The organism is Limosilactobacillus gastricus PS3, from assembly GCF_000247775.1.
GTDB classification, from domain to species: domain Bacteria; phylum Bacillota; class Bacilli; order Lactobacillales; family Lactobacillaceae; genus Limosilactobacillus; species Limosilactobacillus gastricus_A.
In genome coordinates, this window is sequence record NZ_AICN01000077.1 from 1 (window position 1) to 53,644 (window position 53,644).

Sequence of the window (53,644 nt, forward strand, 5' to 3'; positions counted from 1 at the left end):
CCCAGTGACCAACAATGGCATCTGGACCGTTTTTCATCTATGCAAAATAATCTTTAATAATCGTCTTGTAGGCTTCAATCGTGGCTAAAAAGCTTGAAATCGTCGTGTACTCATTAACTTGATGGGAGATGTTCCAATTATCAGCCCCCAACAAAACGACTGGGAGATCCTGATGATGCTTGACAAAGACACTGGCATCCGTCGCTCCATTAATGATCGTTAGTTTGGGTTGTTCATGTTCAGCAAGGGAACTATAAGCCTCTTGAGAAGCCTTTAAAACCAATTGCACTAGCTTACCATCAGGATCAGATGCCACCGGCCAGAAACTATGAATAATCTCCAAACTTAATTGCGCCTGTCCCGCTTGATTAATTTGATCTACTAAGGCCTGCAATTTAGCGATCACCTGGTCATTAGGAAAAGCCTTGGTTGGCCGGATATTCCCGTTAATTTCGGCCTGATCAGGAATTGTATTCACTTGGTCACCAGCCTTAAAAATGGTCACACTGTGTTTAACGGTTCCCAAATATGGATCGACTGGGGTGTCATCAAAGAGCTGGCGTTCGCCGACACAAAAATCAATCAAACTATCAATCGCATTAACCCCGTCAGCAGGACGAGAACTATGTACCGACTTACCAACACTAGTAACCCGATAATTCAAACTCCCTGAATGGGCATAAATAACATTCCCACTGGTGGGTTCCCCAACGATCAAGGCGCTAAGATCTTGAGCGATCCCAGCCGCTTCTAACCGATTAGCCCCCGGCGTCCCATACTCCTCGCCAGCCGTGGCAATTAACCGAACCTTCCCAGGAAGCTTCTGTCCAGCAGTCACTAATTCAATAATGGCAATGACTTGGGCGGCCAGACCACTTTTCATATCGGCAGCCCCGCGGCCATAAAGCCGATCACCAACGACGGTCGCCGCAAAGGGATCATACTCCCATTTTTCCAGATCGCCAGTCGTCACCGTATCCATATGACCGGTGATTCCTAGAACTTGATCATTGGCTCCATCACCGACCTCCAGAAGCAAATTCGCCCGTTGATCACCAAAGGGCAAGACCTGAGCTTCAACTTTATATTGAGCAAATAACTTTTGTAAGTACTGGGCCACCGCCAATTCATTGCCGTTGACAGATTGAATCTGAATTAAATCCCGTAAAATTTGAATTCGTTCTGCTTTTTCCATGCGTCAACCTACTTTCGTTTAAACTAACGTTTTTGGTGGTTGAGGCTCTTGGCTAACCAATCACCGATTAATTGAATAATTAAAACAAAGAGCAAGACCAACAATGTCGCTACAAAGGTCACGTCATTGTTAAAACGGTTATATCCGTACGAGATCGCCGTGTTCCCAAGGCCACCAGCCCCAATTGCCCCGGCCATAGCCGTTAAGGATACCAATGAAATCAAGGTCACCGTGGAAACCCGGGCAATTTCTGACCGGGCTTCTTTTAAGTAGACGTTAAGGATAATGTCCCAGTTGGTTGCTCCCAGGGCTTGGGCTGCTTCCACTTTCCCGGGGTTAACGCTTTCTAAGGCCACTTGGATCTGCCGAGCATAAAAAGGTGCCACGCCGACTGACAATGGAACTAACGCAGCCGTCATCCCAATTTGCGTCCCCACTAATAGTTGGGTAAAAGGAGCGATGAAAGCTAGCAAAATAATAAATGGAATCGCCCGGAAAACTGAGACAACTTTATCACAGAGACCAAACCAGAAGGCATTTTCTAAAATACCACCTGGTTTGGTAATTACTAAGGCTACCCCAAAAACTAACCCAATGATACCCCCGAAAATTGCGGGCCATACCGTCATATAAATGGTTTGTCCAATTGCCGTTCCCCAACCGCTATCGCCAGTCCATCCTAAGGAACTCACATTTGGGAACCAAGAATTTAATAAATTAATCATGCCAAATCCCCCGATCATCAATTCGCGTTACTTCGATTTCTTTTTCTTTCAAGTATGCCAATGCCTTAGCATGTTGCTCGTCAGTTCCTTCTACAATCACAAAGAGCGTCCCCACCGGCTCATTACCCAAGACTTCCACGTTTCCGTAAAGCATAGAAACATCAACCCCACATTCTTTATATAGGGAAATAATGACCGATTCACCAACGTTTTTAGCACTAAAGACGAGTTGGTAAAGCCGCTGACTGGCGGACAATTGTTCCAAATTGTAGGCACGCAGGGTATCAATCGCCGCCAGTGAACCACCCACGAATTGTCGAGTTAATTCTTGTTGGGGCTTTAAATAAATGTCATGCAAGGTTCCTTGCTCAATAATCTTCCCGTATTCCATGACGGCAATCTTATTCGCAACCCGCTTAACGGCATCCATTTCGTGCGTGATTAAGACAATCGTTAGCGATAACTTCTCATTCAGATCCTTCAGTAGATCCAAAATTTGATTGGTCGTTTGGGGATCTAAAGCCGAAGTTGCTTCATCCGAAATTAGGATATCCGGGTCATTGGATAACGCCCGAGCAATAGCCACCCGTTGTTTTTCCCCTCCAGATAGTTGGGCTGGAAAGGCCTTGGCTTTATCAGATAAGCCAACTAAGTCTAATAGCTTTTCCGCTTTAGCTTGCACTTCTTTTTCTTTTAGTTTGCTATGTTTAAGGGCAAACATCACGTTTTCAACGACGGTGGTTTCATCTAACAAGTTAAAGTGTTGGAAAATCATCCCGATCTTCCGCCGTTTTTCTTGAAGCTCTTTATTAGAAATTTGCTGTTTTTGATCATCAAAGAGGACGGTCCCGTTGACTTCAATCCGCCCTTGTGTCGGCTTTTGTAAGAGGTTGATAGTTCTTACTAAGGTGGACTTCCCAGCACCCGAATAACCAACCACCCCATAGACATCACCTTTGGCAACGTGCAGGCTAACGTCTTGAACAGCTTTTACTTCCTGGTTCTTTTCCGGATGGAAGGTTACATCAACATGATCTAAGGCAATAATATCGCTCATATAAATATCCTTTCTAAACTACTTTAAGTTCAAATCCCAAGCTGTCTTTTCGGTATCGCCATAATACTTTTGGTAAAGTTTCTTAACGGCAGCTGTCTGATAGGCTTTAACCACATCTTTATAGGCTTGATTGTTCTTGTCCTGCTTCCGGGCCACAATGATATTAATCCATTGTTCTGAATCTTTATTAACCGGCTCGGTATAAATGACATCCTTGCTACTTAACTTAGCGGCATTGGCATAGGTATTGTTTACTACTGCAGCATCTACATCATCCGAAGTCCGCGCTGTTTGCGAAGCATCCATTTCTTTGATATTCAGATTCTTCTTATTTGTCTTAATATCCGAGATTGTTGCTAATTTCCCTGTGCCCTTCTTAAAGGTAATCAAACCAGCATTCTTTAACACATACAGGGCCCGAGATTCATTGGTGGCATCATTAGGAACCGCAATCGTGGCGCCATCTGGTAAATCATTAATGCTCTTGTACTTAGTTGAGAATAAGCGGATCGGGGCAATCACCGTTTTCCCGATTGAAACTAAATTACCTTTATTAGCCTTATTCCATTCATCTAAAAAGGCTTGGTGTTGGAAAGCATTTAAATCAATGTCCCCATTTTTAAGCGCCTTATTGGGCTGATTGTAATCAGTAAAGGTCTTGGTTTTAACGGTAATCCCATATTTTTCCTTTGCCGTTTTGGCAACTTGTTTCCAGATTGCCACATCAGCTTTGGAACTATCAACCACCCCGACTGTCACGGTCTTTTGACTAGTCTGAGAATGATGGAAAAAGCTAAAGTAAGCGCCAATCACCACCACTACAGCAATGATAATCCCAATGGTCCAATTACGTTTCTTGTGCATCTCGATCTACCTCTTTTTGTTTTATGACGAATAAAAAAACACCCGCCCCAATCATCTCTGATAAAGGACGAGTGCTCGTGTTACCACCTTTAGTTTGCTACTTCCTCACGAAAAATAGCCTTGCTAGGTTACTCTGATCAAACAGAATTACCTTGCACTAATAACGTGTGCAACCCCGTCACTAGCTAAATAATCGCTAGTGCCATTCCAAGCCCATCTTCATAACCTTAAATCATCCTCTTTCACCACCCGAGAACTCTCTTGCTAATCGCCAGTTACTACTCTGCTTTTCGATATGTTTATTCGTTCATAATTAATATGTTTTTTATTATAGCTGAATTCCAGGGATCGTCAACCACTTCGCCTTAATAAATTAAACTAATTCTCATAATTAACTATTTTAGGCGCTCCCATTGTTGCCAAACCAGCTCATCCTGACAATTGGCTAACTGAGCACCGGCTTGCTGCCGATATTGATTTAATTTTGCCGGATTTTTTAAAAGTTGTACTACTTTTTGCACAAATTGACTTACTTGATTAACTGGTACCAATTCACCATTGACCCCTGATTGAACTAATTCCTTTGGCCCATATTGAAAATCATAGCTGACCACTGGCACCGAGTGAGCCAAGGCCTCAACCATCGCTAAGGGAAAAGCATCGATACGACTAGCATCTAAGTACAAATCAGCTTCTTGGTAAGCTTTAGATAAATCGACTTGGTAGCCCGCCCAAGTAACGGCTCCTTGAAGTTTTAGCTCTTCAATCAATTGATCTAATCCCCTCCGTAACTGGTCACTGCAGTAACCATAAATGGTTAAATGCGTCTTTGAAACTTGTTGATGAATTTGGGCAAATATCTGCAGCAATTGATCAATTTGTTTATCAGGAGCAATCCGACCGACATAAATCATCTCAAAGTCCGCCGGGGTTTTTGGCTCGGTTACTGCCACTGATTTTATAACCACGGGGCTCACTTGATATACCGGCACCTGATTACCAACCCGTGCTCGAAGATTCGTCACCTGTTCCTGACTGGCGGCTAAGATTCCATCCCATGCTTTAACATTTGAAACTAAGGCTGCTTGTAGAAGGGTTGCTAATGGTCCATGCGCTTGATCTGGTCGATCGCCGCCTTCTGGCATGGCCATCCACAGATATTTATGAGCCTTCGTCTGCATCCGCAAGACTGGGTTAATCGTTTCTTGTGGTCGATCGGCAATAAATTGATTATTTTCACCATGGGAGCGATTCAATTCATCTAAGAAAAAGGTGAATAGGTCATCTAAATTATCAAAGAAATAATCATGTCCCTGATAGTCTTTCAAGATATTTAGAGAATTGATTGCCGTATTCTTGGTTGACTGCACATAGTAACGTTCTAGATAACGTTGCCCATTTGGCCGATAGTACTGTTCGTAAAATAGTTCCCCTTGTTTCCCATAGCTGCGATCTAGGCACTTAAAGCCACGCCAATCATAAACCTGACTCAAAGTCTTATTGCCACTATCGTCGAAATAGTCAATCCGGCCAATCTGGGCCACCGTCCCCCCAATAAAGTAGATTTCTGCCACCAATCGGCCGCCTAGCGTGACCTGACGAAAGTTATTGCCCGTCCCGATTTGATAATCCACCGGCAAAGCGAGGTCATCGATCTTTAAGGGAGCCCCGACATAATCTTGGGTGCCCGCAAAAAAATCATATAAGGTCGTCACTTGGCTTCGATCCAAGTCAAAACGTTGTAAAGTCTGATCAAGGTTCGGTAAAAAATCACGCAGGACTAGTTGAGCCGGGCTTTGATGACGCTTAAACAAACGTAGGCGTGCTAGCTCCGTATGTTCGATACTCGAATTTCGCGGTAATAAATACCGATTCACGAAAAAGAACATCCTTATTCTCCCTCCACGATTGAAATTAAGTTCTTCCATAGTTGCATCACATTAGCTTCCGAATATCGTTCACTATCTTGATAGGCACGGGCACTGAATTGCCGCAATTTATCTGGATGGCTCAATAGATCAATAATGGCCTTAGCTAAACCATCCCCATCACCATTTTGTGTTAGGTACCCATCCTGACCGTCAATTACCACTGCCGCCGGACCATACTTGATGTCATTAGCCACAATTGCTACCCCATGGGATTGTCCTTCAACTAGTGATAAGGGTAAACCCTCGGCTCGTGATGGTAAGACCATTACTTGGGCCTGATCATATACTTGTGCCACATCACTGGTATAACCCTTAAAATGAACTGACCCCTTGATCTGAAGTTGGTCGACAAGTTCCTTTAGTTTGTCATCAAAATGATCATTTGCATAGCCCCACAGCTCTAACTCAGCCGTTGGAACCGCTGCTTTGATCTGGGGCCAGACTTGGAGAAGTTGATCTTGTTGTTTTTCGGCGGAAAGCCGGGCCACAACCACTACTAGTCCTGGCCTACGTTGTTCAAACGGCACTCGCGGGGCCTTTAAGACTTCATCAGGTACGATTGGCCCAGGGATTTGCAGGACGCGCGTCTCTTTAGCAAACCGCGCTGCCACATCCGCTGCCTGTTGTGGGGTTAAAGCAATGATTCCATCCCAATCCTGAGCATGGTTTAAACCCCAGGTATAATTATAATTCAGCGGTGAATTCATAATGTCATCCCCATTATTAAGATGATTATTGTGGAGTTGCAGCCAGCGTGACACGCGGTGATGCATATTTAAAACTGCCCATCCCATTTCATAACTACGGTCAACAATTAAGCCAACCTTTTGATCACCCACGATTGCTGGATCAGTCACTAACTCGTCATAGAAAAAGCGGGTTAAATCATCAAAGTTGGTAAACTGATAATCACGACCACGATAATTAACCAGATGATATACTTGTTGTTCTTTTTCCCGTTTATTCAGGGTTTTCGTGGTTTGAATTGCCAAACTCCCATCCGGACGATAATAATTCTGCACTGTAATCTGGTTGGACCAATCATACAATTGATCCACCGACAAGAAGCCCCGATAATCAAACCAAGCCACTTTAACTAGTTTTCCAAAGCGGTCAAAATATTGTTGATTCAACACATGGTGATCCCGTTTGTCCCGTCGAACATACATCACGCGATGTTTGCCCGCATAGTAATTATAATTAACTCCATCCGCTTGCCGTTTCCAGGATGGATCAATGGCCAATTCTTGAATCTGTTTAGGATGATACTCTACCATCAGAGTCTCTTGAAAGTAGTCGAACAGGTTAATAAAGTCTTGATCTTCCACTCCAGCGGCTTGGGTAATTTTATGTAATTCATTCGAATATTGGCGCGTCACAATTTTGGCCGGGGAATTGAATTTATTAAATAAATGCTGGCGCTTAATTTGCGCATGCTCAATTCCCGACTTATTAGTTTGTAAATTATCATTTAAGAAGAATAACATAGCCGACTCCTTTTCATTGGTTCGAGTTTATCACACCTCAATGAAGATTATTAGTGATGTCTTCAGACATATGTTAAGATAAAGGAATCAGTATACTATATAAAGGAGTCTCTCATGCAAAACCCCTTTGGGAATAACAACCAAGACTTTTTTAATAACTTACCCATTCCACCAAATTATGCCAAAATCATTAACGACCAAGGTGATATCAGGATTGCTAAGGTTGGTTTTTCCTGGACCACTCTCTGGTTCGGATTTTTCCCCGCTATTTTCCGGGGTGATTGGTATAATTTTTTAGTAATGCTTTTTATTGATGCTGACTACTACCTAGTATCAGTAGTCTTTGGTTGGCAATGGATGTTCGCCTTACCATTCCCCGCCATTTTCTTTGGCTTTGTATATAATTACTTATACTTCCGCCATCTCTTCCACAAAGGCTATCGACCAGCGGATCAACATTCACAAGAAGTATTAACCCGCGCTAAATATTGGAAATAGTAAGCCAACTCACAAAACGGCGACTGATGAAGCAAATCGTTTCATCAGTCGCCGCTATTTTTTAATGTTGATCACTCCACGCTTGTGGATCTTCTCGCCATTGATGTAATGATGCCAATTGATCTTGGTTAATCAATTGTTTTTGTTCTGCAGTGGTAATTAAGGTGGTGTAATCAGTGACGGTTTGATAGCTAAGACCGGCTTCCGCAAAGTTCTGGTCTAAGGCTGGTAATTGGTAAGAGAAAACCGCAACTACCCCGAGAACCTGACCCCCTTCACGATTAACTGCTTGAGCCGCCTTTAAAACGCTGCCCCCCGTGGAAAGCAAGTCGTCGATTACCACCACTTTTTGACCTGATTTTAAAACCCCTTCAACTTGTTTACCTTGTCCATGGTCTTTGGGCTTTGACCGAACATAGATGAATGGCAAATCCATAGCTTGAGCAACCCAAGCGGCATGGGGAATCCCAGCTGTAGCTGTTCCGGCAATCACTTCTGCTTCTGGGAAGTTCGCCTTAATTAATTTCACCATGCCTTGGTAAATATTCGCCCGCACATCAGGATAAGAAATGGTCAGCCGATTATCGGTATAAATTGGTGAATGTAACCCACTCGCCCAGGTAAATGGTTGATCTGGGCTCAGGGTCACTGCTTGAATATCTAAAAGGCCTTGTGCAACTTTTTCAGCATAATTTGTCATTTTGTTTCTCCCATAAATGCTTGATAGATTGTTTGATAACTAGCAACTGGATCATCACTTTGCGTAATTGGTCGTCCAACCACAATGCCATTACTACCAATTTGGCGCGCTTGAGCAGGGGTAACTACCCGGGATTGATCATCGGTTTGATTGAGGTTCGGTCGAATTCCTGGGGTTACACATAAAAAGTCATCCTGAGTAACCTCTCGAATGGCTTTAACCTCTAAGGCCGAGCAAATGACCCCATCAGCCCCAGCCTTTTCAGCCAGTTGCGCATAGCGCTTGACTGAATCTACTAATGCTCCCGGAATGCCTTGTTCCCGATGCATGGTGTCCTCATCCATTGAAGTTAATTGGGTCACTGCTAATAACTTAGGTGTCGGCAAATTAACTGTCTTGGCTCCGGCTGTCAGACCTTCCTTAGCCGCTTGAATCATTTTCGATCCCCCGGCCGCATGGACCGTAGTAAAATCGACCCCCAATTGGCCAAGAATTTCCATCGACCGACGAATAGTATTTGGAATATCATAACCCTTAAGATCCAAGAAAATTTTTAAGCCTTTAGCCTGGGCAGCCTTAATAATTACCGGACCATTAGCGTAGTACAATTCCATGCCAATCTTCACAATTGGCTTATCGGCTAAGGCACTCAATTGATCAAATAGCTGTTCGGCAGCTTCTTTCGTATCAACATCGATTGCCACCATTGGTACAAAATGTTCCATTACTTTCTCCTAATAAAAAACACAGTCCTCCCCATTGAGAACTGCGTTGCTCAATCACAATTTTGCCCTCTCTGGAGTCAATTCAAATGTGATAGTCATTCTAACGTAATACCTTCGTTACCGTCGTATTCTTCCACCGCCACATGGACCGTTTCATTAACGGCCGTCGGAATATTCTTACCGACAAAATCCGGCCGAATCGGCAATTCCCGATGTCCCCGGTCGACTAAGACAGCCAGTGAAATCCGCTTGGGACGTCCCAAATCCATTAAAGCATCCAAAGCAGCCCGCACGGTCCGTCCAGTATATAGAACATCATCTACCAAGATAACGTGCTTATCATTAATATCAAAATCAATATCAGCGCTCGTCACGGTTGGTTCCACCGTATGGTCAGCTTGATGACGGTCATCACGATACAGGGTAATATCTAAAGAACCGACTGGTACCTTTACCCCTTCTAATTGTTCCATCCGCTTTGCCAAACGTTGGGCTAAATAAACCCCCCGAGTCTTAATTCCTACAAAAACTAAGTTATCGACACCCTTGTTCTGTTCAATAATTTCATAGGTAATCCGGGTTAATGCTCGTTGCATACTGGACCCATCAACGATTTCTCGTGCCAAAATTCCCACTCCTTTGATTATTAAAAGCTCGTTTTAGTGCCAGGACTAAAACGAGCTAGTTTCATTCAACATAGTCAGTCCTTAGGCACCTCACCGGGTAACTTTAAAGGTTTGTTAACATAAGTTTAACTTTGCTAACACTGGCTTGTCAATCATTTGTTAGATTCTCTTTAACCCTCCCAAGGGTTGGTCAAAATGATCGTTTGTTCCCGATCAGGGCCGACGGAAATCGTTGCTAATTTGGCATTTGATAATTCTTCTAACCGTCGCAGGTACTTTTGCGCATTCTCTGGCAATTGGTCAAACTCGGTAACCCCAGTAATATCTTCTTGCCAACCCGGCCATTCTTCATAAACAGGTTCGCATCGTTCTAGCTCAGCTAAACTAGCTGGATAGTAGTTGATGATTTCACCATCTAACTTGTAGGAGCGACAAATTTTAACCGTATCGAGGCCATCAAGCACATCCAAAAGGTTCAAACTTAGGTAGTTCATTCCATTAACCCGTTGGGCATGACGCATGGCAACACTATCAAACCAACCTACCCGACGGGCGCGGCCAGTCACGGTTCCATATTCATGACCGGTTTCTCGAATATGATCCCCAATTTCATCATGCAATTCCGTTGGGAAAGGACCAGCTCCTACCCGAGTTGAGTATACCTTGCAGATTCCGACAACTGTATTAATCAATTCTGGACCTACCCCAGCTCCCGTTGCGGCCCCACCGGCAGTTGGTACCGATGAAGTAACATATGGATAAGTCCCATGATCGATATCTAACATGGTGCCTTGTGCCCCTTCAAAGAGGACCTTTTGACCATTGGTTAAGGCATCACTAATCAGCACCGAAGTATCCGTCACGTATTGTTTCAATTCTTGACCGTATTGGTAATATTCTTCAAAAATGTCATCAAAATTAATTGGATCAACATTATAAACCTTGGTGAATAAGTCATTTTTGATCGCTAAATTTTGCTTTAACTTCTCAGCAAAGGTGTCCTTTTCTAATAGGTCACACATCCGAATCCCAATCCGCGAAACCTTGTCCATATAAGTCGGACCAATCCCATTTTGGGTTGTCCCCACTTTATGGTCACCTTTAGCTGCTTCTTGGCATTTATCCAATAAAATGTGGTAAGGCATCGTTAAGTGAGCTCGATTCGAAATCCTTAAGCCACTTACGTCGATCCCTTTTTCTTGAAGATAATGTAATTCTTCTAAGAGAGCTTTGGGATTAACCACCACCCCATTACCAACAACAGCCAATTTACCAGGGCTAAAAATCCCCGATGGCACTAATCGCAATGAGAACTTCTTGTCATCAAAGGCAATCGTATGCCCTGCGTTATTCCCCCCTTGTGAACGAACCACGACGTCAGCATCTTGACTCAGGTAATCGGTCATCTTACCTTTCCCTTCGTCACCCCATTGACTACCAACAATCACTACTGATGCCATAAATAATCACCTCATTTTTCGATTGCACAATTACTTAATAATACTACAAAATCAGCTACCAGATTGCAAGTCTAGATATTGACAATTAATGGTTAAATAACTAAAATTGTTCGGCTTTGTGAGGAGAAAAATTAAAACAGCCCGTTAAAAAGCGGGCTGCTTTGCTAATCTATTAATTTTTATGAATGACGCTCTTAATTGTCGTTTGGCTATAGGTCCGGTTGTATTGCGATACAACTTGACCATTTTCAGCGTTTTGTTCCAAGGTAACCATGTTCCCATCGCTATCAATCGAAACAACCACGCCCGTATGTCCATAGATTCCTGGACTAAGCGCCCCACCAGCTTCCCAACAAATAATATCGCCAGGTTTAATGTCACTGATGCTTGGGTAATTTGTCACTGTAAAGCCATAGCTTGCCCAGTCATAGTCAGACCCAATATCTTGGGCGTACTCATGACCGCTCCCCATCATGGTTGGGCCACCTAATTGTTCGGCATACCAAGCTGACAATCCATAACATTGCCCATTATATAAAGTATTTCCTTGTTGCGCTTCTAAGGCCGCTAAAGCCTCGCTCACACTCATTGAATTATTAGTCGTAGTTGTCGTCGTGGTTTGATCACTTTGATTATCATCAGCAAATGCTGGGACAACACTTGTGGTCATTAATGCCCCAAGAGACAGGCTGGCCATTAAAATTTTACTTATCTTGGATTTAAAAATCATCAGATCCTCCTAAAAAATCGATAACTTTACTATACAAGATAATCTTTAACAAAAAATAACAACAACGCAAAAAATGGTTAACATAAATTTCATTTATATTACAGCTTGATTGCGAACAAAAAGACTGGTAAGAAATTAATTTCTTACCAGTCTCTATTGAAATAATTAGCAGAACCAGTAAACCACGTAGTAACTAACTGCGTAGCATGGTGTCCAGCCCCATGACCATGCACATGGGTTCCAGCCATGGTGAGCTGGCTTCCAGTGGTGACCATGATTTGGAGCCTTTGGTGCTGTTGGTGCCGTCGGAGCGGTTTCAGCAGTAGGAGCCGTGGCAGCAGTGCCAGCCGTAGCAACAGTGCCGGCTGTAGCAGCAGTGCCAGCTGTGGCAGCAGTACCAGCCGTGGCAGCAGTGCCAGCCGTAGCAGCAGTGCCAGCTGTGGCAGCAGTGCCAGCTGTAGCAGCAGTGCCGGCCGTAGCAGCAGTGCCAGCCGTGGCAGCAGTGCCAGCTGTGGCAGCAGTGCCGGCTGTAGCAGCAGTCGTTGCCGTTTCAGCCACCGGAGCAACTTCAGCTACGGGAGCAACTTGCGCTACATCAGCTGTCGTAGCGGTGCTTGCAGTTTCGGCCGTCGTCGTGGTCGTTGCCGTGCCAGCAGTTTGAGCTGTTGTGGTTACATCAGCTTGAGTTGCAGTCGTTGCTACTGATGATGTCAAGGCGACATCAGCTGTCGTAGTATCAGTAGTGGTGGTATCCGCATTAGCAGTTGCTGTTCCCGCAAGGGTCAATGCAAAGGCAGCTGCGGCCGTCGTTGTCAAAACTTTCGTCCATTTTTTCATGTTATTACCTCGTAGATTTAATTTCCAATTTGATCTTGAATTCCGTGGGTTGTTTTCTCCCACTTTGTAATCCCACGTAATTTATTGCATAAGGCAATAATAATAGCAGGATACAGAATGTAGTTATATAAAATTAACAAAATACAAGCAAAATAGATTTGCGGTGTCTGTTCTTCTTGCGAAATTTTTAGATAGTTATAGCAAATTAGGAGATCGATACTGTAATTAATCATTAACAAGCCGATCAATAACAGCCAATACTGTGAAAGATTAGCAATTACATATCCTAAAACATATAGATTCGCAATCCCGAATAGAATCGTCGTAAACGGAATCAACATGTAAAAGCTCATTTCTAATTTGGCTAGCCCACCAACATGATTATTCCTTAAAATCCGTCCCCAGTATCCCGTTAAACAATCCATACCACCTTGGGTCCAGCGAGTACGCTGGCGAACAAAGGCTTTGACCTTATCCACCGCCTCTTGATAAACCACGATATCGGGGGCATAACGGGTTTCTTTGCCTTCTAACAAGAACCGCGTACTAAATTCAAAATCTTCTAATAAAGCATTCCCCCACGGGTCATAGCGAGTGACCGAGCTAGCCCGGATGAACTGGCCATTCCCAGAAGCAGCCGCATTATTAATCTTATTTCGGGTATTTTGAATCCAGTTATTAATTACGGTAAATTCAACATCCTGCAAAATTTGTAAGAGGTTGTGACATTCCACCATTTTGACCCGGGTTTGCAATAAAGCAAGTTTAGGACTTTGGCTGAAAGTTTTGATTACTCGTTCATAATCAATTGGACGCATGTAAGCATCGGCATCAAGTACCCCACAGACGACCCGTGATGGATCGGTTTCTTGATCAACCACGCGATGATAGGCCCAGTTTAAAGCGTCACCTTTCCCAGTTTGAGCATTGGGCTTAAAACGCTGAATCAACTGAACCCGATCGGCACAAGCATACTGACTAATTGCTTGGCGCACCTCATTGGCAGTCTCATCGGTTGAACCATCATCAATGATCACCATCTTAACCATCGATAAGTGTCGCGTACTTTCTAAAAAGCCAGCAATCGTCTTTTTAATGACCGGTTCTTCATTCATCGCCGGCACTAAAATGATTAAACTCTTAATTGATGATTCTTCAACCGTTTCCGGCTTCACGAACTTTTTAACCCGTTGCCTAAATCCTGATAGCATCGTCATTGCTACCAGCAATTCACGTTTTAACAGTGGCGTTTTCGATGCCGTCTGCCGTTTGGGTTTAACTCCGTAAAGCATCAAAATTGATTGTAAGATACTCCAACTTACGGTCGTTCGTTGGTCACGATACTGTTCTTCCAACTCGTAATTTCTAGGCGTCGATCCAAAAGCAATCAAACAAACCAACCAAGTTGAATAAACAATTAAGCCAACTAACGAAAAATTAAAGATTACCTGATTCACGTATTGTCTCACCTCCTTTCAATGTAGAATAATGGTCCTTATTTCACCATCACACGAGTGGCAGCGGTTGCGGCCGTCCCGGCTGTATCCGCTGTATCAGCCGTATCAGCACGGCCATCCGATCCAGAAGTTCCTTTTTCACCCGACTGCCCCGAACTTGCTTTTTGCCCAGGGATCACTTTATATTGATGATTCTTCAAGGTCGGTCCCTTGGGGGCTTTGTCAGCAGTCGACGCAACCGGCGCAACTGACGCAATATCAGCTACCTCGTTCGTATAGGTACTACTTGTCTGCTTAGCCGACTTGGTAGAAAGTTTCGTTGAAACCGGCTGATCGCTTTGCTTGGTCGACTTTGTTTGTGGAGTCATAAATACGTAAACAATTAAACCTAACCAGCCAACCAACGCAATGGTTAGTAATAATCCCCGGAATCGTTTCATCATTTACCTCCCAAATACTCTGTTAACGATTCTAAAATTCGCTCAGCTGCGTGGCCATCTCCGTAAGGATTTGGCGCGGTCGCCATCTGTTGATAACGCGCCTTATTGGTCAATAAAGCCGTTAACTGTGTTTTAATAACCTGTGGATCCGTTCCTACTAAGCGTAACGTCCCAGCCGTTACTCCTTCGGGGCGTTCCGTTGTATCCCGCAATACCAAAACTGGCTTCCCTAGCGATGGGGCTTCTTCTTGCACCCCACCAGAATCAGTCAAAATCAAGTAACTTCGAGCAGCCAAATTATGAAAATCAATTACCTCAAGCGGATCAATAATATGGACCCGCTCGACCCCATCAAAGACCTCATGCGCCACTTTTTGTACCCGTGGACTAAGATGGGCAGGAAAAATCACTTCCACATCCGGTTGGGACTCAACCACTTCTTTAATCGCCGTTAAAGCCCGGCGCATTGGTTCACCCTGATTTTCTCGACGATGCATCGTCACCAGGAGTAATTTAGCATTAGGATTTTTAATCTGCGCGAGCACTGGATGCTTAAAATCTTGAGTAACCGTGTATTGTAAGGCATCAATCGCCGTATTCCCGGTTACGACAATCTGCTTTTCAGGATGATGTTCCAGCAATAAGTTTTGCTTACTCTGATCAGTCGGGGCGAAATATAAAGTGGCTAAATCATCAGTAATCTGGCGATTCATTTCTTCAGGAAATGGATCATACTTTTGCCACATCCTTAATCCCGCTTCCACATGACCAACGGGGATTTGTTGATAAAACGCCGCTAAAGCAGCCGCCATCGTGGTGGAAGTATCACCATGAACTAGTACCATTTCAGGTTGAATTTCTGGAATAACTTTAGCCATTTCACTCAATACTCGATTGGTAATATCGGTTAAGGTTTGCCCACTCTTCATTAAATTAAAATCATAATCAGGATGTAGGTCAAAATCTTCCAGCACCTGATCCAACATTTCGCGATGTTGTGCCGTCACGACAACAACTGATCTAAAATCTGACGATGCCTCAAGAGCTTTTACCACTGGCATCATTTTGATCGCCTCTGGGCGGGTCCCAAAAACCGTCATGATTGTACGTTGCATGCTATCTTCCCTTCCTACACCTATAATCTAATATATATGTAACTATATATTTTAAAAGATATAATTATATTAAAATTTAGGGAAAGATTTTTCAACACCTCATAATAACTAAATTATTCCGTTAGCTTAATTCGCTATCATTTCATAAACGGTCTTTTGCCTGTTATCCGAACTTAGTAAGGATTCATTCGAATTTACTGGTCGTAAACACGTCCATTTACTAGACTACAACTTCAATCATTCGGCAAAATAAAAATCGCCCGATTTAAAAAATCGTGACGATTAATCGAAAAATTTTTTAAAAACCACTTAAATAAGTCCACAATACCAATCGGTTATGATCTAGTTTGTAGATCTGATGCCAAACGCGTCGTAACTCACTGGGGCGATCGGTGACAATCCCATCAGTCCCCATTAGAATCATCCGGCGCATCATCATCGGGCTATCTACCGTCCAAGCAAAAATCCGCTGATGCTGAGCATGTGCTTGTTGCATAAACCGATTATTTAAACTGCCGTACTCCATCGTGTAGGCCTGGAATGAGGTTCGTGGATTCATTAAATTATAGCCCTGAATATCAACAATCGATAAGCGTGGAGCCGCATGGTGCATCTGGATTAAAGCCTGATAATCAAGCGAGTGCACTAAATCATGATGGGCTATTAAAGTCTTTGCGTACCGCCGAACAAAATGATTTACCATGAGGGACGAATCATATCGACTCGTTTTTAATTCCACAATTAATTTTTGATGATGTTGCTGGGCAACCTTCAGATATTGATCTAAACTCACTAATTTAGCCCGATAACCATTTTCCCTAACGGTAATCTTTTCTAACTGCCGTAGGGTTAACTGGCGCGGTCGGCGATTAATTCCGGCTAATTTTCGTAAGTTTTCATCATGCAAAACCACAAATTGACCATCCTTGGTTTCGTGAACGTCAATTTCAACATAATTCGGATGACTAGTTCGAATAGTCTTTAAGAGTGCCGGAATAGTATTTTGCACTCCATTATGACCATTAACGCCCCGATGTGAAATAACTAGCAGCTTTTTAACCGCCATTTGATTCACCGCCTGTCCCTGATAAATCGCCTTCCCCAACAGCAATCCCAACACCAGCAAGAACAAGCAACCCCAACGCCAATCTAATGGTTCCTGATTTCCGTCCTTCAAGTTTCTGGAGCCAACCAAAACCAGCGTTAAACGAATCACTATAATCGATAAGGCTAATTCACTAATGATTTGTAAACCACCAATTACTAATCCCATCATTGATCTTGGCAGTTGAGCGATGGGAGAAACCCAGACTAACCCATAAATTAACCACAAGATTAAGGTTGGCCACAAAATCGCCAAGCAGATCGATCGCCAAAGCTGTAATCCGGCCCAGCCCTTGGTTTCTTGCCAACTTTTCTGAAGCGCCTGGCGAACCGCCAGATGATTTAACATTATTTGGGGTAAAACCATGACCCAACGATACATTAAACAAACCGCTAGCAAATAAAGAATTGTTGCCGTTGCTAATATCCAAGTATGGCGAGGTAAAAAATCTAACAGGAAGATCGGTAACTGGATTTGTGACCACAGCGGCGTCCGATACAGTAAATTTACCCACGGCAATCCAACAAGTGCAATCAACAGCATGACGCTGATCCCGCTCCAACTATCTGGTCGCCAAATCTTGCCGGTCTTAAATTTAATTTGTTCTCCCTGACTAATAGAAAGCAACCCGTTAAACCAAACTGTCACCATCCAATAAGTTAAGGCCAATGCAAATAGTACTTCTAGACCTAAGCCTAATAAAGCCCACGGGTGATGATCAATAACTAGTATTAAATTAGCAATCGTTACTAAGGGCCAATTAGCCGTATAAAACAGCTGGCTAGCTAAGCAGCGCCCCACTGGAATAATGATAAATTGTAAAACTACCGACCAAGATAACGTCCAAGCTAGCATGGCAATCCAAGTTGAAACTGGCTGATTTTTCTTCTTTTGCATAAACAATCCCCTTTAGTTGCTCTCATTATACTAAATTGATGATCATGAGAATATGGGATTAAGATTTCTAGTTATACTATTTGTTGTAAAGTACCGTATCTACCATTCCGCTCGCCGCCAATGCCCCGCTTTCGGCTCGTGAAACGGAAATGCAAAACAGGCACCAGGTTGCTCACTTAGCCTTCTGGTGCCCGCTTCATTATCTACAATTAATCATCATCTTTACTTGGTAAGCAAGCAAGAACAAGCAATACTAAATGACCAATACCAGTCAATAACTTAAGAAATACTAATCCCCAAGGCAAACCCGCATCTCTTAATCTCCGCACCGTCACCGCCCATCGTGGAATCAAAGTAACTAAATACCAGCCCGAAAACATCCAGAAGAAGATGACCACCTGATTACCACTGAATGAAAGATGGTCACCAACTGCTGCACCACGTAAAATCTTAAGACCAACTTGAATCAAGATCAAAATGACCCCAATTAAAGCATTCCAAAAGAATGCCCACCAGAACTGGGAACGGGTACTTCGCCCTGTGAAGGTAAAATATCGCCGCCAAAAATCACCATATGCTTTAAACACGACTGTTATCTCCTATCATTTCCTTGTTATTCTTTCTATATGACAATGATATCATGAATGGCTGTCTTGATATAATACCCATTTCTAAATTAATTTAACGATAACGAAAAATAGCGCTCAGTTCGCTATTTTTAGCAAACTAGAGCGCTATTTACCCTCAATTAATTTTCTTTCCTTAGAATTGGTAAGGAAGGAAAGCACCATGCTTTTTCGCTAATCCGTAGATTTCTTCTTGGTCACCGTTAGCTGGAATGTAAAAAATCACCCCATCTTCAGCAACACAAACCGTGTATTCCTTGGATTGTGGCTTGATTTGGCTTGGTACTGTCAGAACCATAGATGTTCCAACCTTGCGTACTTTAACAGTCATTAAATTCACCTCACATTAACTTGTATTTTATACAAACACGCATAACCAAATACTTTCGAAATTATATTAGCATCGTGCTACCTATGTTTGTTGATACAAATTAATTAAAGTGAGTACTTGCATTCATATAGCTGTGAATCAGTATTGTTCTTCAGTTAATATATCTATCACCATCTAAATATATAACTTTCAGAATTATCGATTAACTTTTTACCGGACAGTTTCTAAAAAGTGTGTACTGACCACCAAGTTCACAATTACGATTGGAACAGTCTTTTCGTCCCTTTTTACTCAATTTATTGATTCAAAATCATAATAAATGACACAGCATCACTTCAAATGGGCTGTTATTTAATATTTTTCTAATTTTTAGGGTTCGTTATCAATCCACTGGCCAAACGTCTTGAGCAACTTTAACCACTAATTTAATCTTATTCCATTGTTCTGCACTTGTTAAGGAGTTTCCTTCTTCAGTTGAAGCAAAGCCACATTGAGTTGATAAAGCTAAATTCTTCAAAGGCACAAATTCTGTTGCCGCTTGGATCCGTTCTTTTAAGAGATCTTCACTCTCTAATTCAGGGAATTTCGAAGTTACTAATCCTAGCACCACCCGAACGTTGTCCCGGTTATTCCAGATCTGCTTCAATGGTGCAAAACTGCCAGCCCGATCAGTATCATATTCTAAGAAGAAACCATCATAATTTAATTGGGCCAGATACTTCGCTACTACATCATAACCGCCACTGAAAAGATAAGTTGACTTAAAGTTCCCCCGGCAAACATGCGTAGTAACGGTTAAGTCCTCAGGAAGATCCTTTAAGGCCCCATTAATGACCGTTACCGCATCTTCCGCTAATTTCCGGTACTTAGCTTGTTCTTGGAAGTCGTCCTTAGTTTCCAGAAATTTAGCGATTAAGAAGGCCCAAGTAGTATCGTCTAATTGGATATAACGACAGCCTAAATCATAAAAATGTTGAATCGTTTGATGATAGGCTTGGGCGAGATCAGCTAGGTAATCTTCCCAATTGTCGTAAAAATTCAGGGCAAGGTCGCTTCGATTATCCCGAAAGAGCATCGTTGGCGATGGTATTGTTTGTTTCGGAACGACACCAGCTGGGGTCACGCTTTGTAAATATTTAAAGGCTTCGAAGAAGGGATGTTCTGGATTGTAGGCGATCTTTCCCGTCAAGCGTACATTATCCGTCCGGGTCTTGCTTCCCTTAAACTTGTAGCTTTCATTATAGTCGTAACGTTCTGTCCCGTTCAATCCCCACAAAAAGTCCAAATGCCACCAACTGCGACTAAATTCTCCATCCGTGACCGCTTTTAAACCGGCTGCTACTTCTGCTTGGACTAATTCTTGAATATCCTTATTTTGCACTTGCTTTAAACCGGCTGCATCCAACTTGCCCGCCGCGAAATCAGCATGCGCCTGTTTTAAATCTTCCGGACGTAAGAATGAACCAACGATATCAGCGTGTAAAAATTGTTTTGTCATAATCTATTCCTCACTATTGTTCCAATGTTGACTAATAAATTCCTGGCGCGCGCCCTCTTCTTCTCGCCAGCGCGCCGGGTTTTTCTTATAAAATGCCTGGTGATAATCTTCAGCTAGGTAAAAGGGCTGAGCCGGCTCAATTTGAGTCACAATCGGCTCGGTAAAGCGACCACTTTGCGCTAATCGTGTGCGCGAGGCGCGAGCCACTTGATCTTGATAAGCATCCTTAACAAAGATCACGGGGCGGTAATTATCCCCCCGATCCTGAAATTGGCCAAAAGCATCCGTTGGATCGGTTTGTTGCCAATACAGGTCCACTAATTGATCATAAGAAACTACTTCCGGATCAAAGGTAATCCGCACCGCTTCAGTATGCCCAGTTCCCCCATGTTTAACCTGCTCATAAGTCGGATCTTGCACATGACCGCCCGTATAGCCAGCTTCCACCTTTTGAATACCAGGATAGGTATCAAAAGGCTTTACCATACACCAAAAACAGCCACCGGCAAAAATTGCCGTTTCTGAACTCATCCTATTCACCTCCTTAATTACTTCTTACCGTAAATCGGCCAAGCCGCCTGCTGCGCGCCATGATAAGTCTTTTGAATGGCCTTTTCGGTCGCTTCGGTCTGATAGGCCTTAACCACTGCTTGATAGACCTTATTATTTTTATTTTTGGCTTGTACCGCAATTATATTGACATAAGGCTTAGCGGCTTGGTTAATTTTTTCCATGTATAAGGCTTGTTTCCCGCCGGGTTTAATCTTGGCCGAAACGGCATAGTTACCATTAATTACTGCAGCATCAACCGATGTTAAGGCTCGTGGCGTTTGGGCCGGGTCTACCTCTTTGAATTTTAGGTTCTTCGGATTATCCGTAATATCATTCAAAGATGGCTTAATCCCACTACCAGCCTTAACTTTAATCAAGCCAGCCGCTTGTAACATATTCAAGGCTCGTCCAATCGTGGTTGGTTCGTTTGGTAGTGCAATCGTAGCCCCATCTGGCAAATCGCTCAGCTTGCTATATTTTTTAGAATACAGTCCTAAAGGCGAGATAACCGTATTTCCAATGCTGACTAAATGGGCATTCTGACTTTTATTATAAGATTCAAAATAGTACTTGGTTAAACAAGCGTGCATATCAATTTCCCCATCTTTAAGGGCCTTATCAGGTTGCACATAGTCATTGAAGACCACATATTGTAATTTGATATTTTGTTTGGTCAGTCGCTTTTTCACGTTATTCCAAACCGGTTCCGAATCGGTCCCCACTAAACCCAGTTTCACGGTCGTTACCCGTGAACTTTGATAGCGCCGATAACCAAAATATCCAAGCCCACCTAAAATAACGATTAAGACAATTAGACACCCCAACCAGCGCTTCACTTGCCGACTCATCTTGATTTCCTCCAACTTCTTCAACCATGAAAAAAGCGTCCTTAGGAATAGCGCTTGCCATTCCTAAGGACGCTTGTGCGTGGTACCACCTTAGTTCAACCCTGATTGGATCCTCTTAGTACTCATACTTGAATACCGTGACTGAATACCGGTGTCACCCGTGAATCATTTACGAACGCTCATGATTCTCATTTCCCAAAAGACCATGTTCGTTAATCGTTCGCACATCAGCTCCCAGCACCGCTGACTCTCTTGGCTGCTACTTAAGAAACTACTCATCTTTCATGATTGATGATTAATTGTGTTTATCCTAACGAATTGATTAAAATATGTCAAGAATTAAATTAGACTTTCTAATTTTAAACCAAACTTTGGCAAGTTACCGAATATAGGTCTGACTTAATTTTAGCCAATGGGCAATCCAGCATCGAAGCTAAGGCACTAGCATATAAAGCAAGCTGGCCTTGATAACGTTGCCGAAGTTGCGGTAATTTCGTTCGGGTAATTTGATCCGTTTTATAGTCAAACAACTCAACACCCTCGTCCGTAACTAGATAGCCATCGATAATTCCATGCACCAGAATCGGTCCATCTTGGTCCGTCAAGTTGTTAAATAATTTCGCTCCTGGCAGTAACATGGAAAAGGCAACTTCCCGTTGAACCTGATCAGGATGTGCTAAAATCCGCTGGCCCAAATCAGTTTGATAAAAAGCTACAATCGCTGTTAAATCAAGTTGGTCACCAACCGCTGGTGATGGAATTAAGCCTTGATCTACCAATTGATCTCGTAGGGCGCTTACTTGACTGAAGGTTACTTCGCCATGACTCAAATCCAACCGTTCAAAGAGCAAATGCGTTGCCGTTCCTAAGACCGTCGGCGTCACCGCTTGATTGGTTTGCATAAACTCTGGAACCGCCATCGTATCTTTTAAATAGGCTCCTTCGCCCCGAACCTGATCTGCATCAATCGTTAACCGACCCATTGCGACATCATCAGGATCTTGAATCCGAAAAGCTTCTCGAATCGTTGAAACTGCCTGGTAAGCCGTCGTTTCCGTGGCCGCTTGATGCGGGTATTCAAACCGAAGAATCTGCTGCATTAATTGCGATTGTGTTTTCGATAGCGGTGGTTGATCCTCACCAAATAACGATAATTGGGTCTGACCAGCTTTGCGAACGTCTGGTAAATTGGCTTGCCATTGACGAACCAGCGCTTGATCTACTAATTGGACGGTAAAGTCAACGTCGCCAAGTTGCAGGGATCCCTCATCAAAAACCGGTTTATCTAATTCGTCCAAAATTGATGGAAACTGCGGATGACGGAACAAGGTTAAGCCAAGCCAATCAAACATCGAGTTAGCCTTTAGACGCAAGGCATCATTTAAAACTAAACTCTTTGATTGCACCGCTTGTGAGCAAAAATTCCAATCCCGTTTTAAATTTCCTAGTTTATTCGTTGGTGCATCGTTAACTGAAGCCGTAATAATTAAGCGCTGTTCGGCCCGGGTTAGGGCCACATATAGTAACCGCATTTCTTCAGCCCGATTTTGACGCTTTAATTGTTCTTTGATGACCGTTTGTTGCGGTAGTTCATATTTAACTTCCACTGGTGGTAAATCGGCCGCTTGATCATGAACATTTTCTACCAGGGACATCCCGATCCCGGTCCGCGGTTCAATTACCACGCCCTCACTATCTTTGCGAAATTGATGATTCATATCAATTAAGAAAACAATTGGGAATTGCAGGCCCTTACTACCATGAATGGTCATGACATTAATGCTGTCATTGGCTAGGTCCGCTGGCGCTACCCCTAAATCATCATCCTTGCGTTGCATTTGTTCAATGAAACGAATGAACTGATATAAACCTTTAAAACTGGATTGTTCATAGGCACTAGCTCGCTCATATAAGGCATGGAGATTGGCTTGACGTTGGGGTCCTCCGGGCATCCCGCCAACATAATCCAAATAATTAGTTTGATCATAAATTTCCCAAATTAATTCAGCCAACGACCGTTGACGAGCACAGGCTCGCAAGTGATTAAGCAAAGTCAACAGTCGATTAACTTTTTGCGCCACTATATAATAATCGATACCGTCACGGACATGATTTCCTGGGAAATCATCTTCCGGAAAATCTTGGGCGAATTGTTGAATTGCTTCATAGTATGCACCATCGGGATGGTTTAATTTAATGATTGCCATTTCTGGCTCTGTAAAACCAATGACAGCCTCATCAGTTGGTAAAGTAATTAGCGGTGACCGCATTACTGCTACCAAAGGCACATCTTGATAGGGATTATCGATAATTCGTAGTAAGGACATCACAATCCGAATTTCGGTAGCCTTAAAGTAATTTTCGACTCCATGGACTGTCACCGGAATATTGAGTTGACCAAACTGTTCTACTATTTGGCTATTAGCCGCCTTGGTTCGTGACAAAATGACAATATCATTGGGCTTGATCCGCCGCATAGTCTGAGTGTCTTGGTCAAAGATGGTTTCCTTTTCGTCATCCAGTAATTGTCGAATCCGCGTGGCAACCATTTGGACTTCACCTGTTAAGCGATCTTCCCCGACAATCGCTGGATTATGGTTGGTCCGGTAGACGAGCATTTCCGTTTGTCGTGCTGGTGCGACCTGTCCATCAGCTAATTGCCATTGGGCTTTGGCCCGCAATTCAGCCGTTTGATCATAATCCATCTCACCAACACCTTGGTTCATTAACTGCTTAAAGACCACGTTTGTAAACTCTGTGATATTCGTCATGGAGCGATAATTATCCGACAGGTCTAATGCTTCGTTAGGATCATCGGCTTGGCGGAAACGTTGATAATTCTCTAAAAAGAGAGTCGGATCGGCCTGACGAAAGCGATAGATCGATTGCTTCATATCCCCCACCATAAAGAGATGATTACGCTTAGGATCATGTAATTGTTGCAATAAATCATATTGCAAACGATTGGTGTCTTGGAACTCATCGACCATAATTTCTTGATACTGAAATTGGAGTTCCCGGCGGATTTGAGTGGCGGTTGCTTGATGCGTTGCTAATAACTCGTTAGTTAACACCGCTCGCCCCGTTAAAATTGCATAGGCATAGTGCTCCAAGTCCGAAAAATCTAACAGGTGACGTTGCTGTTTGGCTCGTTGGTACCGTTGACGAAATTGTTGACTGAAACTAACTAATTCTTTCAAAATGGCTTTGGCATTTGGGAGTAAAGCGTGGTAGCGCTGACTAGACCAACTAAAATAGGTCTTATGAATTTCATCCAATTGACTTTTCAAAGCATTTCGCTGGTTTAATTGGGCCAGTTCGATATCCGTAGAATCTTTGGTTTTCTTTGGATTGATCCCAAAGCTCTTTTTCTCCGTCGCCGCTACTAATAAATCCCAATCATCAACTAATTCTCCATTAATAAAAAGCTGCTCCAGCTTACTCAAATCTTCCGCTAGTCTCTCCCGCAATTTATCATTTTCCGCAACTTGTGATAAGTTTTGCCACTGATTTAACAATTCCAATAATTGGGCTTGAGCTATTGGCTTAACGACCGCCTGATAAAAGTGGGTATCCGTAATTGCTTGCTGATCATCCAACTCATAATTATCGATGAGGTGGGTTAACCACCCATTGGGATCGGGCTGGGCATTGGCCTCCTGATCCATTTTGCGAACCACCCCTGCCAAGCCTTCTCCCTTGACTCCTTGGGCAAAATTATCAGCCACTCGCAGATAGGTCGCTTTTTGATCCCCGGTTAACCAATCATTAACAAGATCATGCCAGACCTGATCCATCAATAAATTCTGTTCGGCATCCGTCACTAATCGATAGTTTGGATCTAAATCAATGGTGTAATAGTAACGCTTAATTAATTGCTCGCAAAAAGAATGAATCGTCGAAATATTGGCCACCGCAAGCCGACTGATCTGCTCTTTCATATGTTGATCCGGGCTCGCCATTAGACGTTTGCGGATCCGCTCCCGCATATTTTTGGCAGCTTCTTTCGTAAAAGTCACCATTAAGAGTTGATCAATGTTTAGGCGATCTTTTTCTAACAGTTGAATTACTCGTTCGACTAAGACGGCCGTTTTCCCCGAACCCGCAGATGCTGAAACTAAAATATCATGGCCACGATGTTCAATCGCGGGCTGTTGTTCGGCGCTAGGCTTAAAACTACTCATGGTCCCCCTCCAATTCTGCTTGCATCTTTTTAATCAGCCCATCCTCGTCAATAGTAATTTCCCGATACCGGTCTAACATCTGATCGAATTGATAAATATCTAAATAATCCGAATATTCCAATCCCGAATGCGCTCCCCGTCGAACCGGGAATAAGGCAACATTCCCCGCTAAAATTTCACTAGCCGCTTGGTGAATCAACCATCGATTTCGTTTAATCAACCATTCAAGTTGATCGGGACTAACTAAGGACGTTCCTGACTTAGCTTGGAAATTATTTTGCTCTGAGCGATTTAATCCCGGCTTAGGCTTGCCAAGTTTATTGACATCGATCACTAACCCCTTGGGACTTTTACTTGTCAGTCCATCATCTAAAGACGTTAAAAAGGCCTCTTGATTTAAGAGAATTCCTTTATAGATATGGTTTTCTAAACTAACGGTTGTTAAGTTCTTCTTTAAGTCTGTTTCTTTATATTGTGGATCGGATAAGTGAAGGTAAATGGCCCCCGCTGCCCGACCATTCGAAAGATTTTGTTGCACCACGTCTAGATAGGCGAGCATTTGTAAATCGGTGCCGACGTAAGCATCAATTAAATCAAACTTCCGTTTACTGGATTTGTAATCGACAATGATATAGTCCGTCCCCTGATCAGTAACAACTTGATCAACCCGATCAATTCGGCCACGTAAGGTTACTACTTTACCGTTTGGTAATTGTTGTTGCAGGGGGGTTAAAACGACCTGATTATCATCACCTGGCCGAGTAACCCGCGGACCAAATGGTTGTTCCATTGCTACAGCGCGCGCGTCACTATGCTGAGCCTGCAAACTCAAGATCCGCGTCATCGTCCGTGCCACTTTTTCCATACTATAAACTTGGTAAGCCGCCACTTGATCATTTTTTGCCAATTCCATCACACTGACTTGTTTAGTCTTAGCCACTTGAATTGCCTGATCAGTCAAGGTCTTTAACAAGGCTTCATCATCAACTAGATCAGCCAAATCGACTGATTGTTGCTTAACTAGACGCATAAACTGATCCATCACATCATGGAAAAAGGTTCCCGACTTATCAATTGAAATTTCCAACTCATCACGTGGTTGCAAGCGTAAACCGTACTTTAAAAAGTATTCATATGGATTTTGATAAAAGGTCTGCAATTGGCTAACGGACCCCATTAATTGACCGTGCGAATCATCACCTAAGGGTTGCCCATATAATTTTACCGCTAACGGTGCTGGTAGATTAGTCGTCCGATTATGGTAGTCTAAACTGGCCATCAAATGCTGATAACGACCCGGCATCAGTTGATTAAGTTCTACCGCAAGGCTTTGCCAACCATCACTCAACCAGGTTTGATCATCGGCTTGGAGCCGCCGAGTCGCTAATAGATAAGCCATTGACACGGCCGGAGTACTAATCACCGGTAAGATTTGTTCAAATTCGGCTTGAGGCTTGATTTGAGCGGGCTGAGTTCCAAGAACCATTTGGTGATTACTATCCCATTGCCCCAAATGCTGGGCTAGACCAATCAAATACGGTGATAAAGTTAACTCACTTTCATCACCACTTAGTTGGGCTGCTGTCATGATCAACCTTTGGGTCCCACTCAACATCCCTAAATAATTTATAAATGGTTCATGATTACTTCTGGCCACGTCACTTAAAGGCAGGAATTGGTCCGCTTTTAAACCTTGTCGTAATAGATCTAAATCTGGATCACTTAATAGTCCAGTAGTCGTTTTAATTTCTGGCATGACGTCATCCGTTGACCCCATCATAATCACGACTGACCGCTGGTTGGTTTGGGCCATTCCAGTTTCCGAAATCATTACTTGATCTAAAGTAGATGGAATCTGGGAATACTCAGCTGCTCCAAAGGCCGCTTCGATCATGGCGATAAATTCTTCAAGTAGCTCCTTTGGTTCATTGGTCAGCTCGCCTACCAAATCCACATACTCATCTAACAAATTGCAAAAAGTTTGCCAAACCTGCTGCGGTTGTTCCATCAAGGTTAGATCACCAGCTTCTAAAGCCGCTTGGGACCACTTCAAGAGCGCTTGATCCACTCCCTGCTGAACCAAGAATTGATAAAGCGCGGTTGCTAATTCGCGCCCAGTCGTGATTTGATCCAACTGATCTAAAAAAGGCGCGATTTCCCGGGAAATATACTGGCGAACCTGATTAATCGTGATCATCAGGTCAGCCGATTCGTTTGCAATGGGCTGCCAGGCTTTTCTTAACCAAGCCTTACCACCTTGTCCATATTTTAAACACCAATTTTCAGTTTGGTAGACGGCCTCCATAAAAGTTGCATGCTCAACATCTTGGGGAGTCAATAATTCTGTTTTTAATAGTTGCATCACATCCGCCGTCTGGTAATAATTTTGTTTAATTTTAAAGAGCGCTTCAATCATCGTTACCAGGGGTGAATTAGCCATGGACCGTTGATGATCAATAAATAAAGGAATTTGGTGCCGTTTAAAAATTGGCTCAATGATATTCTCATAACTCGCTAAATGTCGCGTTAAAATTAAAAAATCACGATAGCGATATCCCTTGGTAGCAACCAGCTGCCGAATTTTAGCTGCAATCTGATCCACTTCCGCTAAGCGAGTCGGAGTTACCAGAAAGGATACCTGCCCCTGAAAGTCGACTTTGACTTCTGGAGTTTGGAACTGGGCTTGAGCTTCCATCCAAGTTTCCACCGCTAATAAATCATTCCCCACCCGTAATGGTAACTGGGCGGCCATGATTGGAGGTAATAGATCCACTTTGGTTTGTTGATCTACAAAAGTTATCAATCGTTGGTATTGGGCGGCTGATTGATAATATAAATTATGCTCATCCGGTAACTCATGGGGGGGATAGGCCCGATCAGCTACCAAACTCATCATGGTGGAAGCCCCATTTTGAATCATCGCTTCCACGATCGCTTGTTCCTTAGCAGAAAACTGCCCGGTGTAACGGTCCAAATAGAAATGATCATGACTGGCTTGGGGATCATGAAGCTTTTGAACTAATAAATCTTCAATATCAACGTTGCTCAGTCGATCAGCACTTAAAGTTAAGTAACGTTCATAAATTTGACTGATGATCCTTAATTTTTCGAGCCAGATTTCTTGACTAGGGGACTGATGCTGACTTTGTAAAGCCTGGGCAACGACTGAATCAGGCTGATCAATTAAATCATCGGGAGTTAAATTGGCTGTTTGAAAGGCGATGATTTGTTCGGTTACGGCTTGGACGAAACCAGGGCGGTCACTCTCACCTTGAAAAATCCCCAACTGTTGCGGATTCGTTTGTTTTAACTGTTGGATGATTTGGGCTACTAACATTACTGGCCCCATTTTTGATAATCGGGGACTTTGATAAGCCGGGTCATTCTTCAATAAATACCAAGCTAACCGGCTAAAGGATAGGATTTGGACACGTGATTGGGCATACTGTTCCCGATAGCCCAGCCGGCTTTGTAGAGTCGCTAAAATTCGCACTTCCGTCTCAAATTTAATGTGATTGGGCACCAAGAAAAAGAACCGATCCTTGGATTGCTTAGGATCTTGCAAGCGTTGAATTAAATCTTCGACTAAGGCTGCTTCATGTTGTCGTGATGCTTTCCCAATGACAAATTGTAAAGTCCCCATAAGTATCTCCTCAAGTTAATAGAATGATTAAATTATAGCATTAATCCAATAATTAACCATTGACATCAATTTCTCAGCATGTTTTAATAAAAACAATTATTCAACGAAAGGAAGGCTTATTCAGATGTCTTGTTCATCATTAATCACAGTAGCTAACTATTATTACGGCTATGCTTATTCAGCCTAATGTCCGACCACTTGGTGCGGACAGAGACGTTCGCACTAAGCAAAGCTGTGATTTAATGATCCCTTTGCTAGGTGTTGTAATCTAGCTAGGGGTGTTCAAGGATCTGGACCAACCATCCGTTAAATAGATTCACCAACTAGATTGAGTTAACGTCTCAAGCTTGTTGGTGTTTTTTTTATGTAGTATGAAAGAAGGAAAATCAATGAAACACGCACACGCCACTAATCGGCCTGAACCTAAATTTGGTTTTGGCGAAAGCATCATGATCTTAATTGCTATCCTTATCATTTTGGGATCATTAATTATTGTTAAGCAACAGGAACCGCAGGCCCCACTCTTTATCGCTTTTACCCTTTTAGCAGTTTACGCTCGGCTACGGGGCTTTAAATGGTCGACCATCATGGATGGGATGCGCACCGGGCTCAAGGACGGGGTTGACCCCCTCGTTATTTTCTTATCCATTGGGGTCTTAATTGCGACTTGGATCTTTTCGGGAACCATTCCAACTATTATGTACTTTGGTTTTAAGATTATCTCCGTGCAATTCTTTTTGCCGACGGTCTTTATCGTCTGTACCCTTGTGGGGGTCGCTTGCGGGAGCTCCTTTACCACCGTTTCGACCATGGGAATTGCTTTTGTGGGGATTGGCGCTACTCTGAAAATTAATCCCGGTTTAACGGCGGGGGTGATCGTTTCAGGAGCCTTTTGTGGATCTAATATTTCTCCCCTATCCGGAACCACTAATCTAGCCGCTTCCGTTGGTGAAATCAATATTTACAAGCATATTAAAGCCCTAATGATTACTGATATTCCAGCTTGGGCCATTTGTGTCGTCATTTACACCCTGCTCGGCTTAAACTCCAAGCAAGTTAGTTTAAGCGCCGTGCATCAAATGATGCATGGTCTTAGTGATGGTTTTTGGATTTCAGGGTGGGCCCTGCTACCGGTCGTCCTCCTAATTGTCTTAGCGATCTTACAAGTCCCCGCAATCCCATCTTTAGGTCTTGGATCAATCTTTGCTGCTCTATTAGGCTGGATTCACCAACCTTCAACTAGTATTACGACGATTACCAAAACCATTATGGATGGTTACGTTGCTCATAGTGGCGATAAAACCATTGATACTTTACTTTCAAAAGGTGGTATCTCTAGTATGCTTACTTCTTTAGCTTTGATCGTTTTTGCCCTCTCCTTAGGTGGTTTACTAATCAAACTAAATATTATTGGGTCGATCATTAATCATTTATCAGGAATCGTCAAAACGGCTGGACGGGTTACCCTCGCTACAGCTATTACCTGTATTGGGGTTAACTTAATGATTGGTGAACATTACCTCGCCATTATCTTACCGGGGCAATCCTTTATCCACGCTTCTGATAACTTAGGGATCCCTCGCGAGCTCTTCACGCGTATTTTAAATGACGCTGGGGCCGCTGTTAACGCTATTGTTCCTTGGAGTGTCTCCGGAGTTTTCATTGCCGGAGCCTTGCAAATCAATCCTTTGCAATTTATCCCTTGGGCTTTCTTCCCCTTCATTGTCACGATCTTGTGCTTGATTACAGGAATGTTTGTGAAGCCAAGCTCGGAAAAATAATTTTATATATTAGACTACAAAAGACCTCAGCACTAATCCTAAGTACTGAGGTCTTTTCATACGACTTTAAACTTACTTAACTTACTTTTCACTATCGGACCGTTCGCTAATTACGATCGTCCCATCACTAACATCCGCTAACAGATGCTTTGCTTCCAGATGATCTAAGTAGAAGTCCGTGACTTTATCACGAATTTGTTGTTCGATCACCCGCCGTAATGGTCGAGCTCCCATCGTTTCATCATAACCTTCTTCAATCATCAGGTCCTTAGCAGCATCCGTGACTTCCACGTCCATGCCCTTCTTAGCTAAGGTTTGGTTGACCCCATCCAGCATCAAGTTAACGATTGCTTTTAGGTCATCCTTACTCAAAGCCTTAAATTCAACGATTGCATTGAACCGGTTTAAGAATTCTGGCCGGAAGTATGGCGTTAAGCGCTTGATCAAAGTTGGTTGATCTTCCGTTAATTGTGCGTCATTAGAGAAGCCGGCGTTAGAAGTAGCAATCACGATCGTGTTCTTAAAGTCAATCGTGTTCCCTTGACCATCCGTCAATCGACCATCATCGAGCACTTGCAACAAGAGCGTGATCACTTGTGGATCGGCCTTTTCGATTTCATCAAACAAAACAATCGAGTAGGGGTGACGACGAACTTTTTCCGTTAAGGTATTTGAGTTATCGTCATAGCCCACATATCCAGCCGTCGTTCCGATCAATTTGGAAACGGCTGTCCGATCAGAGTATTCCGACATATCCAACCGAATAATGTCATCCGTGCTCCCAAACATATCTAGGGCTAATTGCTTGGCTAATTCCGTCTTACCAACCCCGGTTGGCCCGACGAATAAGAAGCTCCCAATTGGTCGGTTCCCTTCATCAAAACCAGCCCGGTTCCGCCGAATAGCCCGTGCTACCGCATTGACAGCTTCATCTTGACCAATTACCTTCCCGGCTAACCGGTCATTTAAGCCTTTCAAGCGTTCGATATCACTAGCGCCCATCTTCGATACCGGAATCCCCGTCATCCGTTCAACCGCCGCAGCCACATCATTTGGGGTGGCAACGGCTCGTTCAGCCGTTGAATGATCGTCTAATTGTTGCTTTAAGCTTTCGATCTTTTCCTTAGCTTCTTGGGCTGCTTGATAATCTTCTTTGTCGGCAGCCTTTTGTTGCTGGTCTTCTAATTGCTTAATTTCTGCTTCAATAGCATTAGCATCCTTCACTGGATGTTGAGCAGCCAAGTGCGTCGCCGTCATATCAATCAGATCAATTGCCTTATCTGGCAATTGCCGTTGTGGCATGTATTGAACTGAATAATCAATGGCCGCCTTTAAGACTTCATCCGGCAATTCCACATTGTGGTGCTTTTCGTATAAATCCCGAATTCCTTGGAGAATTTTCAGGGTATCTTCCTTACTTGGGGCATTTACCGTTACTTGGTTGAAACGCCGAGACAGGGCCGCATCCTTCATGATCGTGTTCCGGTATTCATCTTGAGTCGTCGCCCCAATAATGGTAATTTCACCCCGTGATAAAGCCGGCTTTAAGATATCAGCCATCCCTTTAGAACCACTTGCATCCCCAGCATTACCAGCACCAATGATTTGATGAATTTCATCAAAGAAGAGAATTACATTCCCCGCTTGTTTTACTTCATCAACTAGCTTTTGCATGTTCTCTTCAAAGCTACCACGGTATTGCGTTCCGGCTTCCAAGCTGGAAACATCAATACTAATAATTTCTTTGTTCTTAATGGCGGCTGGGACATCCCCATTCACAATCGCTTGGGCTAAACCTTCGACCACCGCGGTCTTACCAACCCCAGCATCCCCGACTAGAACCGGATTGTTCTTGGTCCGCCGTGCTAAAATTTCCGCCGTTTCTTGAATTTCTTGATTCCGCCCGATCACTGGATCTAACTTCCCGTCCCGAGCTTCCTGCGTCAAGTTGCGTCCTAATTTACTTAAAAGCCCATCTGATTTAATTTGACCAGCTTGAGCTTGCTTAGTTGGGGTTGGGTTACCTGGTAACTGCCCCGTTTGCCGATATTGGGCAAATTCTTCTGGGGTTACCTCCCGACCGTTAATTAAGTACCGCCGGTTTTCAGTATTATAACCGTTCATGTTCCCCATTAATTGGTTAAATAAGTCATCCATATCACTGTTAAACATAAGCCAGTCCCCCTTTAATGGTATTTATTTTTGTGTTTACTAAAAGGCCCAATGTATAAAATTTACACCCGACCCTTCGACTACACATGTTTATCATCATCTATTAAGTAACTATCTTCCAATTCCTGCAAAATCTGCCACATTTGCTTGTGCATGGTCTGCGCTAACGCATCCAAATCTCGCAAATTAATCGAGGTTGCATTCGTCTGTTGCTTATTAAACGATTTATGTAAAGTGGTGTAGCCATAACCAGATTCCTTAGCGACCCGATAAATGGTCAAGCCATTATGATCGAGATACGCTTTGATATCTATTCTCATCGCTGATCACTTCCTTTACGATTCTTAGTATACCACATTTGTGATATAACACAATAGTAAAGTACCAAAAATTTGATATATTTTTTCTGCTCGTTTTGATGAGAATTTTCTTAATTTATTTTAATTTTTGTCTTGACAAGCTCTTCCCCTATTCGGTAAACTTACATCATCAAAAACGAAAGGAAGATTAACCATGTTACAACAAGTCACTAATCAATCATGGCAAAGCCAGCGTTAGGTTGTTTTTTGTGTAACTGCACAGATGCAACCGATCAGAGTTCATCTGTGCTGGCTAATTTTCTTATACAAAAGCCCGCACATGAAAGAAGTGTGCGGGAGTTGCCAAACCGGCATTCCTGTTTACTCGGGAATGCCGGTTTTTTATTTGAAAATTAGCCTTTTAAATCAATTGGAGGAATTAACATTATGAAACGTTTATACACTATTATTGGGATTTTAGTCGCCGTCGTGATCATTGCCTTAGTTGGCAATCAACTTAGCCAACGCTCAAATTCAACTAAACCCACGGTCGGTATCTTACAATTGATGTCACATCCGTCACTGAATCAAATTCATAAAGGCGTCATCGCCGGTTTGAAAGAAGAGGGTTACGTTAACGGAAAAAACATCAAGATTGATTTTCAAAATGCGGAAAACGATCAAAGTAACTTGAAGAGTATGGCAGAAAAATTTAAAAACGAAAACGCTAAAGTTACCATTGGAATTACTACTCAAGCCGTCCAAGCGCTCGCTAATGCTTCCAGCAAAACGCCGATTGTTATGGGGGCGGTCTCCGATCCCGTTGGCTCAGGAATTGTCAAAAGCTTAAAGCACACGGGCAATAATGTTACCGGGGTTCAGCACGTTGAACCCGTCGCTCAACAAGCCAAGTTAATTCGGACCTTATTACCCAACGTTAAAACTATCGGAGTCATCTATAACGCGGGTGATGATGCGGCCACCGGTGAAGTGAAGTTATTCCAATCACTAATGGAAAAACAAGGGATCACGGTTAAGACTTACACTATTACTTCCACTAATGATATTGACCAAGTCAGCGCCAATATGGCGAGTGAAGTTGAAGCGGTTTACGTACCAACTGACAATACGGTTGCCGCTGGAATCCAGACCCTTTTAAAGAATACTGATAGTGCGAATGTTCCCGTTTTTGGGAGTGTCCAATCCATGATTAAATCGGGTGCCGTGGCTACCTACAGTATCAGTCAATATGATATGGGTGTGTTAACTGGGAAAATGGCCGGTCAAATTCTGAAGGGTAAGAAACCTTCTGCCATGCCCGTTCAACATGTCAAAACCGGTCATTACTACATCAACACTACTGCCGCCAAGAAGTTTAACATCACCATTCCACAATCAATTTTAAATAGTGCCAAGAAAGACGGGGTTATTTACAAATGAGTATTATTCTTTCCGCTATCGGTCAAGGTCTCCTCTGGGGGCTTTTAGGACTTGGCCTGTATCTTACCTTTCGAATTCTTGATTTTCCAGACTTAACCGTTGAAGGAACTTTTCCCTTAGGCGCTTGTGTCTGTGTCGCTGCCATTACGCATGGTTTATCACCATTTATTGGCTTACTAGTCTCCCTTTTAGCCGGGGCCTTAGCTGGCCTAGCCACAGGCCTTTTATACACCAAATTAAACATTCCCAATATTCTCGCGGGAATCTTAGTAATGACGGGGATGTATTCCATTGATCTACGGATCCTTGGTCGATCGAATGTCGGTTTATTGAATTATCAGACCTTTTTTAATTATGACTTCATTCAACAACTACCAGATTATTTGGGTGCCATTGTAATTGGAGTCATCTTCGTAGTAGTTGTGATTACCCTCTTAACCGGCTTTATTAATACTGATTTAGGTCAGGCGTTTGTCGCCACTGGTGATAATGAACGCATGGCGGCTTCCTTTGGGATTAACACCGATAATACCAAGATCCTTGGTTTAATGGTTTCAAACGGGATCATTGGTTTAGCTGGCGGGATGATTGCCCAACATGATGGCTACGCGGACGTCAATATGGGAATCGGTACAATTGTGATCGGCTTAGCCGCCATCATTATCGGAGAAGTCCTATTACCAAACCTCTCTTTAAGTGGTCGGTTAATTGCCATTATTATCGGGAGCATTGCTTACCGTTTTGTCATCTTAATTGTCTTACAACTTGGCTTTAATACCAATGACACTAAACTCCTCTCCGCCATCATCCTGGCCCTTTGTTTAGCTATTCCAGTACTCCGCCACAAGCTAAAACTCGATCACTTATTCAACCAAGGAGGGCAAAAATCATGACGACTTTACTAGAACTTAACCATATTGAAACGACTGTTAATACTGGGACTCCTAATGAACGGGCTATCTTAAAAGACTTAAATCTAACGGTTGAACAAGGCGAATTCATCACCCTACTGGGGACCAATGGGGCCGGTAAGTCGACGCTGTTAAACGTTATTAATGGTTCTTTAAGACCAAGCCATGGTCAAGTAGTAATTGACCAACATCCGGTCACGAAATTACCAGAGGCGAAGCGGGCCAAATACATTGCCCAAGTCTTTCAAGATCCAAAATTAGGTACTGCTCCCCGGATGACGGTCGCCGAAAACCTTCTCTTAGCCGCTAAGCGTGGCCAACGACGCTCCTTGATCCCGCGAAGATTAAATGCCCATCTTGACGAATTTAAGCAATTAACCAGTCAATTACCCAACGGCTTAAGTGATCGTTTGACCACCGCCGCCGGCGATCTTTCAGGTGGCCAGCGGCAAACCCTGAGTTTTTTAATGGCGACCATGACTAAACCCCAACTACTCTTATTGGATGAACATACGGCAGCCCTAGATCCCAATACTAGCCACCAGTTAATGGCCTTGACGGATCAAGTCGTCACCCAACAAGAACTAACCTGCATTATGATTACCCATCAAATTAAAGATGCTTTAAAGTATGGTAATCGAATCATCATCTTAAATCAGGGTCAAATCGTCCTAGACGTTAAAGGCCCCGAACGTTCAGACTTATCTGAAGCTGACCTTCTCCAATATTTTGAAGCCTGAACAGATTTTTAGGCTTTTCGCTACGGGACGAGTAAAATATAGCTATATCTAAAATTAAGACTGCTTGGGCGGTCTTTTTTATCTAGCGAGGTGATCTGATGCCATCAGAAAAACAAAAATTAATGCTTTCAGGATTAGCAACCGTCCTAGGAGCAGCTGGAATTAGTTTCCTGGTAAGTGAAAAATTATTTAAAATTGCCTTTCAACGGGTTAATTATGTCCCGGAGACCTCAGCTGACAAACAAAAATATGCCGACCTATATTGGGATTACGTCGCTTGGTTTAAAAAGGTTAATAAGGAACATTGGACCTTTTCGATGGATGACGATGACGACTTAATGTCTGCATACTTTATTCCAGCCAAAGAACCATCACTAAAAGCCGTAGTAATCTCACATGGTTACAAAGGTAATGGCGAAACGATGGCTAATTACGCAAAAATGTTTTATGAACTTGGTTTTAACGTTTTATTACCAGATGATCGTGGTCATGGTCAAAGTGCCGGTAGTTACATTAGTTTTGGTTGGTTAGACCGCATTGATTACCAGACCTGGCTCCATAAATTAATTACGCGGCTGGGTGACCAAGTCAAAATCGTCCTCTTTGGGGTTTCCATGGGTGGGGCAACCGTTGAAATGTTAAGTGGGGATGAGTTGCCCGCACAAGTTAAATGCATTATTGCTGATTGTGGCTATTCCAGTATTGAAGATGAGTTGCAATATCTGCTCAAACGGCAATATCACTTACCGGCCCATCCTTTTTTACCAATGGTCTCAACCATTAATCGTCATCGCTTAGGATATTACCTTAAAGACGTTTCATCAACGAACCAACTCAAGAAAAATACGCGACCGATTTTCTTTATCCATGGCGAAAAAGACGTATATGTTCCTAGTTGGATGGCCCTGGAAAATTATCAAGCAACGGAAGCACCGAAGAAACTCTGGCTGGTTAACCAAGCTACCCATGCGGAAAGTTTTTGGATTAATCCCGTTGATTATCAAGACCACATTACCGAATTTCTGCAACAATACTTTGGTAATTCAACTATCAAACAATAAAATGGCTGGGAAGATCACCTTTCTTCACCAGCCATTTTATTTATCGTTTATATTTTAAGACGACATGAATCAGAATCAAGGTAGCGCCAACTCCGAAAATTGCCCCGCCTAAATACGAAAAGAGATCGTCATTGATTAACATTGCCGTCATTCCGCCAATGACAACTAATCCAATTGAAGTCACCAAGAGCCAATTACTTTTCATGATGGTTTCAATCCGTTCTTGCTTTTTTTGATCATTATTTACCTTCATCTCGATTGCGACACCATATAAAATGGCAATACTATTTAAAATCACAATTGCCACAAAGATGTAACCAACTAAGTCAGAACTATTAATCGCCCTGTTTGCATCCGCCAAAATAAAAACCAAACAGATTAGGTTGATAAATTGTAACAAGACCATTAATGGTCGAATATTCTTTCTGACTTGTTGTTTAATAATTTGATCTTTCATTTTCCCGTCCTCCTTCAATAATTGATCAATCGAGAGGTCAAAATATTCACTCAGTCGAATCAACATCGCAAGATCAGGATACGAGCGTTCATTTTCCCAACTTGAAATTGTTTTTCGTGATACGGACAAATCCTTGGCTATTTGGGCTTGGGTCACTTGTCGTGCTTGTCTTGATGCTTTTAATTGTTGACCTAAGTTCATTTGACCACCTCAAACTTTTAATTAATTTGAAATCGAAGGCGCGCTTAGTTGATTTCCAATTTTATGATAACGAATCTTTGGAAACCTGACTAGCTATGATCCGGTTACATCCGGATTTTTCAAGAGTTTACCCATTATATTGCCCGGGAAATAATTGACGATTCAGAAATCCCTCTTGACAATTATTAAAATTAAATTAGAATAAAACTATCAATTAGTAAACGAGGTTCATTATGTCAGGTCTAACAAACTTACAATTAAAGACGACCTTTTATTTCTGGTTCCAGCATTCCTAGGACCAGAACGTTTTGTGATGGTTTCTAGGACTTATCCCGGAAGCCATTCATGATCTTCTTTTACTAAAGAATAAATCACGATAGCCATCCGGGTGTTGAGAAATCAACCCCGGATTTTTGTTTATAAGGAGGACAACCATGCCACATTCAAATTTAGCGATTCGCTATAATTACCATCTTGATGAAATTAAACCCAATAATATTTTAACCTTCAATCAAGAAATTAGTTCCATCCCCGATATTGTCAAATTAACCTTAGGTGAACCAGATTTTAACGTCCCGGAAATCGGTAAACAAGCCGCTATTGCCAGTATCGAAAATAATGACTCTCATTATGCTCCCGGAACTGGCTCTGTGGCCCTGCGAAAGGCCATTGCTGACTTTTTAAAGGTCCGCTACCAATTAACTTACAGTCCTGACCAAGAAATAGTGGTGACGATCGGTGCGACAGAGGCCATCTATGCTTCCTTAAATGCCCTGCTTAATCCTGGAGATAAGGTTTTGATCCCCACTCCTACCTTCCCGCTTTATGAAACGGTGGTCCGGATGTTAGGCGGCGTCCCGATTAATCTTGATACGAGTTCTAATAACTTCGTCTTGTCGCCAGCGATGGTAAAAGCTGCGCTCGATGAATACGGTCCTGCCGTCAAAGCGGTTATTTTAAACTACCCCTCCAATCCAACGGGAGTTACTTATTCCGCTAGCGACTTGCAGGCCTTAGCAGAGGTACTCGCCCAGAGCAAGGCGGTGGTGATTGCAGATGAAATCTACTCGGAACTCTTATATGATGGTCAACACGTTTCGATCGCTACTTATTTACCTGAACAAACCTTAGTCTTAAATGGGGCTTCGAAGTCCCATGCCATGACTGGTTATCGGATTGGCTTCATTGCCGGACCGACAGAAATCATGCAAAAAGTCAGTCTCGTCCATAATTTAATGATTACTTCCCCATCTGATCCAGCCATGGCCGCCGCCGTCCCTTGTTTTGGAACGGAAACCGGTCGACAAGCATCCGTTGAAATGCGCGCCGCTTACCAGATCCGGCGAGATTACATGGTTGAAGAACTAACTAATCTTGGCTTTACAGTAGCCAAACCAAACGGGGCCTTTTATATCTTCGCGCAAATTCCTCGTCAGTTTGGGAGTGACGATGTCCAGTTTGCCCGTGATTTGGCACAAGAAGCTCAAGTTGCCACCATCCCTGGATCTTTCTTCGGACCTGGTGGGGAGGGTTATTTGCGGATGAGTTACGCCACCAGTTTAGATGATTTGAAAACGGCGATTAGCCGAATCCAGAATTTTCTTAATTAGAAAGGAGTTTTCCCAATGACCACAATCTTAATGACAAGTGTTCGTGATGATGAAATGGATGCAATCAACCAATATGCTGAACAACATAATATCACCATCAAAACCACCCCAAAATTAATTGAAGACGCCCTCGATCTGACCACTGATATCGATGGTTTAGTGATCCAACAACGGGATCCCGTTCCCGACCATGTTTACCCCATCTTAAAGGAACACGGCTTAAAGCAACTAGCATCACGAACGGCCGGTTATGATATGGTGAATGTCCCCTTAGCTCATGAAAATGGGTTAATCGTTACCAATGTCCCGGCCTACTCCCCACGAAGCGTTGCCGAATTTGCTCTCATGCAAATTTTTCGTTTATTACGAAACACCTATGCCTTTGACCACCGCGTTGCGCAAAATGACTTCCGCTGGGCTGGTTTACAATCGATCGAAATTCATTCAGCCACTATTGGAATTATCGGAGTTGGCCGTATTGGTGGAACCCTCGCCAAACTTTTAAAGGCCTTAGATGCCCGCGTCTTAGGCTATGATGTCAACCCCCGGAGTGACTTAGCAGGAATTGTTGAATATGTTTCTAAAGATGAACTTCTTCAACAAAGTGACGTGGTTTCGTTACATGTAGATCTTAACCCAACTTCCGTTAATTTATTAACGGCATCAGATTTCCAATTAATGAAAAATAGCGCCGGCCTCGTTAATGCTAGTCGGGGACCAGTCGTTAATACCAGTGATCTAATTGCCGCTTTAGAAGCACATACAATTAAAGCAGTCGCCTTAGATACGGTTGAAGGTGAGGGACCCGTCTTCAATGCTGACCTGCGTCAAAAAGTAATTTCGGATCCTCAAATTGCTAAACTCCACGCTTTAGAGAATGTTATTTTAACTCCCCATGTTGCCTTCTTTACTAATATTGCTGTTCAAAACATGGTTGACTTCGCCCTTGATGATGTCCTGACTATTTTAAACGGTGGTCATTCTAGTCACGAAATTAAGCCATAAGTTTAAAAAATAGAGATAGTATGAGGTTCACTTCATCACAATGAAGTTCCTGCATACTATCTCTATTTATTTATGGTAAGGCAACCCATTAATAATGGTATAGGCACGATAAACCTGCTCTGTTAATACCAATCGCATTAACTGGTGTGGTAAAGTAAACCGTCCAAAAGAAATGGTCGTATTGGCCCGTTGCATAACCGCTTGACTCAACCCCAATGAGCCACCAATCACAAAAGTCAAATCACTATGACCATAAGTGGTTAGTTGATTAATCTCCTTAGCAAACTCCTCGGATGATCGTTCTTGACCTTGAATTGCTAAAGCAAAAACGTATTCCCGATCTTTAATCTTATCTAGAATGCGAGCTCCTTCTTTTTCCATTACGCTCTGCATTTCGGCAGAACTTAATGACTCTGGGGCCTTCTCATCTGGAACTTCAATTATTTCAAATTTGGTATAGCGATTGAAGCGTTTGGCATACTCCGCGATACCTGCTTTAAAATACTTTTCTTTGAGTTTACCTACTCCGATTATTTTGATCGTCATTTGTTTCCTGCTCCTTTTCCACTTATCCACAAGTTTTCCACAACATATCCACACCGTTTTGTGGATAGTCTTTCGAGTTTGCTGGTTTTCCACATGAGTTATCCACAGTTATCCACAATTTAACTTTGCTGAACTCTACATCATCAAAACCTGTTAAATCAACGTTTTTAACGATTTTCATTTTATTTAATCCACTTATCCACATTCATATTTATAACCTGTGGATAAATTCTTAAGGATTAGTAAAGCCTATTATATCAGTCCTTGTTCCACCTGTGGATAACTTGTGGATATCTTTTTCCACAAAAAAGCTCGAAGTAAATTTACCCAAAATCCTTACTTCAAGCTTCATGATTAACTATTTGTACTGCTACTACTGTTGCTAGCTTCTGACAAGGTAACGGTTGCCGTTTTTTCCTGACCATCATGGTAATAAGTAATTTTGACTCGATCACCCACTTTATATTTATATAAAGCCGTCCGTAAATCACTAGCATCCGTCACCGTTGTTTTCCCAAATTTAGTGATGACATCATATTGACTAAGCCCGGCCTTAGCAGCCGCTCCATCATCGGTCACACTCATTACCACCACGCCGGAGGTTACGTTAGTTGGTAATTTCAATACTTCGGTCTGATCACTTTCCGTTACACTATCTAAATCTAACATGCTAATTCCTAATGATGGTCGGGAAATGGAACCGTTCTTCACCAGTTGGTTAATGACGCTAACCACTTCGTTACTTGGAATGGCAAAGCCCATCCCTTCAACACTAGTTCCATCAATGCTTGATGATAACTTCATCGAGTTAATACCAATCACTTGCCCCGCCATATTAATCAAGGGACCACCCGAATTTCCAGAATTAATTGCGGTATCAGTCTGGATCACCTTGGTTGCTACCGAAGCATCACTAGCTCGAATAGTCCGATTAACGGCGGAGACAATCCCTTTAGTTACTGAATTAGCGTACTCCGTTCCCATTGGCGAGCCAATCGCGAGGACATCTTGTCCCGCTTGAACCTGTTTTGAATTTCCAAATTCAGCAACCGTCTTAACATGACTCGCACTAATCTTGAGCACTGCTAAATCTGTCGTTTCATCCGTCCCAACAATTTTAGCTGAAACCTTCCGACCAGACGCCAGAATAACACTAACGGCACTCGCTCCTGAGACCACATGATTATTAGTCACAATATAGGCCGTCCCCGCTGATTTTTTATAAATCACTCCCGAACCTTCAGCCGCTGTTTCTAAACCCGAACTATTCGCGGAAGAGGAACTGGATGAATAGCCAAAGTCACCCATGTTACTGGTACTCGTACTTTGCTGATTAATAACACTGACCACGGCCCCTTTCACCTTGTTATAAGCCTTGGTGGAGCTGCTGGTCGCCACTTTACTATTATGAACCTTGGCTCCCCCAGAAGATCCAAAGCCACTGGCCACCGTGCTGACGATCGTCGGCCAAACACTGCTAATGGTTTTTTGAACACCCCAAAAAATCCCACCGCCGATTAAGCCCGCAACTATCCCAACAGTGGCCACTTTCATCCAGAATAATTGTCGATTGCGACCATGATTGGAATTTCGCATTGATCATTTCCTCCGTACCCCATAGTTAATTTTATTTTACCAGAGGATCGTGAAAAAGCTGTTCATATATCTTTACAAAATTGTTAAGCCCAAGGCCTGATCCGGTTCGGCATCAATCAGTTTAAAATCATGATCTACCCCCAGGTCATGGGTTTCTAGCTCTTCGGCAACCGTCAGATGGGCTAGTGATCGTAAGTTATTATGTTGACTCCGGTGTCCCAAAATCACTTCTTTGGTTCGATCGCCAATTACTGAAATTAAGGCCGCCGCTCCCTCTTCGTTGGATAAATGACCTTCATCCCCTAAAATCCGCTGCTTTAATGACCAGGTATAAGGTCCATTCCGCAACATCTCCGTGTCATGATTACATTCCATTAAATAGGCATCCGCATTTTGAATAATGCCGACCATCCGCTCTGATACATATCCCGTGTCAGTTAACAGACACAAGCTTTTATCATCGTGATGAATCTGATAAAACTGGGGTTGGGCCGCATCGTGAGAAACCGCAAATGATTCCACCTGCAAATCGCCAAAATCGATTACTTGACCGGGCTGAACTTCAAAGCATTGCTCACTTTTGACCTTGCCAATTTTGTTGCTCATCGCATCCCAGGTACCTTGATTAGCATAGACATTCACCCCATACCGCCGTGCAAGTACCCCAACGCCTTGGATATGGTCGCTATGTTCATGCGTCACAAAAATCGCTTCAATATCCGTCATCGATCGACCAATGGCCTGTAACCGTTCTTCAATTTTCTTCCCGCTTAATCCAGCATCTATTAAAATACGGTGCTGACCGGTTTCAATATAGGTTGAATTACCGGTACTGCCGCTGGCTAAAATACTGTATTTTAATTCCTTTTCTAATGACAAGCTGATTACCTCTAATCATTTGTTTGAATAATCGTTCCCGTAATAGCGTTAACCCTTAAATAAGTAGTTTTATTATTGGAGCGATCTCTTACCTTAGCTTCCCAGATTGGCGCATAGATATCCTGATTGTCTGATGAACTAACTTTGGAAAAGCCATATTGAAGCCAAATAACTTTGGAATTACTTGGGATTTCATTATGCCGATACAAAACCGCAACTGCTTGTTGCGAACTAATCGCACTCACCTGTTGGCGAAGTACTTTGATCCCTTTTAAATAGGTTTGGGTGTAACCGGTTAATTTCTGACCACTCACCCGAAATTGGATTCTTCCGGTAGCATCTAGAACCGGAATGCCATCAATCATCTGCGTATAAACTAAGCGACTTTTGGTTGAAAAATCTTGATTGACTTGATAGCTCTGTCCGTGTGCAATGCGAGAATTACTTCTTAACCAACTTTTAATTGTAGATTTTTGATTAGCAAGGGCAGTATTAAAGGTCGACGTAATTTGTGTTCCGGACCAATAAGCACTTTGCCGCGTCAAACTTGTTACTTCATCACCCAAATCAGTGGACGAATTAACACTTATATAATAGCCCCTAGGCTGATGATTGGATAATTTAGGCACCGTGATCGAATCCGTTTTCAATTCGCGAAGCAGCATTGCTTGTTGGCTAACGCTTTGTCCTGAGTTGGACTGGACCCGCCAAAATCCCCAAAAAAAGGAAATGACGAGCACAATATCCAAAATGACAAAGGCAATCAAAAAGATGCCCTGAATTCGCCGGAAATTCATCGTCTATTCCTCCTTGAGTAAAGTCTGATATGGTACCCAATTTCCATTGTAATAAACATAATAGGTGGGTTCCAAAGTTACCGTTTCAGTATCATCATTGTTCCACGTGTAACCAATCCGCATCCCCTTAACCTTTTTTAATTGGCCGCTTTCCTTCAAAGCATTGGAAACCACGGCCGATGAGGGCATGGTAACTGTCGTGCCATCACTAGTTTGAGGAAGACCCAAATAATAATTTGATAATTGGTAGCGTTCCATCCCATCATTATTGGATTTAATTAAGATGGTTCCATAATTTCGACTACTAAAAATCGGGAAGCCTTGGACAAAGCTACGGTAAGTAACCGTTTGACCAGCTTGTGAAACCGTATCAAAGTAAATTCCCGTTAGATCAATACTCAGCTTTTTAAGGCGATTATAGAGATGACTTTCCAAACTTTGTCGACCATATTTTTGATCTTTACCTAGATAATTATCGTATTGGATACTACCAGTTTGACGGTTATAGGTCATCCGATGCGAATTCCCATTCGTATAGATGATTTGATTCCCATTTCTTTCTGTATCAATTGTATTGGAATTAGCAGTAGCTAATAAGGTCTGGGCTAAGTTATCAACATTATGTTGACTAACATCATAAGAATAGGTAGGTAGCGTATATTCGTGCGGATAAGATAAAATTGGCGTGCCGTTAACAATCTTATGATCAACATCCACCCGTCGACCACCTTTAAGGGACTGCTTAATTGTCTTTAAACTTAATTGATCAACCTTGACCCGATAGACCTTCTTGCCCTGATCCGCGAGCAGATATACTCGGCTACGATCATTTAAGGGCACCACCACATAATTAACCGTTGCCAACCGATCGGCATCTAGGGACTGGTCAAAAACTTGATTAAAGACTGTCATGGAAATTTGATCAGGGAAGGAAATTGTCACGGTGTTGGCCATCCGTAAATAATCCAAATATTTCCCACTATCACCATTCGCAACCCGATTAAGCCCACTCATTTTGGCTTTTGTTAGGGCTTGTTGAATCGTTAGCGCCGGGTTGCGCTTTTGATTATATAACAGCTGTTGACTCCCATCTTGTTTCGTTACGACCACCTGATTAGCCTGATAAACACTCCCCATGGAAGTAAGTGAATCATTAGTTGAACTAGTACTATTACTTGCTGGAATCCGATTGGCTTGGTAAGGATTTATCCAGACACTAATTGATAGGACCACACTAATCACCACCGCAATGATTACCCCGAGTGGCAGTAAGTTAGTCTTCATCCACTTGATCATCCCAGTCATCCTCCTCAAATGGTACGTATGGTAAAGCAATATAAAAGGTTGATCCTTTCCCTTCCGTACTGTTAACCCAAATTTGACCACCCAATAGGTTAATTACCTCTTTAGAAATCGCTAACCCTAAGCCAGTTCCTCCTTGTTTACGAGAACGAGCTTTGTCAACTCGGAAGAATCGGTCAAAAACGTGTCGTAAATCTTTACGCGGAATCCCCAATCCTTGGTCAGTAATACTCAAAATGACATGATTATGGGTGTCAGTTAATCGAGCCGTAATCACCCCACCATCTGGTGAATATTTAACCGCGTTGTTCATAATATTATCGATTACCTGCGTGAACTTATCGGGATCAATTTCTACCCATAAACTCTTGTTAGTAATATGCCGATCAATGGTATATTTCTTTTGATCGGAATCATCCGCCGTTTCATTTTTAATGATCATGTCAAAGCGGTTCAAAATATAGTTAAAAAGTTCCCCAATGTTAACATATTCCAAATCTAACTTGGTGGTCCCTGAATCCATTCGCGATAAGCTTAACAGATCATTAATCATCCGGATCATCCGCTCGGTTTCATCTTCAACTACCTTTAGAAAACGGGGACTCAATTCTGGATCATTGATCGCCCCATCACTAAGCGCTTCCACATAACTTCGGACACTCGTTAAAGGGGTCCGTAATTCATGGGAAACATTTGAAACGAATTGTTTACGTTCCTCTTCTTCTTGTACTTGATCCGTAATATCGTGAAGAACACAGACTAGCCCACTCACGAAACCTGATTCCCGTTGGATGGGGGAAAAAGAAGCACTGATAATTGTGTCATCGGTTAAACCGTCTAGAATCACTTCATTTTGGGCCTGTTCATTTTCTACTAGGTCACGAATACTGTAATTTTTACGGATATCTAAAACCCCCAGAATCGACTGCCCGATCACTTCTTTCTCATCATCAACCCCTAATAGTTGCAATGCCATATTATTGATAATAATCACATTTCCGCGCCGATCCGTTGCTAAGACCCCATCAGACATGTGAGCCAGAACTCCATCGAGCCGACGCCGTTCAGCATCCGTTGATTCTTGTGATTCTTCTACCCGAATGGACAGGTTGTTAATTGCCGCTGACAACTGACCAAGCTCATCATTGCCATTAACTTTAACGCGCCCTGAGAAATCCCCCCGCGCGATCCGTAAGGTTTGTTTCCGCATTTCTTCAATTGGTCGGGTAATTTCCCGGGAAATGATAATGGATAAAATCAAACCAATGATGATGGTAATCACCGTAGCCGATAAATATATTAACGAGATACTGGTAACGGTACTGTATACACTCTCTAAGCTAGCTCGAATATATACAACCCCCACCACATTATTTGTATCGCCACTCATTAAAGGAATCGTCGTGACATAATAGTGGATCTTACTGTCACTGTCATAAACCGTTTCGGAATGACTTCGATTATTCACCAGGGTATTCTTGACGATTTTGGTATTGGCTTTTTGACCGACAACACTTTGATCCCGATTGCTGGTCCCTCGAATAATCCCTTTAGCGTCAACCACGCGGATTTCAGTAATACTATTATTCTCAACCTTTTGTAGAGTGGAGTTAATATTCCGATTGGCGGTCTTGGTGTTCGTCTGGATTAACTCTTGGGTTAAAGAATTCTCAACGTATGAAGGCAACTCAATTTGTTGCTTAAAATTAGTTAAGTTTTCGTGTTCTAATTGACGCACAAAAAGCGCCCCCACTATTTCTAATGTCAAAATCAACATTAGAACAAAGACAAGGGCGATTTTATATTGGATTGATTGATAAAATTTAATTTTACTGTTCAATCGTTTGGCTCCCTAATTCTGATTAGGATTAGCTAAGAAGTAACCAACCCCCCGCCGGGTAATCAACCATTGCGGGTGGCTTGGATTATCTTCAATCTTTTCCCGAAGTCGCCGCACGGTCACGTCGACCGTTCGCACATCCCCAAAGTAATCATAACCCCATACTGTTTGCAACAGATTTTCGCGATTAATGACTTGGCCTTGGTGTTGAGCTAAATAATGCAGCAATTCAAATTCTCGGTGAGTTAAATTAATGTTTTCACCACGTTTCGTTACTGTGTAGGCATCTGGATGAATCGTTAAGTCACCAATTTGGATATCGGCTTCTCGTCCATCTTCCACTGCACTGGTCACAACTTCTTGACGTCTTAAATTAGCTTTAACTCGGGCAACTAGCTCTCGATTTGAGAACGGCTTGGTAACGTAATCATCTGCCCCTAATTCGAGCCCCAACACCTTATCAAGCTCGGAATCCTTAGCCGTGGCCATGATAATAGGAGTGGTATATTTAGCCCGAACCTGCTTAGCCACTTCAAGCCCATCTACCTTTGGTAACATTAGATCTAAGACTAATAAGTCCGGTTTTTCTGATTCAACTTTTTCTAAAGCTTCCTCGCCATCAAAGGCGACGACAACTTCATAACCTTCTTTTTCGAGATTAAATTTGATGATATCTGAAATTGGTTTTTCATCATCAACAACCAAAATTTTTTTAGACATGCTTCCCCTCCGAAAATACATCTCTCGTTGGCACTTATGCGATAGGTCCATTATAGCATGAACAGCCAAGACTGTTCATTTGGCAAAACCAAGGGGCACTATTTTTTCAGTAATTTATTTATAATAATTGCTAGTTATGAGATAATAATGTTGTACAAACTTAACGGAGGTAGTGACCATGAAGAAAATCTTCTTATCGTTGGTGGGAACAATTGGGATTGCCCTCATCTTTTTTGCTAGTTTAATGAATCATACCGATTTATCGCTTAGTAATAACTATCGAGAACTTTTTGCTTTTCTTGGTTTTGTGATTCTGCTCATTGTACTTGCCTTTAGAGGTGCTTTTAAAAATCCCGCTAACTTTCATTTCTATCGATATTTTTGTTACACTTTTACAGCCGTAATCTTTGTTAATGCGCTGGTAAATGGGGTCTCGTTGGGAGCTTATTTAATTTTTTGTATTTTAGTATTTGGAGGCTTTTACTATCGAAGAGCCTAATTAAGTTAAGTAGTACTCGTCTTAACAACATAGGCGAAGCAGATCGTGATCCGTTGATTCGGCAACTTTTTATAAAAAGTTACTAAAAAGTATTGCCAAACTAAAGGGTACCTGATATTATAATTTGTGTTGTCAAAGACGAGACACGGGCAGTTAGCTCAGCTGGCAGAGCACCGGACTCTTAATCCGGGTGTCCAGGGTTCGATCCCCTGACTGCCCATTGTAACCGATCACTTTAGGTGGTCGGTTTTTTTGTATACCAAAAGAACCTGGCAGGCAAATAGCTCCCAGGTTCTTTGATAATTTAAGCTTCTTCATAATCAATTGAAGCGAACTTATTATAAGCCTTATTGAAGAGGAGTTTAACCGTTCCCCGTGGGCCACTCCGGTTCTTTTCAATAATTACTTCAACTTCACTTAAACTATTGGTTTCATCTTGTTGCTCAGCACCCTGTTCACGAGTATAGTAGTCTTCCCGATATAGGAAACCAACAATATCCGCATCTTGTTCAATCGACCCTGATTCTCGAATATCTGATAAAACTGGCCGTTTGTCTTGGCGCTGTTCCACTCCCCGTGATAATTGGGATAAGGCGATTACTGGCACACTTAATTCTTTAGCAAGTTTCTTTAATTGTCGCGAAATTTCCGAAACTTCTTGTTGCCGACTTTCCGAGTTGGATCCTTCAATCAATTGAAGATAATCAATCACAATTAAACCTAGATTTCCTTCACGCTTGGCAAGTCGTCGGCACTTCGCCCGAATTTCAGCAACTTTAATTCCTGGCGTGTCATCAATAAAAATTTTGGCTTCACTCAAGGTCTGTGACGCTACCCAAAATTGTTCCCACTCATCGGCATTCATATTCCCAGTTCGCAAGTGATTGGCGTTGATGTTTCCTTCGGCACACAACATCCGATTTACCAGTGATTCAGCTCCCATTTCTAGGCTAAAAATTGCCACAGTTGGTCGTTCCTGGCTATGAGCTGCCACATTTTGTGCAATATTTAAGACAAAGGCCGTTTTTCCCATTGCCGGCCGGGCTGCTAAAATGATCAATTCGTCCGCATGTAAGCCGGTTGTCATTCGATCCAATTGTTGATAACCCATTGGAAGTCCCGTTACATCCGTCGTCTGTTGTGCTAATTCTTGTAAGTGATCAGCTGATTGCCCTAAAAGTGTATTGATGCTTTGGAGATCAGTTTGCGTGTTACTCTCAGCAACACTTAAAATTGATCGTTCAGCTTCGTCCAACATCGTCGTCACATCTTGACGATCCTCATAGCCTTCACTCGCAATCTTAGTTGCGGTTTCAATCAAACGCCGGGCCGTCGCCTTATCACGGACGATGCGAGCGTAATAAGCCACATTAGCCGCCGTTGGAACTGCTGCTGCTAATTCGGCTAAATATTGCACTCCCCCCACATTATCCAATTGGTTAGTCCGCGTGAGTTCGTTTTGTAAGTTAATGACATCAATCGGTTGATCTTGGTCATTAAGGTGCAACATGGCCGCATAGAGGATTTGATGTTGACGGCTATAAAAATCATCAGGTTGGACGAACTCCATTGCTTCCACAATGGCGTCCTTTGTTAATAAGGCTGACCCTAAAACGGCTTGTTCTGCTTGAAGGTTCCGCGGTGGTGTCCGCGTGAGTTCTGCCGTATTATCCATGATTCCCTCAGTTCTTACATTTATTTTTCTGCAATGTGTACCCGTAAGGTTGCTTCGACTTCATGATGGAGTTTTACCGGAACATTAACATAACCCAACGACTTAATTGGGGCGGCAAGCTCCATCTTTCGCTTATCTAACTTAATTTGATATTGTTTCTCCAAGGCTGCCGCAATCTGCTTAGTTGAAACCGAACCAAACATCCGACCATCTGAACCAGCTTTTCCTTGTAATTCAACAACGGTTTTATCGTCTTCCAAGACTTTTTTAAGTTTCTTTGCCTCGGCTAATTCTTCAGCCGCATGCTTTTCTTCCGACCGTTTTTGTCCCGCTAATTCGCTCATTGCGGCCTTATTTGCAGCCTTAGCTTTCCCGCGTGGAATCAAGAAGTTCTGGGCATAGCCGTCAGAAACTTCTTTCACTTCGCCTCGCTTACCGCGTCCCTTAACATCTTCAGTAAAAATAACCTTCATTTTACTCTTCCTCCGTTTCTGATTCTGCTTCTTGATCACTGGTTAATTCAGTAATTAACTGCGCTTTAACCGCTTCGACCGTCGTATCTTTAATCTGTGTCGCAGCATTAGTTAAGTGTCCACCACCACCTAAGCGCTCCATAATAACTTGAACATTGAAGTCACCGATTGAGCGGGCCGAAATTCCAACGATGTCAGGACTCTGTCGCGTAATCACAAAGGACGCTTGAATCCCTGACACTTGTAAAAGCATATCCGCCGCCTGCGCCGCAATCACGGAATCATATGTCTGATCATCGGCACCGGCACAAATCGCCATGGCATCATCAATAAATTCAGCCGTATCAATTAGATGGTTCCGTTGAATAAAGTTAGCGGGGGTCTCTTTGGTTAAATATTGAATCATTTTGCCATCAGCCCCAGCCGACCGTAAGTAAGATGCTGCATCGTATGTCCGCGTTCCTGCATTTTGGCTGAAAGACTTAGTATCGATTCGGATTCCAGCCAACATTGCGGTTGCTTCAAGTCTATTTAATCCCTTGCTTTCTCGTGGTTGGTATTCAAACATTTCCGTAATCAATTCACAAGTTGACGATGCATATGGTTCAATATAAACCAACAGGGGATTTTCCGGAAATTCTTCTCCCCGACGGTGATGATCAATAATCACGAGCCGGTTAGCTAGCCGTTCGGTTAATTTGGGGAACGCTGACAAACTTGGTTTAGAATGATCAACCATAATTAGTAAACTAGCATCCGTGGCCTTTTTTAAGGCTTCCTCAGGGTTAATAATGTGTTCTTTGATACTTTGATAATTATCAACTTCACCCATTAAGCGTTCAATATCAGAATGATTAGTTTCATCATCATCCAGTACAATCCAGCTTTCGTGATCATTCATTTCCGCCAAGCGGCGAATACCAAAACAGGCTCCAATCGAGTCTAAGTCTGGGCGAGTATGTCCAATCACGAAAATATTATCAGCCTGATTCATTAAATCACGTAACGCCTGGCTAATCATCCGTGCCCGGACCCGCGTTCGCTTTTCCATTGGATTGGTCTTACCACCAAAGAACCGCGCCTGACCACTTTCCATCCGCACAACTACTTGATCTCCTCCACGACCGAGGGCCAAATCCAAGTTCTTTTGGGCCATATTAGCTAAGCGAATTAAATTACTTTGCCCATAGGCGATTCCCATACTAATCGTTACCGGCGAATTTTGTTGGGAAGTATTTTGACGGATGGTATCTAGAACGTCGAAATTTTCGTTTTCGAGAGTTTTTAAGGAATAGTTATGACCGATTAATAAATAGTTATCATCATCAATCACCTTTAACAAAAGATCATGATCCTTGGCCCACTGACTCAATTGAGAAGTAACATAGTTACTGAGATTCGAAACCATTGAATCACTCATTCCCTTAGTAATTTCATCATAATTATCTAGGAAAATATTTCCCAGGAAAAGTTGTTCTCGCTGATAACGATCCGAGATTTCCTCGTAGTCCGTGATGTCAGTTAAATAAACCGTATTAAATTGATCCTGAACTTGGAGTTCGAATTTATAATCCTGCCACTCAACCACTGAAGTCTGATCATCATGGCGATGTTTGGCTACTAATTTGGCTAAGTCATCATCAACCATCGCTAGTTTTCGTCCCACAATCATTTCTTGCGGATCAAAATACTTCGCCATATAAGGATTAATCCATTTGATAATGTTTTCATCGGTTAACAAGATCATGCCAATTGGCATCTCCAGCAAGGCCTCTTCCTGGCTTTGATTAACTTGAACAGCCAATTGGTTTAGATACGCTTCAGTGTCATTATTGATCCGTTGGAGCCGAGCAAAGGAGTAGATCATCCCTATTAATACAATCACGGCTAGACTAGCCCCAATTCGCCAATCATACATCAAACCGATGATAATCCCGATGATGGCGATCACGAATGCAAAAACTAAGATCCACAGGACCGTCGTCCGCCGCAAAAATTGATCCAAATTTTGTCTATTTATCACTTGTTTCACAGTCGGATTCCTTTCTGACAATACTGGTTTTATTATACCATAAGCTAACTAGAAGCATTATTGATCAGCAAATTAAA

Annotated in this window: 45 protein-coding genes, 1 tRNA gene and 1 other annotated feature; of the genes, 10 read left to right on the plus strand and 36 right to left on the minus strand. The window is 42.7% G+C overall.

Going from position 1 to position 53,644, the window contains the following annotated elements; all coding sequences use genetic code 11:
• Positions 1-37 precede the first annotated feature (37 nt).
• The 6 genes from PS3_RS08770 to PS3_RS08795 all read right to left on the minus strand — a co-directional run bounded on the left by PS3_RS08770 (position 38) and on the right by PS3_RS08795 (position 7,259).
• Positions 38-1,195 carry an ArgE/DapE family deacylase gene (locus PS3_RS08770; protein WP_007122720.1) on the minus strand — a complete coding sequence of 386 codons (1,158 nt, stop codon included), beginning with the start codon at positions 1,193-1,195 and terminating at the stop codon, positions 38-40.
• 23 nt (positions 1,196-1,218) lie between these two features.
• Complete coding sequence (locus PS3_RS08775) at positions 1,219-1,920, minus strand: methionine ABC transporter permease (RefSeq protein WP_007122721.1); 702 nt, start codon at positions 1,918-1,920, stop codon at positions 1,219-1,221.
• On the minus strand, positions 1,913-2,977 hold the full coding sequence (locus PS3_RS08780; protein WP_007122722.1) for a methionine ABC transporter ATP-binding protein: 1,065 nt from the start codon (positions 2,975-2,977) through the stop codon (positions 1,913-1,915). Before PS3_RS08780 ends, PS3_RS08775 begins: the two co-directional genes overlap by 8 nt.
• An 18-nt stretch (positions 2,978-2,995) precedes the next feature.
• A complete protein-coding gene (locus PS3_RS08785) occupies positions 2,996-3,841 on the minus strand; it encodes a MetQ/NlpA family ABC transporter substrate-binding protein (RefSeq protein ID WP_007122723.1) in 846 nt (281 codons plus the stop codon).
• A gap of 60 nt (positions 3,842-3,901) precedes the next feature.
• Positions 3,902-4,144: a binding site (T-box leader), on the minus strand.
• A gap of 92 nt (positions 4,145-4,236) precedes the next feature.
• Positions 4,237-5,730, minus strand: coding sequence for an accessory Sec system glycosyltransferase Asp1 (asp1, locus tag PS3_RS08790; protein WP_007122724.1), 1,494 nt, complete (start codon positions 5,728-5,730; stop codon positions 4,237-4,239).
• 2 nt (positions 5,731-5,732) lie between these two features.
• Positions 5,733-7,259 (minus strand): glycosyltransferase, encoded by a 1,527-nt coding sequence (locus PS3_RS08795; protein ID WP_007122725.1) that lies wholly within the window; start codon positions 7,257-7,259, stop codon positions 5,733-5,735.
• A 114-nt stretch (positions 7,260-7,373) separates the two neighbouring features.
• Between PS3_RS08795 and PS3_RS08800 the strand changes: the two genes are divergently transcribed.
• Positions 7,374-7,757: a hypothetical protein gene (locus PS3_RS08800; RefSeq protein WP_007122726.1), complete on the plus strand. Its 384-nt coding sequence runs from the start codon at positions 7,374-7,376 to the stop codon at positions 7,755-7,757.
• Between the two features lie 61 nt (positions 7,758-7,818).
• Here the strand turns inward: PS3_RS08800 and pyrE are convergent, their stop codons facing one another.
• The 17 genes from pyrE to PS3_RS08885 form a co-directional block, all read right to left on the minus strand.
• Positions 7,819-8,457, minus strand: a complete 639-nt coding sequence (pyrE, locus tag PS3_RS08805) for an orotate phosphoribosyltransferase (protein ID WP_007122727.1) — start codon at positions 8,455-8,457, stop codon at positions 7,819-7,821.
• The gene (pyrF, locus tag PS3_RS08810; protein ID WP_007122728.1) at positions 8,454-9,182 is read right to left on the minus strand and encodes an orotidine-5'-phosphate decarboxylase; all 729 of its coding nucleotides are present in this window, start codon (positions 9,180-9,182) and stop codon (positions 8,454-8,456) included. Before pyrF ends, pyrE begins: the two co-directional genes overlap by 4 nt.
• Positions 9,183-9,277: 95 nt before the next feature.
• On the minus strand, positions 9,278-9,808 hold the full coding sequence (pyrR, locus tag PS3_RS08815) for a bifunctional pyr operon transcriptional regulator/uracil phosphoribosyltransferase PyrR (RefSeq protein WP_007122729.1): 531 nt from the start codon (positions 9,806-9,808) through the stop codon (positions 9,278-9,280).
• A 170-nt stretch (positions 9,809-9,978) separates the two neighbouring features.
• Complete coding sequence (locus tag PS3_RS08820; protein ID WP_007122730.1) at positions 9,979-11,268, minus strand: adenylosuccinate synthase; 1,290 nt, start codon at positions 11,266-11,268, stop codon at positions 9,979-9,981.
• 172 nt (positions 11,269-11,440) lie between these two features.
• Entirely contained in the window at positions 11,441-11,998 is a 558-nt protein-coding gene (locus PS3_RS08825) for a CHAP domain-containing protein (RefSeq protein WP_050950912.1), read from the minus strand.
• Positions 11,999-12,163: 165 nt separating this feature from the next.
• The gene (locus tag PS3_RS10525; protein WP_050950913.1) at positions 12,164-12,835 is read right to left on the minus strand and encodes a hypothetical protein; all 672 of its coding nucleotides are present in this window, start codon (positions 12,833-12,835) and stop codon (positions 12,164-12,166) included.
• 17 nt (positions 12,836-12,852) lie between these two features.
• The gene (locus PS3_RS08835; RefSeq protein WP_050950914.1) at positions 12,853-14,292 is read right to left on the minus strand and encodes a glycosyltransferase; all 1,440 of its coding nucleotides are present in this window, start codon (positions 14,290-14,292) and stop codon (positions 12,853-12,855) included.
• Positions 14,293-14,330: 38 nt separating this feature from the next.
• Positions 14,331-14,732, minus strand: coding sequence for a hypothetical protein (locus PS3_RS08840; RefSeq protein ID WP_040468784.1), 402 nt, complete (start codon positions 14,730-14,732; stop codon positions 14,331-14,333).
• Positions 14,732-15,847: a non-hydrolyzing UDP-N-acetylglucosamine 2-epimerase gene (gene wecB / locus PS3_RS08845; RefSeq protein WP_007122732.1), complete on the minus strand. Its 1,116-nt coding sequence runs from the start codon at positions 15,845-15,847 to the stop codon at positions 14,732-14,734. The genes PS3_RS08840 and wecB overlap by 1 nt, the downstream gene beginning before the upstream one ends.
• 298 nt (positions 15,848-16,145) lie before the next feature.
• Positions 16,146-17,849: a glycerophosphodiester phosphodiesterase gene (locus PS3_RS08850; RefSeq protein WP_040468785.1), complete on the minus strand. Its 1,704-nt coding sequence runs from the start codon at positions 17,847-17,849 to the stop codon at positions 16,146-16,148.
• A gap of 209 nt (positions 17,850-18,058) precedes the next feature.
• Complete coding sequence (locus PS3_RS08855; RefSeq protein ID WP_040468787.1) at positions 18,059-18,436, minus strand: DUF805 domain-containing protein; 378 nt, start codon at positions 18,434-18,436, stop codon at positions 18,059-18,061.
• A gap of 175 nt (positions 18,437-18,611) precedes the next feature.
• Entirely contained in the window at positions 18,612-18,806 is a 195-nt protein-coding gene (locus PS3_RS08860; RefSeq protein WP_040468788.1) for a hypothetical protein, read from the minus strand.
• 382 nt (positions 18,807-19,188) lie between these two features.
• On the minus strand, positions 19,189-20,304 hold the full coding sequence (locus PS3_RS08865) for a vitamin B12 independent methionine synthase (protein ID WP_007122734.1): 1,116 nt from the start codon (positions 20,302-20,304) through the stop codon (positions 19,189-19,191).
• Between the two features lie 3 nt (positions 20,305-20,307).
• On the minus strand, positions 20,308-20,835 hold the full coding sequence (msrA, locus tag PS3_RS08870; RefSeq protein WP_007122735.1) for a peptide-methionine (S)-S-oxide reductase MsrA: 528 nt from the start codon (positions 20,833-20,835) through the stop codon (positions 20,308-20,310).
• A 17-nt stretch (positions 20,836-20,852) separates the two neighbouring features.
• Complete coding sequence (locus tag PS3_RS08875) at positions 20,853-21,704, minus strand: MetQ/NlpA family ABC transporter substrate-binding protein (RefSeq protein WP_007122736.1); 852 nt, start codon at positions 21,702-21,704, stop codon at positions 20,853-20,855.
• A 359-nt stretch (positions 21,705-22,063) separates the two neighbouring features.
• Complete coding sequence (gene addA / locus PS3_RS08880) at positions 22,064-25,888, minus strand: helicase-exonuclease AddAB subunit AddA (protein WP_007122737.1); 3,825 nt, start codon at positions 25,886-25,888, stop codon at positions 22,064-22,066.
• Positions 25,881-29,531, minus strand: a complete 3,651-nt coding sequence (locus PS3_RS08885; protein WP_007122738.1) for a PD-(D/E)XK nuclease family protein — start codon at positions 29,529-29,531, stop codon at positions 25,881-25,883. The genes addA and PS3_RS08885 overlap by 8 nt, the downstream gene beginning before the upstream one ends.
• A 389-nt stretch (positions 29,532-29,920) precedes the next feature.
• Here PS3_RS08885 and PS3_RS08890 point away from each other — a divergent pair, with 389 nt between their 5' ends.
• Positions 29,921-31,312, plus strand: a complete 1,392-nt coding sequence (locus tag PS3_RS08890) for a Na+/H+ antiporter NhaC family protein (RefSeq protein ID WP_007122739.1) — start codon at positions 29,921-29,923, stop codon at positions 31,310-31,312.
• 81 nt (positions 31,313-31,393) lie between these two features.
• Here PS3_RS08890 and PS3_RS08895 read toward each other — a convergent pair whose 3' ends face one another.
• On the minus strand, positions 31,394-33,484 hold the full coding sequence (locus PS3_RS08895; RefSeq protein WP_040468789.1) for an ATP-dependent Clp protease ATP-binding subunit: 2,091 nt from the start codon (positions 33,482-33,484) through the stop codon (positions 31,394-31,396).
• A gap of 80 nt (positions 33,485-33,564) precedes the next feature.
• Positions 33,565-33,804, minus strand: a complete 240-nt coding sequence (locus PS3_RS08900) for a DNA-binding protein (protein ID WP_007122741.1) — start codon at positions 33,802-33,804, stop codon at positions 33,565-33,567.
• A gap of 426 nt (positions 33,805-34,230) precedes the next feature.
• On the opposite strand from PS3_RS08900, the gene trpX reads away from it, so the two are divergent.
• The 4 genes from trpX to PS3_RS08920 all read left to right on the plus strand — a co-directional run bounded on the left by trpX (position 34,231) and on the right by PS3_RS08920 (position 37,935).
• Positions 34,231-35,223 carry a tryptophan ABC transporter substrate-binding protein gene (trpX, locus tag PS3_RS08905; RefSeq protein ID WP_007122742.1) on the plus strand — a complete coding sequence of 331 codons (993 nt, stop codon included), beginning with the start codon at positions 34,231-34,233 and terminating at the stop codon, positions 35,221-35,223.
• Positions 35,220-36,116 carry an ABC transporter permease gene (locus PS3_RS08910; RefSeq protein ID WP_007122743.1) on the plus strand — a complete coding sequence of 299 codons (897 nt, stop codon included), beginning with the start codon at positions 35,220-35,222 and terminating at the stop codon, positions 36,114-36,116. Before trpX ends, PS3_RS08910 begins: the two co-directional genes overlap by 4 nt.
• On the plus strand, positions 36,113-36,874 hold the full coding sequence (locus tag PS3_RS08915; RefSeq protein WP_007122744.1) for an ABC transporter ATP-binding protein: 762 nt from the start codon (positions 36,113-36,115) through the stop codon (positions 36,872-36,874). The genes PS3_RS08910 and PS3_RS08915 overlap by 4 nt, the downstream gene beginning before the upstream one ends.
• Before the next feature lie 122 nt (positions 36,875-36,996).
• On the plus strand, positions 36,997-37,935 hold the full coding sequence (locus PS3_RS08920; protein WP_412768444.1) for an alpha/beta hydrolase: 939 nt from the start codon (positions 36,997-36,999) through the stop codon (positions 37,933-37,935).
• Positions 37,936-37,975: 40 nt separating this feature from the next.
• Here the strand turns inward: PS3_RS08920 and PS3_RS10010 are convergent, their stop codons facing one another.
• Positions 37,976-38,593: a helix-turn-helix domain-containing protein gene (locus tag PS3_RS10010; RefSeq protein WP_050950915.1), complete on the minus strand. Its 618-nt coding sequence runs from the start codon at positions 38,591-38,593 to the stop codon at positions 37,976-37,978.
• A 434-nt stretch (positions 38,594-39,027) separates the two neighbouring features.
• On the opposite strand from PS3_RS10010, the gene PS3_RS08930 reads away from it, so the two are divergent.
• Both PS3_RS08930 and PS3_RS08935 read left to right on the plus strand, forming a co-directional pair.
• Positions 39,028-40,203 (plus strand): aminotransferase class I/II-fold pyridoxal phosphate-dependent enzyme, encoded by a 1,176-nt coding sequence (locus PS3_RS08930; protein WP_007122746.1) that lies wholly within the window; start codon positions 39,028-39,030, stop codon positions 40,201-40,203.
• A gap of 15 nt (positions 40,204-40,218) precedes the next feature.
• The gene (locus PS3_RS08935; protein WP_007122747.1) at positions 40,219-41,208 is read left to right on the plus strand and encodes a D-2-hydroxyacid dehydrogenase; all 990 of its coding nucleotides are present in this window, start codon (positions 40,219-40,221) and stop codon (positions 41,206-41,208) included.
• A gap of 66 nt (positions 41,209-41,274) precedes the next feature.
• Here the strand turns inward: PS3_RS08935 and rlmH are convergent, their stop codons facing one another.
• From rlmH to yycF, 7 genes are all read right to left on the minus strand, one after another.
• Positions 41,275-41,754, minus strand: a complete 480-nt coding sequence (gene rlmH / locus PS3_RS08940; protein ID WP_007122748.1) for a 23S rRNA (pseudouridine(1915)-N(3))-methyltransferase RlmH — start codon at positions 41,752-41,754, stop codon at positions 41,275-41,277.
• A 354-nt stretch (positions 41,755-42,108) separates the two neighbouring features.
• Positions 42,109-43,350, minus strand: a complete 1,242-nt coding sequence (locus PS3_RS08945; RefSeq protein WP_007122749.1) for a S1C family serine protease — start codon at positions 43,348-43,350, stop codon at positions 42,109-42,111.
• A 72-nt stretch (positions 43,351-43,422) separates the two neighbouring features.
• A complete protein-coding gene (locus PS3_RS08950; RefSeq protein WP_007122750.1) occupies positions 43,423-44,229 on the minus strand; it encodes an MBL fold metallo-hydrolase in 807 nt (268 codons plus the stop codon).
• A gap of 11 nt (positions 44,230-44,240) precedes the next feature.
• Positions 44,241-45,026: a two-component system regulatory protein YycI gene (locus tag PS3_RS08955; protein ID WP_007122751.1), complete on the minus strand. Its 786-nt coding sequence runs from the start codon at positions 45,024-45,026 to the stop codon at positions 44,241-44,243.
• A gap of 3 nt (positions 45,027-45,029) precedes the next feature.
• Positions 45,030-46,322 (minus strand): two-component system activity regulator YycH, encoded by a 1,293-nt coding sequence (gene yycH / locus PS3_RS08960; RefSeq protein WP_007122752.1) that lies wholly within the window; start codon positions 46,320-46,322, stop codon positions 45,030-45,032.
• A complete protein-coding gene (gene walK / locus PS3_RS08965; RefSeq protein WP_007122753.1) occupies positions 46,300-48,168 on the minus strand; it encodes a cell wall metabolism sensor histidine kinase WalK in 1,869 nt (622 codons plus the stop codon). The genes yycH and walK overlap by 23 nt, the downstream gene beginning before the upstream one ends.
• A 12-nt stretch (positions 48,169-48,180) precedes the next feature.
• Positions 48,181-48,888, minus strand: a complete 708-nt coding sequence (yycF, locus tag PS3_RS08970) for a response regulator YycF (protein WP_007122754.1) — start codon at positions 48,886-48,888, stop codon at positions 48,181-48,183.
• Between the two features lie 178 nt (positions 48,889-49,066).
• Here yycF and PS3_RS08975 point away from each other — a divergent pair, with 178 nt between their 5' ends.
• Together PS3_RS08975 and PS3_RS08980 are read left to right on the plus strand one after the other, a co-directional pair.
• Positions 49,067-49,387, plus strand: coding sequence for a hypothetical protein (locus PS3_RS08975; RefSeq protein ID WP_040468790.1), 321 nt, complete (start codon positions 49,067-49,069; stop codon positions 49,385-49,387).
• 147 nt (positions 49,388-49,534) lie between these two features.
• Positions 49,535-49,607: transfer RNA gene (locus tag PS3_RS08980), tRNA-Lys, on the plus strand.
• A gap of 84 nt (positions 49,608-49,691) precedes the next feature.
• Here PS3_RS08980 and dnaB read toward each other — a convergent pair.
• The 3 genes from dnaB to PS3_RS08995 are packed head-to-tail and all read right to left on the minus strand — an operon-like array spanning position 49,692 to position 53,567.
• The gene (dnaB, locus tag PS3_RS08985) at positions 49,692-51,062 is read right to left on the minus strand and encodes a replicative DNA helicase (protein ID WP_007122755.1); all 1,371 of its coding nucleotides are present in this window, start codon (positions 51,060-51,062) and stop codon (positions 49,692-49,694) included.
• Positions 51,063-51,082: 20 nt separating this feature from the next.
• Positions 51,083-51,535 (minus strand): 50S ribosomal protein L9, encoded by a 453-nt coding sequence (rplI, locus tag PS3_RS08990; protein ID WP_007122756.1) that lies wholly within the window; start codon positions 51,533-51,535, stop codon positions 51,083-51,085.
• Position 51,536: 1 nt separating this feature from the next.
• On the minus strand, positions 51,537-53,567 hold the full coding sequence (locus PS3_RS08995; protein ID WP_040468791.1) for a DHH family phosphoesterase: 2,031 nt from the start codon (positions 53,565-53,567) through the stop codon (positions 51,537-51,539).
• Positions 53,568-53,644: the final 77 nt, after the last annotated feature.

Bases quoted from the DNA above. Each gene is read 5' to 3' on its own strand.
- PS3_RS08860 (WP_040468788.1), bottom strand. From the start codon at position 18,806: ATGACTGTTAAAGTACGCAAGGTTGGAACATCTATGGTTCTGACAGTA.
- PS3_RS08930 (WP_007122746.1), top strand. From the start codon at position 39,028: ATGCCACATTCAAATTTAGCGATTCGCTATAATTACCATCTTGATGAA.
- PS3_RS08885 (WP_007122738.1), bottom strand. From the start codon at position 29,531: ATGGGGACTTTACAATTTGTCATTGGGAAAGCATCACGACAACATGAA.
- PS3_RS08890 (WP_007122739.1), top strand. From the start codon at position 29,921: ATGAAACACGCACACGCCACTAATCGGCCTGAACCTAAATTTGGTTTT.
- PS3_RS08770 (WP_007122720.1), bottom strand. From the start codon at position 1,195: ATGGAAAAAGCAGAACGAATTCAAATTTTACGGGATTTAATTCAGATT.
- PS3_RS08785 (WP_007122723.1), bottom strand. From the start codon at position 3,841: ATGCACAAGAAACGTAATTGGACCATTGGGATTATCATTGCTGTAGTG.
- rlmH (WP_007122748.1), bottom strand. From the start codon at position 41,754: ATGACGATCAAAATAATCGGAGTAGGTAAACTCAAAGAAAAGTATTTT.
- PS3_RS08820 (WP_007122730.1), bottom strand. From the start codon at position 11,268: ATGGCATCAGTAGTGATTGTTGGTAGTCAATGGGGTGACGAAGGGAAA.
- PS3_RS08975 (WP_040468790.1), top strand. From the start codon at position 49,067: ATGAAGAAAATCTTCTTATCGTTGGTGGGAACAATTGGGATTGCCCTC.
- pyrE (WP_007122727.1), bottom strand. From the start codon at position 8,457: ATGACAAATTATGCTGAAAAAGTTGCACAAGGCCTTTTAGATATTCAA.
- wecB (WP_007122732.1), bottom strand. From the start codon at position 15,847: ATGCAACGTACAATCATGACGGTTTTTGGGACCCGCCCAGAGGCGATC.
- PS3_RS08875 (WP_007122736.1), bottom strand. From the start codon at position 21,704: ATGAGTCGGCAAGTGAAGCGCTGGTTGGGGTGTCTAATTGTCTTAATC.
- yycF (WP_007122754.1), bottom strand. From the start codon at position 48,888: ATGTCTAAAAAAATTTTGGTTGTTGATGATGAAAAACCAATTTCAGAT.
- PS3_RS08775 (WP_007122721.1), bottom strand. From the start codon at position 1,920: ATGATTAATTTATTAAATTCTTGGTTCCCAAATGTGAGTTCCTTAGGA.
- PS3_RS08825 (WP_050950912.1), bottom strand. From the start codon at position 11,998: ATGATTTTTAAATCCAAGATAAGTAAAATTTTAATGGCCAGCCTGTCT.
- PS3_RS10010 (WP_050950915.1), bottom strand. From the start codon at position 38,593: ATGAACTTAGGTCAACAATTAAAAGCATCAAGACAAGCACGACAAGTG.
- PS3_RS08945 (WP_007122749.1), bottom strand. From the start codon at position 43,350: ATGCGAAATTCCAATCATGGTCGCAATCGACAATTATTCTGGATGAAA.
- PS3_RS08840 (WP_040468784.1), bottom strand. From the start codon at position 14,732: ATGAAACGATTCCGGGGATTATTACTAACCATTGCGTTGGTTGGCTGG.
- PS3_RS08920 (WP_412768444.1), top strand. From the start codon at position 36,997: ATGCTTTCAGGATTAGCAACCGTCCTAGGAGCAGCTGGAATTAGTTTC.
- PS3_RS08780 (WP_007122722.1), bottom strand. From the start codon at position 2,977: ATGAGCGATATTATTGCCTTAGATCATGTTGATGTAACCTTCCATCCG.
- dnaB (WP_007122755.1), bottom strand. From the start codon at position 51,062: ATGGATAATACGGCAGAACTCACGCGGACACCACCGCGGAACCTTCAA.
- PS3_RS08915 (WP_007122744.1), top strand. From the start codon at position 36,113: ATGACGACTTTACTAGAACTTAACCATATTGAAACGACTGTTAATACT.
- PS3_RS08955 (WP_007122751.1), bottom strand. From the start codon at position 45,026: ATGAATTTCCGGCGAATTCAGGGCATCTTTTTGATTGCCTTTGTCATT.
- PS3_RS08865 (WP_007122734.1), bottom strand. From the start codon at position 20,304: ATGACAAAACAATTTTTACACGCTGATATCGTTGGTTCATTCTTACGT.
- rplI (WP_007122756.1), bottom strand. From the start codon at position 51,535: ATGAAGGTTATTTTTACTGAAGATGTTAAGGGACGCGGTAAGCGAGGC.
- PS3_RS08895 (WP_040468789.1), bottom strand. From the start codon at position 33,484: ATGTTTAACAGTGATATGGATGACTTATTTAACCAATTAATGGGGAAC.
- trpX (WP_007122742.1), top strand. From the start codon at position 34,231: ATGAAACGTTTATACACTATTATTGGGATTTTAGTCGCCGTCGTGATC.
- pyrF (WP_007122728.1), bottom strand. From the start codon at position 9,182: ATGGAACATTTTGTACCAATGGTGGCAATCGATGTTGATACGAAAGAA.
- PS3_RS08910 (WP_007122743.1), top strand. From the start codon at position 35,220: ATGAGTATTATTCTTTCCGCTATCGGTCAAGGTCTCCTCTGGGGGCTT.
- PS3_RS08935 (WP_007122747.1), top strand. From the start codon at position 40,219: ATGACCACAATCTTAATGACAAGTGTTCGTGATGATGAAATGGATGCA.
- PS3_RS08900 (WP_007122741.1), bottom strand. From the start codon at position 33,804: ATGAGAATAGATATCAAAGCGTATCTCGATCATAATGGCTTGACCATT.
- msrA (WP_007122735.1), bottom strand. From the start codon at position 20,835: ATGAGTTCAGAAACGGCAATTTTTGCCGGTGGCTGTTTTTGGTGTATG.
- PS3_RS10525 (WP_050950913.1), bottom strand. From the start codon at position 12,835: ATGAAAAAATGGACGAAAGTTTTGACAACGACGGCCGCAGCTGCCTTT.
- PS3_RS08850 (WP_040468785.1), bottom strand. From the start codon at position 17,849: ATGCAAAAGAAGAAAAATCAGCCAGTTTCAACTTGGATTGCCATGCTA.
- asp1 (WP_007122724.1), bottom strand. From the start codon at position 5,730: ATGTTCTTTTTCGTGAATCGGTATTTATTACCGCGAAATTCGAGTATC.
- PS3_RS08800 (WP_007122726.1), top strand. From the start codon at position 7,374: ATGCAAAACCCCTTTGGGAATAACAACCAAGACTTTTTTAATAACTTA.
- yycH (WP_007122752.1), bottom strand. From the start codon at position 46,322: ATGATCAAGTGGATGAAGACTAACTTACTGCCACTCGGGGTAATCATT.
- addA (WP_007122737.1), bottom strand. From the start codon at position 25,888: ATGAGTAGTTTTAAGCCTAGCGCCGAACAACAGCCCGCGATTGAACAT.
- PS3_RS08795 (WP_007122725.1), bottom strand. From the start codon at position 7,259: ATGTTATTCTTCTTAAATGATAATTTACAAACTAATAAGTCGGGAATT.